Origin of the sequence: Seohaeicola zhoushanensis (genome assembly GCF_014656415.1) — a bacterium.
Lineage (GTDB): Bacteria > Pseudomonadota > Alphaproteobacteria > Rhodobacterales > Rhodobacteraceae > Seohaeicola_A > Seohaeicola_A zhoushanensis.
The window spans coordinates 111523-167004 of record NZ_BNCJ01000009.1 but is presented as its reverse complement, the minus strand read 5'-3'; the positions used below and the strand labels follow the sequence as shown (position 1 = coordinate 167004).

Here is a 55482-nt window from a genome sequence, read left to right as displayed (position 1 = left end):
ATTTCTGGCGGAGAGGAAGGGATTCGAACCCTCGAGACGGTTCCCCGCCTACACACTTTCCAGGCGTGCGCCTTCGACCACTCGGCCACCTCTCCGCCGGCGGGGATATCGGAAAGGTGGGGGCGGGCGCAAGGGGATTGAGGTGGATTCTTCGGATTTGACGCCGGGTGTGCCGTTGCGCTGCCGGACCACCGGGGGAGCACCTGTGCCTGCGCCGGTATCGCGATGCGGGGACCATGGTCGGGAACATGACTGTGCGAGGGCTCGCCCTACGTCGAAGGCAGCTTACCGACGCGGTTTGCCATCCTGTCTCCCCGGCAAACACACCGCCAGCCTCGCGATCAGCCCGCCGCTCAGTCCACCAGCAGCCGAGGCGGGCCTTCCAGCACCCGGCCGATCCGCGCGGCCGGGTAGCCCTGGTCGCGCAGCGCGGCAAGCAGCCTGTCGGCGCTCTCGGGTGGCACTGCGGCAAGCAGGCCGCCAGCGGTTTGCGGGTCGTAGAGAAGGTCGTTGCGTGGCGAGAGCGGCAGGTCGGGAAGCCCGGTTCGATTGTCGGCGAAGAGCGTCGAGCGCATTCCCGCCGCCGCCAGGTCGAGCGCACCCTCCATCAGCGGGACGGCGTCGAGGTCGAGCGTGGCGCCGGTGCCGGAGGCCTCGCAGATGTTCATCAGGTGCCCGGCAAGGCCGAAGCCGGTGACATCGGTCATCGCGGTGGCCTCCGGGGCAAGGATCGCCGAGGCCGCGCCCTGCGGCAGCATCATCTGCGCCAGCGCGGCGGCGACCCAAGCGCCATCGGCCCGGCCCTGCATCTCGGCCGCCATCAGCACGCCACTGCCGATCGGCTTGGTCAGCAACAGCACGTCGCCGGGGCGCGCGCCCGCGAGCGTCACTACCCGGTCACGACAGATCCCGGTCAGGGTGAAACCGACGGTCAGCTCGTCGCCGAGCGAGGTGTGCCCGCCAACCACCGCCGCACCCGCTGCGCCGATCACCTCGCGCGCGGTCGCCATGATCTCGGCCAGCATCCGGCCCTGCAGCCGCACCGACTGGCGGGGCAGGATCAGAGTGGCGGTGGCAGCCTGGGGCTCGGCCCCCATCGCCCAGATGTCGCCCAGCGCGTGGATCGCGGCGACGCGGGTCATCAGTTCCCAGTCGCCCCAGAAGGCGCGCAGGTGGTCCGAGGTCATCACCTGCCGCACCCCGCCCGTGCTCAACAGCGCCGCATCATCGCCGGGCAGCGGGGTGATGTCCTCGCGCAACGGCGCCGCCTCGGGTCCAAGCGCACCGCGCAGCGTCTCGCGCCCAACCTTGGCGCCGCAGCCACCGCACATCGGCTTGTCGCCCAGCGCCTCGGTCATGCCCAGCGTATGCTCGGATGGCAGCGCGGGCTGCGGCATCACCGGCAAGTCGCGGAAGCGTTTCATGAAGGTGCGGTCGATGTGGTCCTTCCAGCGCCACATCAGCGGTCCGGCCAGCGCCAGGCCCAGCCGTTCGGCCAGGGCGCTCTTCTGGCCCAGCGAGATCAGCTTCAGGTAGTCCTTCTGCGGGCGGTAGTCGTGCAGCCGCCCGCCCGTCACCGCCGCGCGCAGGTTGTGCAGCAGCACCGGTGCCTGCCGCACGGCATAGACCCCGGCCTTGGGACGCGGATTATCGGCCATATGGGCGCAGTCGCCGGTGGCGAAGACCTCGGGGTCGCTCGACTGCAGCCGCGAATCCACGGTGATGAAGCCATGCTCCAGTTCCAGCCCGCTGTGCCTGACCCAGCCGAAGGCACGCGCACCGGCGGCACCGGTGACGAGGTCCGCCTCCAGCCGGCGACCGTCCTTCAGCACCAGCGCGCCCGCCTCGACCCGCTCGATGGGCGCGTTCTCGATCAGCGTAACGCCCTGCGCGGCGAGTTCCGCCAGCAGCCGGGCGCGGGCGCGCGAGCCGGTTGCGGACAATGCCGTCGCGCTGTCGACCAGCGTTACGCGCCCTGCCCGACCACGTGCACGTAACGCATGGGCCATCGCCATTGCCAGTTCGGCCCCGGCCACCCCTGCCCCGATCACGACCACGCGGGCGGGCCCGTCGCCACCGAGGAATGCCTCCCAACGCGCCGCGAATGGTCCGAGCGGCTTGGCCGGCAGGCCATGTTCGGCGAAACCCGGCAGCGACGGCATGTCCGAGGTGATGCCGATATCGACCGAGGCCACGTCGAAGCCAATCGGCGGACGCCCAGGCACATGCACTTCGCGCGTCACCAGGTCAATACCATCGACTGCACCGAGGATCAGCCTTGCACCGGCGAAACGGGCCAGCTTCACGAGGTCGATGTCCAGGTCGTCGCGGCGGTAATGCCCGGCGACGAAGCCTGGCAGCATCCCGGAATAGGTCGCCTTCGGATCTGGGTTGATCAGCGTCAGCCGCGCGCCGGCCAATGGCGCCATGCCCCACATCCGCAGCACCAGCGCATGGGTATGCCCGCCGCCGATGAGGACGACGTCGCGGGTCAGGGGAAGCGGAGCGGTCATCATATGCAAAGCTCTAAATATTTGGCCGCCTGGTGCAAGCAGGGAATGCAAATCGCCTAACGGCCGACCTCGCGCGCCGGTCACATCCGCGTGTCGCATCTTGCGCGAAACCCCCGCGGCAGACTTCAAATGGGCACCCTCCCCGCTCCCGGAAAGCAAATGATGACCGACCTGCCCCGCGCCGCCGATATACTTGCCCGCCGCCTCTACGAGGCCGGGTGCCGCCATGCCTTCGGGATGCCCGGCGGCGAGGTGCTGACGCTGGTGGACGCGTTGGAAAACGCCGGCATCCGCTTTCACCTGGCCAAGCACGAGAATGCCGCCGGCTTCATGGCCGAGGGCGTGCATCACCGCGACGGCGCCCCGGCAATCCTGGTTGCCACCCTTGGCCCCGGCGCGCTGAACGGGGTCAACGTGGTTGCCAATGCGCATCAGGACCGGGTGCCGATGATCGTGCTGACCGGCTGCGTCGAGGCCGACGAGGCGCTGAGCTATACCCACCAGGTGCTCGACCATCAGGCCGTTTTCCGCCCGATCACCAAGGCGAGCTTCCGCCTCACACAGGGCGGTGCGGGCAATATCGCCGACCGCGCGGTCCGCGTGGCAAGCGATGCGCGACCCGGTCCGGTGCATATCGATGTGCCCATCAGCGTGGCCGAGGCGCGCGTGGCCGAGACCCCGATGCGGCGTGCCATCTCCTCGCCCACCGCCCCGCAAGGCGCCGACCTTGCCCTTGCCCGCGACTGGCTGGCCAAGGCCGAACGCCCGCTGGCCGTCGTCGGCCTCGACATGCTGGACGAACCCTCGGGCTGCCTGCTGCGCGCCTTTGTCGAGCTCTTCGGCATCCCCTTCGTCACCACCTACAAGGCCAAGGGCGTGATCCCCGAGGATCACCCGCTCTGCCTTGGTGCCGCCGGACTGTCGCCGCTGGCCGACGGACACCTGCTGCCGCTGGTGCGGCAGGCTGACCTGATCCTCTGCATCGGCTACGACCCCATCGAGATGCGGGCGGGCTGGCGCGATGCCTGGGATCCGACAACGCAACGGGTGATCGACATCGCCCCGGTGGCCAACGACCACTACATGCACCAGGCAACGCTGGCCTTCGTCGCCGATCCTGCCACAACGCTCGAAACGCTCGCCCAAGGCGGGCGCAGCCGTACCACCTGGCCCGCAGGCGAGCCCCAGGCAACCCGCGCCGCACTGGCGCGGGCCTTCCCGGAGGATGACGACTGGGGCCCGGCGGCAGTGATCGCCGAGACCCGCGCCGCCCTGCCAAGCGACACCCTCGCCACCGCCGACAGCGGCGCGCACCGCATCCTGCTGAGCCAGATGTGGCAGACCCACGAACCGCGCGGGCTGGTGCAATCCTCGGGCCTCTGCACGATGGGCTGCGCCCTGCCGCTGGCCATCGGCCTCAAGCTGGCCGCGCCCGACCGCCCCGTGGTCTGCTTCTCGGGCGACGCCGGGCTGCTGATGGTCGCCGGAGAGCTGGCCACCGCCGCCGAACTGCGCACGCCGATCATCTGCGTCGTCTTCGTCGACGCCAGCCTCGCGTTGATCGAGAAGAAGCAGCGCGAGCGGCAGATGCAGAATCGCGGCGTCGATTTCGCCCGGCACGATTTCGCCGCCATCGCCCGTGCCTTCGGCGGAGCGGGTCATCGCGTCACCAATCGGCCCGAGTTGCGCGCTGCGCTTGCAGCGGCATCGGCGGAAGATCGCTTCACCCTGATCGCTGCCGAGATTCCGCGCAACGCCTACGACGGCCGTATCTAGACTGAATGTTTCAGATCCTGCCCGATCCGGCGGGATGTGAAACAAATCAGCGCACCTTCAGGCCCTCACGCGGCTTTTCGCTCACGCTCGGCAAGCCATCGCACACGCGCTGTCACCAATGCGCGAGCAGGATCGTTCCCGAGATTTCAAGGCGTTACACTCTGTCCACCCGGCTATTGCGCCGTTTCTGAACATATGGACCCCGACATGATCGATGACCTGTTCGGCCAGCCCACGACGTTTGCCACGCCTCAGGGCCTTTCCGACTGGAACGCGGTGCAGCTGGGCTTTCTGGCCCACTCGGCCGCCACGCCGGGCCACCTGGCCGCCGTTCTGAAGGCTGAACCCGACTTTGCCCTAGGGCACGCCGCACGAGGGTTGTTCTTTCTGTTGCTGGGCCGGCGCGAACTCTACCAGACCGCCCGCGAGGCCCTCGCCGCCGCCAGGGCCGCGATGCAGGCCCAGCCGGTCACCCCGCGCGAGGCGCGCTATGTCGCCGCCCTTGCCCACTGGCTGGACGGCGCGCCGCTGCGGACCATCGCGGAATGCGAGGCGGTGCTCGACGAGACCCCGACCGACCCGCTGGCGATGAAGCTGTCGCAGGCGATCCGCTTCCTGCTGGGCGACGCCGCCGGGATGCGCGCCTCGGTCGAGCGCCTGTTGCCCGCCTATGCCCATGACCACCCCGCGCGCGGCTACCTGCTGGGCTGCCATGCCTTCGCGCTCGAGGAAACCGGCGACTACCTGCGCGCCGAGATCGCCGGACGACAGGCACTCTGGATGGCCCCGAACGACGCCTGGGGGCTGCACGCGGTGGCCCATGTCCACGACATGACCGGCCGCGCCCGGCAAGGCATCGACTGGCTCGCCGCGCGCGAGAGCGCATGGGCGCATTGCAACAACTTCCGCTACCACGTCTGGTGGCACAAGGCGCTGATGCATCTGGAGACCGGCGAGACCGAACAGGTGCTTGCGCTCTACGACGACCGCATCCGCAAGGACCGCACCGACGACTACCGCGACATCTCGAACGCCACCTCGCTGCTGATGCGGCTCGAACTCGAAGGCATCCCGGTCGGCGACCGCTGGGAGGAACTGGCCGATCTCTGCGCCCGGCGCACCGGCGACGGTTGCCTGATCTTCGCTGACCTGCACTACCTGCTGGCGCTGAATGGCGCCGGGCGCGAGGCCGACAAGGCTGCGCTGCTGGCCCGTATCTCGCGCGACGCCGAGCAGCCCGCAGATCCCTTCGCCAAGGCGATGGCGGCGCCCGGACGCGATGCCGCCGTGGGGCTTGTCGCTTTCAGCGAAGGGCGCAACGGCGAAGCCTTCCACCACCTCGCGCGCGCAGATGCAGCCATGCAAAAGGCTGGGGGCAGCCATGCACAAAGAGATGTGTTCAAACGGCTGACCATCGACGCGGCACTGCGCGCCGGATATCTCGACCACGCCGAGCGATTCCTCAACGAACGCAAGAACCTACGAGCCGGGTCGGAAGATGGCTTCGCGGCTTGCCGCCGCGCGCTGATTTCCGGCGCGCGGGGCCCCGCGAACGCCCGAAGCGTCCCGGCCGAATAACGTGAAGACAGAACGGAAAGAACGTATGGCGACAATTTCGCCCAGCATGGATTTTGCAGACCCGCGTACCGCGCGGGCCCCTGCCGTGGCCGCCTCGACGCGCGACCCGCGGCTCGACGTGTTCCGCGGTATAGCGATGTTCATCATCCTCGTCGCACATATCCCGAACAACACCTGGGCGAACTGGATTCCCGCCCGATTCGGCTTCTCCGATGCGACCGAGATCTTCGTCTTCTGCTCCGGCATGGCCTCGGCCATTGCCTTCGGAGGCGTCTTCGCCAAGAAGGGTTGGCTGACCGGCACCGCCCGCGTCGCCTTCCGCTGCTGGCAGGTCTACTGGGCGCATATCGCGCTGTTCTTCTTCACTGCCGCCGCGATGGCGGCCATCGATCTCTGGTGGCCCGGCGACGGCTCCTATGTCGCCGCGCTGAACCTGCAGCACTTCTTCAAGAACCCCGAGCAGCAGATCGTCGGACTGTTCACCCTGACCTACGTGCCGAACTACTTCGACATCCTGCCGATGTATCTGGGCGTGCTGGCCCTGATGCCCGTCATGATCGCTTTGGTCCGCATCCACCTCGTGGTTGGTATCGCGGCCAGCCTCGCGCTTTGGGCTGCGGCCAATATCGGCACCGTGCACTTCCCGGCCGAACCCTGGACCGACCGCGAATGGTTCTTCAACCCCTTCGGCTGGCAACTGCTGTTCTTCACCGGCTTCGCCTTCATGCGCGGCTGGATCCCCGCTCCGCCGGTCAACCGCACGCTGATCTGGATCTGCGCCGCCTTCCTGGTGCTCTCGGCCCCCTTCGGTTCGTGGAAGGTGCTGACCTGGATCGACGCGGCCTCGCCCGCCCTGGGCGACTGGATCAAGGGCGCATGGCGCTGGATGGACTACCAGGACGTCTCGGAACGCTTCAGCCTGCGCGACAAGACCGACTTCGGCCTGCTGCGCTACCTGCACTTCCTGTCGCTGGCCTACCTGGCCTGGGCAGCGGCCGGGACCGGCGGCGCGCGTCTGCGGGAACTGGCCTCGGGCGCAGCCGGTGCGGCGCCCCGATTCCTGCTCGCGATCATCACCAAGGTGGGGCAGCAGTCGCTTGCCGTCTTCGTCTTCTCGATGGCCGTCGCCCAAATTCTGGGCTTCGTGCTCGATCAACTCGGCCGGAATGCAGAAAATCATATTCTGGTTAATATTTGGGGGTTTGCACTTATCGCGGCAACAGCATACATCGCCGCTTGGTTCAAATCTCAACCTTGGCGGAGCAAGGGAAGATGACGCTGTCGCGCCGTGCGTTTCTCGTGGGGTCGTCGGCATTTGGTCTGGTATCGGCCGCCCCCGTGGCCGGGGCCGGAACCATCTTTGCCCGACAAAGAGTGATCGATATGGCGCGCGCTCTCGCCGCTGCCGATTACCAGCCCCGTCCTACCGTTCCGCAGGAATGGCTGGACCTCACCTACGACCAGTACCGGGCGATTCGCTTCAAGCTCGACCATGCGCTCTGGGCCGGCACCGACGTGCCCTACGTGGTCGACTTCTTTGCGCCCGGCCTCTACTTCCCGCGCACCATCCAGGTGTCCGCGGTAAGCGGCGGCATGGCCGAGCCGGTGCCCTTCATCTACGATGATTTCGACCACGACCCGGCGCTGGTACCACCGCTGCCGGTGTCCGAAACGCTCGGCTTCTCGGGACTGCGCCTGCGCACCGAGCAGACCGAGCCTGGCCGCAAGTCCGAGTTCTGCGTGTTCCAGGGCGCCAGCTACTTCCGCGCCATCGGCTATGGCCACGCCTACGGCCTTTCGGCCCGCGGCCTGGCCATCGACACGGCGGAACCGAAGGGCGAGGAGTTCCCCGACTTCACCCGCTTCTGGCTCGAGACCCCGGCTCCCGGCAAGCGCAACATCATCGTGCACGCGCTGATGGACAGCCCCAGCGTCGCAGGCGCTTTCCGCTTCGACATATCGCCAGGGCCGGACTGCGTGATGGAGGTCGAGGCCACGCTCTTCCCGCGCACCGAACTCGACCACGTCGGACTCGGCCCGCTCACCAGCATGTTCCTCTTCGACGAGACCAACCGGAACCGCTTCGACGACTTCCGCCCGGCGGTGCACGACAGCGACGGGCTGATGATCTGGAACGGCGCCGAAGAGGTGATCTGGCGACCGCTCGCCAACCCGCGCAAGCTGCAGGTCTCCTCGTTCATCGACCGGATGCCGCGCGGCTTCGGCCTGATGCAGCGCGCCCGCAAGCTGGCCGATTTCGCCGACCTCGAAGCGCATTACCACCAGCGCCCCGGTGCCTGGGTTGAACCCAAGGGCGACTGGGGCCCCGGCTCGGTCACGCTGGTCGAGATCCCGGCCGACAAGGAAATCTACGACAACATCGTCGCCTACTGGCGTCCGCACGATCCTATCCCCGCGGGGCAGCGACTCGACATCGCCTATCGTCTGACCTGGTGCGCCGCCGCACCGGTCGAGACCGGGATGCCGCGCGTGCTGAACACCCGGATGGGCGCGCATGACGACAAACGCCTGGTCGTGATCGACTTCGAAGCGAGCGATTTTTACGCGGAAGGCCACGAAAAGGTCGAACCTTTGATCTCTTCGCCCCATGCGACCATCACCGAAGGCATCCTCCAGGAGAATCCCGAAACCGGGGGTCTCCGGCTGGCGTTCACCTTCGACGCTGGTGACAACGACTTTGCCGAACTTCGCGCCGAATTGCGCAAGGACGGTGCTCCCGCCAGCGAAGTCTGGCTTTATCGGTGGACAAGATGAGAACCGACCTGTTCGTGATGCCGCCCGAGACACCGCGCCCCATGCCGGTGCAGGATTTCGGCGCAGCCTATCGCGATGAGACTGCCCCCGGACTGCATTCTGAAAATGGCCAGGCGCTCTGGCGCGTGCTGGCTTTCAGCCCCGCCATGGCGGCGACCATCGCCCTGGGCGTGGTCATGTATGGCTGGTTCTCGGACCAGGGGATCAACTTCGCCGAAGCGCTGCTGATCGCGCTTATCTCGTTCAATTTCTTCTGGATCAGCTTCGCCGTCAGCACCGTGGCGCTTGGCCTCTGGTCGCTGACCCGCCGCGCGCCCCGCCCGGCCAAGGGTCCGGTGCGCCCCCTGAAGGTCGCGCTGCTGATGCCGGTCTACAACGAGGTGCCCTGGTACGTGCTGGGTAATGCCCGCTCGATGCTCGAGGAACTGCGCTCCTATGGCGGCGCCCACCGCTATGCGATGTTCATCCTCTCCGACACCCGCGACGAGGCGCTGGCCGAGCAGGAACAGCGCACCGTCGAGGCGCTGCGCAGCACGCTCTCGCCGGGGCTGGAGCTCTATTACCGCCGCCGGATCATGAACACGGACCGCAAGGTCGGCAACATCGCCGACTGGGTCGAACGCTGGGGCGGTGCCCATGACGCCATGCTGGTGCTCGACGCCGACAGCTTGATGACCGGCCGCGCGATCCTGAGCCTGACCAATGCGCTCGCCGCCGACCCCGGCGCCGGGCTGATCCAGAGCTTCCCGCAGCTGATCGGCGCGCAGTCGGTCTTTGCCCGGATGCAGCAGTTCGCCAACGGCGTCTACGGCGCGGCCTTCGCCGAGGGCATGGCCCGCTGGTGCGCCCAGGAAGGCAACTATTGGGGCCACAACGCGATCATCCGCACCGCCGCCTTCGCCGCCTGCGCCGGCCTTCCGCACCTCAAGGGCGACCGGCTGATCATGAGCCATGACTTCGTCGAAGCCGGCCTGCTGCGCCGCGCCGGCTGGGGTGTCCGCTTCCTGCCACGCATCAAGGGCAGCTACGAAGAAACGCCGCAGACGCTGATCGACCACGTGCTGCGCGATCGCCGCTGGTGCCAGGGCAACCTGCAGCACCTCGGCCTGCTCGGCTCCAAGGGCTTCCGCTCGATGTCGCGCTTCCACATGCTGCACGGAGCGGTCGGCTACCTGATGTCGCCGCTCTGGTTCGCGCTGCTGGTGATGTGGGCGCTGATCGGCGTCGGCGAGGACGCCAGCGTGCTCACCTATTTCAGCGAGACCAACCCGCTGGTGCCAACCTGGCCCGAGATGACCGACAGCCGCAACGTGCTTGTAATCGTGCTGATGTATGCCACCCTGCTTGCGCCCAAGCTGATCGGCATCGCGGCCCTTCCCCTGACCGGCGCACGCTTTTCCGAGTTCGGCGGGCCGGCGCGCTTTGGCCTCTCCTTCCTCTCCGAAGTCATCCTCTCGGTGCTCTACGCCCCGATACTGATGGTCCAGCAGATGATCGCCGTGTTCCGCACCGCGCTTGGCCTGCAACGCGGCTGGTCGCCCCAGGCGCGCAACGGCGGGCATTACTCGCTAGGCACGGTAGCGCTCTGCCACATGCTCGAAACCATCAGCGGGGCAGTGCTGGTCGCCGGCATGATGGCCGGGCTGGTGTCGCTCTGGCTGCTGCCGATCGCCATAAGCCTCGTGCTTGCGATCCCGCTTTCGATGCTGTCGGGCCTGTCGCTGTTCCGAGCCGTCGCCACGCGCGAGGATTTCGCCGCGCCGCCGATCACGCGGGCAGCGCGGCACTATCGCAACGAACTGAGGTCGATCCTCGAAGGAGCACCGGTCCAGACGGCCGCCGAATAGGGCCTAGCTGAAGAACCCCTTGCGGTCGAATTCCTTGTCGACCCATTTGCGCAGGTCGTTGACGGCTTTCACCAGGTTGGCCTCGACTTCGCGGATGTACTTAGCCTGCGCCTTCTCGTGTTCGTCGATGGACTTCGAATAGGCAACCAGCTGCTTGTTGGCGTCATTGATCGCGTCAATAAGGTTCTTTTCTATTCTCTGGATGTAGTCCTGCTGCAACTTCTCCCACTCGTTCTGGGTCTTTTCGAGCTTGGCGAAGTTCTTCCAAAGCAGATTGATCTGCTTCTCGTTCTCTTTCGCCAGTTTAAGAGCGGCGGAGGCGTCGTCGGCCATGGTCAAATCCCTTTGTGCAAACCGATGCGATCTTGCTAGCCGGGAAACGTCCTGGCCGATGTAATCAAAGTCACATCCGTTAGGGGATTTCGAGACTTTCGAACCAGTCGAGCACCATGTCGACCCATCCCTCAGGCACCGTATGTCCGCCGGGAAACAGGGCTAACTCCAGCGCGCTGCCCGCCGCGCAATCCTCCCACTTCCTGCGCCAGAAGATGCCGGTCTCGCCATAGGCAGTCGGATCCTGCCCGGCACAGCCATTGGCCTGCCGCCAGAGCTCCATCCCCTGGAAGATGTCGCCCTGCTCGAACTCGCCGCTGCGCAACACGCGGCCCTCCAGTGGCACGGTCCTGTCGGCCCAGCCGTGGGTCTGGAACAGCCGCACCGGACCCGCACAGCCATCGGGCAGCGGTCGCCAGAACCCGCCCGACACCGGCGCATAGGCGGCAAAGGTCTCGGGCGCGGTGCAGGCGAGATAGGTCACCATGAATCCCCCGGCCGAGAACCCCGCCAAGAGCACGCTCTTGGCGTCGGTGCCAAAACGCGCAGAGGCATCCGCCACGGCGCGCCGCAGGAAATCGGTCTCGTCGCGTCCCTCCCAGCCGGGCAGAAAGTTCCAGCTCGCCCCGCGCTCTCCGAACTGCCGACTGCCGGTCGGCGCGAGCACCGCATAGCCGCGCCCGGTCAGGGCCTCCATAAGGGCGGCATTGCGCACCGCGTTGCCACCGTTGCTGCCCGCCCCATGCAGCCAGAGCACGACCGGGGCCCCCTGCCCTCCCGCCTTTGGCAGCAGGGCATGATATTCTCCATCCGCGAGTCTGCACGGCTCGGGATCGGCCCCGCAGCCGGCCTGCGCAGAACCACCCGCCAGCGCGAGGCAGAGGGCAGCCAGCCAGAGCTTCATCCCTGGCCCCCGTCGTAAGGCATAACCGGCAGCCCCGCGCCGAGCCAGCCCGCCCCCGCGCCCGAGCCGAGCATCCCCTCGGGCACATCGAAGACATGGGTGAACCCGGCCTTTGCCATCCGCGTCGCCATCCGCGCCGAACGCACACCACGTGCGCAGATCAGCGCCACCGGGGCGGCCCGGTCCCCGCCAAGCAGTTCGGCAAGGGCTGTCTCGAAGTCAGCGCGCCGCATGTCGAGCGGCTGCGCCCCCTCTCCGATCCCGGTCAGCCGCCATTCGTCCGGCCGGCGGATATCGACGAGCGTCACCTCGCCCGCCAGGGCGGCGGCATGGGCCTCGGCAACGCTCAACCTTTCGCCACTGTAGGTGGGATGCAGCCGCCGCCAGCCGATCAGGCCCACGGCCCCGGCAAGGACGGCCAGGCCCAAGACACGGCGCCGTGTCGGCGTGACAAGCTTGTTCGATGCTGCGGTCATGTCATCCTCATGACCTTGCTAGCACGCTCCACCCGCCCGCGCGTTCACCATCGCGTCACCGCGATGGTGCGCTTCAGGACAGGAAGGTCACGATCAGCGTGATCCCCAGAACGATGGCAACCCATTGCACCATCGACCCTGTCGGCCAGTTCAAGGCGATGCGGCTCGCCGGCCCATGGGTGCGGTAAAGCCGCAGGATGATCCCGCGCAGCCATCGTTCCTGCGCCGAGGCGACCAGCGCCCAGACCGCACCCATCGTCGCCGACAGCGCGCCGACCACGCGCGGCAGCAGGCGGCGATAGACCCAGTCGGTGTCGAGGACGATCGAACGCTCGCTCTTCGGGTAGAGGCCCGCGCGCATCATGACGGCGAAGACCAATGCGGCGAAGGCCACCAGCTGCAGCTGCTGCACCACGTGGTAGGTGGTGTAGGACTTGTAGTCCACCGCATAGGGCAGCAGCGCGTAGAGCGCCTTGGGATAGACGCCGATGGCGACACAAAACGCCGCCGTCAGCCCCATGGCGAGCAGCATATGCGCCGGCGCCTCGTGCGGGCGCAGGCCACTGTCCGGGCCGAAGAAGGCGGCATAGGGAATGCGGATGGCCGTGTGCATCACCGCCGCCGCCGACCCGAAAAGAAGCACCGCCCAGGCGATGTAATGATGCTCGTGCTGCGCCGCCGAGAGGATCAGCGACTTGGTCACGAAGCCCGAGAACAGCGGCATGGCCGCGATCGAGGCACTCCCGACCAGGGCAAAGAGCGCGGTCAGCGGCATAGTGCGATAGAGGCCGCCAAGGTCCGATGCCTTCGCCGTGCCGGTGCGGAACAGCACTGCACCCACCGCCATCAGCAAAACCGCCTTGTAGAGCACGCTGGCAACCGCATGGCTCGCCGCGCCGTTCAGGGCAAGCTCGGTGCCGATGCCGATGCCGACTACCATGAAGCCCAGCTGGTTGTTCAGCGAATAGGCCAGCACTCGGCGCAGGTCGTTCTCGATCATGGCCTGGACCACGGTGATCAGCACCATCCCGACGCCGATCCAGATGAGGAGCTCGGTGCCGGCGAAACCGCGCGCCAGCGCGTAGATAGCAAGCTTGGTCGTGAAGGCCGAGAGAATCACCGTGCCGGTCACGGTGGCCACCGGATAGGCGTCCGCCAGCCAGTTGTTCAGCAGCGGGAAGCCGCATTTGATGCCGATGGCCAGGAAGATCAGCCAGGTCGCCGCGGAACCAAGCGTCATGTGCTCGAAGGCCAGAGACCCCGTCTCGCGCCAGTAGAGCGCCGCCCCGGCCAGCAGGATCACGCCCGAGGTCACCTGGATCAGCAGGTAGCGCAGGCCGGTGTGATAGGCCCCCTCGGTGCCGCGCGCCCAGATCAGGAAGACCGAGGCAATGGCCGTGCCTTCCCAGAAAAGGAACAGCGAGATGAGATCGCCCGCGAAGACGGCCCCAATGGCCGAACCCGCGTACAGCAGCGTCGCCGTCTGCTGCACCCGGTCGCGGACATGCCAGGCGTAGAGCAGCGACAGGAAGGCCGCGAGCGAGAAGATCAGCGCAAAGACGCTCGCCAGCTTGTCGTTGCGGATCAGCGTAAGATCCAACCCGGCCAGCGAGACCACGGCATGGTTGCCCTCGGGCAGCGTCCAGATCAGCCAGCCGCCGATGACCGGCACCAGCAGCGACAGCCCAGCGCGCAGCGCGGCATTGGGCAGCAACGGCAGCAGGACGGCACCCAGGAGATAGACCAGCACAGGCGGAAACACGTCAAACATCGGCCCGCTCCCGGTTCAACCCGTCCTCGGGATAGGCCTCGGTCTCGACGTCCTTCGGCGCGTAATAGCCTACGGGCCGCCGCAGGACGGCCTGCAGCACCCGCGCCACGATCACCAGCGCCAGGCAGGTGACAAGCGGGAAGATCGCGTAGAAGCCCGGCATCGACTCGACCGGCACATAGACGTGTTTCTCATAGGCGAAATCGGCCAGGAACAGCACCGCGCAGACCAGCGCCAGCCCGACGATCATGCGGCTGGCGCCCGGCCCCTGGTTCTCGGGGGCTTCCTTGCGGGCGTCGGTTTGGTCGTGCTCCATCTCGATCCCCTCAGTTGGCCGCAACGATGGGCGCGAGGAAGGCCTCGATCGCACCCGCGTAGAAGAACAGGACAAGGCAGCCAAACGCCGTCAGCGCCGGCGGCACCCAGACCAGCGGCCGCGCCTCGGCCCAGGTCTCGGGCTGGCCCTCGCCCTTGAGGAAGAAGCCCTTGGCGACGACCGGCAGCAGATAGGCGATGTTCAGCAGCGACGAGATCATGAAGACCGCGATCATCGCCATCTGCCCGGCATCGGCCGCGCCCAGGATCAGCAGCCACTTGCTCCAGCTGCCACCCAGCGGCGGCAGGCCAATGATCGACAGTGCGCCGACCAGGAAGGCGATGAACGTCACCGGCATCGCCCGGCCCAACCCCGTCATCTGGCTGATGTTCGTCTTGTGCGTCGCGACATAGATCGACCCCGCGCACATGAAGAGCGTGATCTTGCCCATCGCGTGCATCGCGATATGCATCCCCCCGCCCAGCACGCCCAGCTGCGTCGCCAGCGCCATGCCCAGCGTGATGTAGCTCAGCTGCGACACGGTCGAATAGGCCAGCCGCGCCTTCAGGTTGTCCTTGGTCATCGCCACGACCGAGGCGCAGATGATCGAGAAGGCCGCGAGCCACATCAGCCATTCCGAGGCGCCGGTCTCGGCCAGGAAATCGATCCCGAAGATGTAGACGCCGACCTTCAGCATGGTGAAGACACCCGCCTTCACCACCGCGACCGCGTGCAGCAGCGCTGAAACAGGCGTGGGGGCCACCATCGCAGCCGGCAGCCAGCGGTGGAACGGCATCAGCGCCGCCTTGCCGATCCCGAAGGCGTAGAGCGCCAGCAGGATGGCGACCAGCGGCCCCTCGACATGGCCTTCCAGGATGCCGCCCTTGGTGAAGTCCAGCGTGCCGGTCAGGGCAAAGGTCCAGATCACCGCGACCAGCTGCAGCCCGATCGAGGTGCCGATCAGGATGCCGAGATAGGTCCGCGCGCCCCGAACCGCCTCGGGCGTCTCCTTGTGGGCGACCAGCGGATAGGTCGACAGCGTCAGTGCCTCGTAGAACAGGAACAGCGTGAACATGTTCGAGGCGAAGGCGATACCCATCACGCTGGCGATGGCGAAGGAGAAACAGGCGAAGAAGCGGGCGTGGTGCTTCTCCTTGTTCCCGCGCATGTAGCCGATGCCGTAGAGATGGGTGATGATCCACAACCCGCTCGCGATGATCGCGAACATCAGGCCCAGCGGCTCGACGTTGAAGGCCAGGTCGAGGCCCGGCATCACCGTCCAGACCACCATCGGCGCGGTGGTGCCGTTGCCCTCGTTGAACAGCACCGTCAGCACGCAGCCGAAGGTGGCGATGGCGGCAACCAGCGTCATGCCGTCACGAAGGTTGTCCTGCCGGCGCAGCACCAGGTTGCCGACCGTCGCCAGGCCGGGGATCAGCATGCTCAGCAAGATGGCGGTATTCGTTTCCATGCCGCCCTCCTATTGCCCGGCTGTGCCGAGCAGACCGGCCGCCGCGCTTCGCGCCGCCGTCAACGTCGTATCAGTGTCGATCCCGAACCAGATGCAGGCGATGGCGGCGATCCAGATCGGAACCAGCATCGACATCGGCACTTCGGTCGCTGTGGAGTCAGACCGCGCCGGCTGCAGGTAGAGCACCTCGATCACCCGCCAGACATAGACGACGGCCAGCAGGCTCGACGCCACCACCAGGGTCGCGATCGGCCACCAGCCCTTCTCCAGCGCGCCCTGCACCAGCACCCACTTGCTGACGAAGCCCGCCGTGCCCGGCACCCCGATCAGGCTCAGCCCGCTGATGACAACTGCGGCAGAGGTCCAGGGCATCTTGCGGCCCATGCCGCAGATGTCGTTGTAGAAGGTGTCCTTGTTGCGCAGCACATAGGCGCCGACCGCCATGAACAGCGCCGCCTTGGTGATCCCGTGGTTGAACAGGTGCACGATGGCGGCGGTCAGGCCGGTTTCGGTCAGCAGGCAGATCCCGAGCAGCATGTAGCCGATCTGAGCGATACTGGAATAGGCCAGCATCCGCTTGAAGTCGCTCTGGAACACCGCGACGAAGCTGGCCGCGAACATGGCAAGCAGCGCGAAGGGCATGATCACGAATTGCAGCGTCAGCACTTCGAACTGGAAGGCCGGGCTGAACACGGTGAAGGTGAAGCGAAGCAGCACGTAGACCGCTACCTTCGTCGCCGTCGCGGCCAGGAAGGCCGAGATCGCCGAAGGCGCGAAGGTATAGGCATTGGGCAGCCAGAGGTGCATCGGGTAGAAGGCCAGCTTCAGCCCGACGCCCACCAGGATGAAGGCAAAGCCCGCCTCCACCGTCCGGTTGCCGCCCTGAGTGCCGATGCGGTCGGCCAGGTCCGCCATATTGAGCGTGCCGGTCGCCATGTAGAGGAAACCGATGCCGATCACGAAGAAGGTCGCGCCGATGGTCCCCATGATGAGATAGTCATAGGCCGCTGTCAGCGCCCGCTTGTCGCGCGCCGCGCCGCTGGCGATCAGCACGTAGGTCGACAGCGACGAGATCTCGAGGAAGACGAAGACGTTGAACGCGTCGCCAGTGATCGCCACACCCATCAAACCCGAGAAGCACAGCAGGTAGGCCGCGTAGAACAGCGTATGGTCGCGCGCTGCCACCTCGTCGGCCACGCTGGTCTTGGCGAAGGGCAGCACCACGACCGAGACCGCCGAGACCAGGAACAGCACGAAGGCATTCGCCGCGTCGATCCGGTATTCGATGCCCAGCGGCGGCTCCCAGCCACCGATGTGATAGGTGATGACTCCGCCGTCGATCACCTGCATCAGCAGCATCCAGGAAATCACCAGCGAGATCACGCTGGCCGCGAAGGCCACCGGCCAGGCCAACCGGCGGCTGCCCAGGAACACGATCAGCGGCGCGGCGAAGAACGGCACCAGGATCTGCAGCATCGGCAGGTGGTCGTGCAGCGTCATGGCCGTATGGGGCAGAACTTCGGTCGCCATCAGCGCCGCTCGCTCATGAGTTCGCTGTGCAGGCGGTATTCCTCGGCAGCCATGTCCCTCTCGATCTGGTAGATGCCTTCTTCTTCGATGGTGCCGAATTGCTCGCGGATGCGCACGATCAGCGCCAGGCCCAGCGAGGTGGTGGCGATGCCGACGACGATCGCGGTGAGGATCAGAACGTGCGGCAGCGGGTTGGAATAGACCACGTTGGGGTCGACATTCATGTCGGTCGGGAAGATCGGCGCAGTGCCGCCCGAAACCTTGCCCACCGAAATGTAGAGCATGAAGACCGCGGTCTGGAAGATGTTCAGCCCGACGATCTTCTTGACCAGGTTGCCCTTGGCCACGACGATGTAGAGCCCGGTCATCATCAGCACGATGAACAGCCAGTAGTTGACGTGGCCAAGGATGAAGGGGAGATCGAATTCGGCGGTCATCACCAGTCCTCGTCGCTGAGCATCGGAGTGCGCGCTGCGAAGGCATAATAGACCGCCACCATCACGCCGGTGACAGTGATGCCCACACCCAGTTCGACCGCCAGGATGCCCCAGTGCTGGCCATGCTCGGGGTGGGCTGGCGAGAAGGCGCCGTAATCCAGATAGGCATAGCCCAGGAACAGGCTCGCGAAACCGGTGCCGGCATAGATGATGACGCCCAGCGCCAGCAGCTTGTGCACCAGCCAGGGCGGCAGCACCTGCTGCACCGTCGCCAGCCCGAAGACCACGCCGTAGATGATGAAGGCCACCGCCATGATCACGCCGGCCTGGAAGCCGCCGCCGGGCGAATAGTCGCCGTGGAACTGCACGTAGAGCGCGAACAGCATGATCGGGCCGATCAGCAGCTTGGTAACGACGCGGAGGATGAGGTGATGGCGGATCATTCTTCTTCGCCCTTCTGGCGGCGACGCCGGCGCAGGCCGCTTATCAGCAGCAGCACGCCGATGCCGGCGGTAAAGACCACGCCGGTCTCGCCCAAGGTGTCAAACCCGCGATAGCTCGCGAGGATGGCGGTCACGACGTTCGGCACGCCGATCTCGTGCTGGCTGCGTTCGAGGTAGTCCGGCGCCACATGGGTCGTCGCCGGCGCGTTCGGGTCGCCAAAGCTCGGCATGTCGAGCGTGCCGTAGACCAGCGCCGCACCGGTGACGAGCACGACCAGCAGCGGGGTCAGCCCGGCCTTGGCCGAGGGCTGCTCCGACCGCGAGGTCAGCGCCAGCGTGCTCAGCATCAGAACGGTCGAGATCCCCGCTCCCACCGCGGCCTCGGTAAAGGCGACGTCAACAGCATCGAGCGTCACCAGCAGCAAGGCCGACAGCAGGCTGAAGACGCCGGCCAGCATGACCACGGCAAAGAGGCTGCGCAGTCTCACGATGGCCAGCGCGGTCGCCACCATCATCGAGAACAGCACGATGTCGATCAACATTTCCATCAGTTTTGCTTCTCGGGCGGGGGCGTTTGCGCACCGGTCAGTCCGGGGTGCTCCTTGGGCCGCAGGCCCGACACCAGCGCCGCGCTGGCGGCGGCATGGGTCGAGGTGGGTCCGGTGATGAAGAGGAAGATGCCGATGATGATCAGCTTGACTGTCACCAGCGTCCATCCCGCCTGCAACGCCATGCCGATCAGCAGCAGGATCATCCCGGCGCTGTCCGAGATCGAGGCCGCATGCAACCGCGCCCAGAAATCAGGGAAACGCAGGATCCCGAAGGCACCGACCACGGTGAAGAACGACCCGGACAGGATGAAGATCCAGCTCAGGATCTCGACGAGAAGCTCCATCAGACCTCTCCCTCGGCCTGGTCGCTCGGCCGCGGCTGGTCGCCGATGGCGCGGTAGCGGAAGAACTTGAGGATGGCGATCGTGCCCACGAAGTTGATCAGCGCGTAAAGCAGGCTGATGTCGAGGAAATCCGGCCGCCCGTTCAGGAAGCCGAGCACGCCGATGAACAGCACGGTGAAGGTGCCGAAAGTGTTCACGGCCAGCACCCGGTCATAGAGCGTCGGCCCGTTGAACAGCCGGACGAGAACCAGCAGCATGGCAATGAAGAGGGACAGGGCTGCTACGATGAACATCAGGCGGCCACCCTCTTCTCGATTGCGCTCACGCGGCGGTCCATGTCGGCAAGGCCGTCGTCATCCCCGTCGGAATAGGCCAGCGCATGGACCAGGAAGTGCCCCGGTTCGGTCTCGACCGTGATGGTCCCCGGCGTCAGCGTGATGGAATTTGCGAATATCGTCTGGCCGAGATCGCTTTCCTGCGTCAGCGGCACCACGAAAAGGTGCTGGCGGATCGGCATTGACGGCTTGAGGATGATCTTGGTCACCACCCAGTTCGACTTGGCGATCTCCTTGAGCAGCCAGATCAGGTATCCAAGCGACGCGAGCGGCTTGAGGCGCAGCTGAACGCGGTCACCGTCAATCGCGTCCATACGGCGCAGGACGAAGACCACCAGCAGGACCGAAGCCGCGCCGAACCCGAGGATCAGCGGCTTGTAGAGGCCAGACATCAGCAGCCACATGGCAGCAAGAATCAATGCCGTCCCGATGATGCGCAAAAGGTAATCCCCTGTCGTCCCGCCGCCGCTTGATCAGGCTTGATCTGCGCCGAACCGTGTTCGCGCGTAATGTAGGTATACGGGCCGGCCTTGTGAAGTAATACCCGTCCAAAAAAGTCGCGATTTCACACGAACTTGCGGAAGATGCGGGTCGCGTCGAAGATTTCCTCCAGCGTCTTCATGCGTTCTCGGGTCTGCTCCCAGGCCCGTTCCTGCACCGCGGCGATCAGCGTTTCCGACATCAATTGCATCGCAACCGTCGAATCCCAGGCCGAAGGCGCCTCGATCCGGCAGTTGAACGATGCCGTGGCATGGCGCGCGATCGGCGACTGCCACTGGTCCGTGAACAGCACGATCCTGGCCCCGCGCTGTGCCGCGATCTCGGCCAGTTTCAGCGTCGTGTTCTCGTAACGGCGCACGTCGAACAGGATGACCACGTCGCCAGCCTCGAGGTCGAGCAGGTCGTGCGGCCAGGCGTTGTTCGTGGTCCGGATCAACTGGACCCGGGGACGGATCACATGCAGGTGCATGTGCAGATACTCGGCCAGCGCATGGGTGATACGCCCGCCCGCGACAAAGACCGCCCGCGTCGAATCGGCAAGAAGCGCCGTCACCGCGTCGAACTCGGCGGGATCGGCATGGGCCAGCGTCTGGCGGATGTTCGACATCACCGCATCGGTGAAGCGGTTCAGGATATGCCCCTGCGGGGCCGCTTCCGACCAGCTCTCGTGCTTGGCGATCGGGTTCGAGATCTGCGCCTCAAGCTCGTCGCGCAGCGCCTCCTGGAACTCGGGAAAGCCGGAAAACCCCAATTTCTGCACCATCCGCGCCACCGTGGGCGACGAGACCCCCGCCTTCTCGGCCAGCCGCGTGATCGAGCCAAGCCCCGACATCGGGTAGTTCTCGAGAATCACATCCGCCAGCTGACGCTCGGCCCGGGTCAGCTGACCGCCCACCGCCTTGATGCGCTCTTGCGCCGTTTCCGCCAATTGTCTGCCCTTCCCGATGTCGGTTTTGTAATCATACTTTCAAAGCCGCCATCAAAGAAGAGAAACTTTCAGAATTGCGGTTGACAGCCACCATGCTGCTGAAGAAACCTGCCTTGGACGGGGGACCAATGACACAAAGCGCAGATTTCGACGCAGCCACGACCGAGGGACTTGCCGGTGCCGCGCCGGCCCTGCTCCTCTGTGAACATGCCTCGGCCGAGATTCCCGCGGAGTTCCGCGAACTTGGCCTGCCGCCCGAGACCCGCTTCAGCCATGCCGCCTGGGATCCGGGCGCGCTGACGCTCTCTCGGCACCTGTCTGCCGCGATGGGCGTGCCGCTGGTCTTCGGCGCGGTGTCGCGTCTGCTCTACGACTGCAACCGCCCGCCCGAGGCCCCGGATTCGGTGCCCGAGAAGAGCGAAATCCACGAGATCCCCGGCAATCGCGGCCTCTCGCCCGAGGCCCGTGCCGACCGGGCGAACCGCATCTACCACCCGTTCTGCGCGGCGGTCGACGCGGCGATGGAAGCCGCCCGTCCAGCGGCGCTCATCACCGTGCACTCCTTCACGCCGGTCTATTTCGGCAAGCACCGCCCGGTCGAGATCGGCGTCTTGCACGACACCGACACCCGCCTCGCCGACGCGCTGCTCGCCGAGCTCGAAGGCGCGCCCTACCGCATCGAGCGCAACCAGCCCTACGGCCCGGCCGACGGCGTCACCCATTCGCTCAAGCGTCACGCCATCGCGCGTGGCCTGCCCAACGTGATGCTCGAAGTGAGGAACGATCTCCTCGCCGACCCGGCGCGCGCCGCCGATGTGGCAGCGCTGCTCGCCCGCACCCTGCCCGCGGCGCTCGGACGGATGCCCGGCACCGCAGGAGCCGCGCCATGAACGGGGCCTTGCACGTCTTCGTCCACGTCACCGACCGGTTCAACCGCCGGGTCGGGCGTATCATGATGTACGGCATCTTCGTGATGATGGGCATCCTGCTTTGGTCCTCGATCTCGAAGACCTTCTTCCTGCCGTCTCTCTGGACGCTGGAGATGGCCCAATTCGCCATGGTCGCCTATTACATCCTCGGCGGCCCCTACTCGATCCAGATGGGATCGAACGTGCGGATGGACCTGCTCTACGGCGACTGGACCGAGACCCGGAAAGCCTGGTTCGACGCCATCACCGTCATGTTCCTGCTGTTCTACCTCGGCATCCTGCTCTGGGGCGGCATCGGCTCCACCGCCTATTCGCTGGGCCATTTCGGGACCGAGCCCTTCGCCTTCTTCGGCAATCTCATCAAGGGGTTCATCACCGGCGGCCTCGAGGGCGCCAACGAGGTACTCGGCCGGTTCGAGCGCAGCCCGACTGCCTGGCGCCCCTATCTCTGGCCGATCAAGGCCATTATGGTCTTTGGCCTCTTCCTGATGCTGATGCAGTCGCTGTCCGAGCTCGCCAAGGACATCCTGCGCATCCGGGGCGAAGATATTCCGCGCGAGGCGATCTGATGTCCTACGAACTGATCGCCCTTCTCATGTTCTCGACCATGATGCTGATGCTGATGACTGGCCAGCGCGTGTTCGGCGCCATCGGCTTCGTCGCGGTTGTCGCCGCGCTGCTGCTCTGGGGCGACCGGGGCGGCTACGACCTCGGCTTCTCGGCGGCGATGAAGCTGATGAAGTGGTATCCGCTGCTGACTCTGCCGATGTTCATCTTCATGGGCTACGTCCTGAGCGAATCCAAGATCGCCGACGACCTCTACAAGATGTTCCACGTCTGGATGGGCGGTGTGCATGGCGGCCTCGCCATCGGCACCATCGGCCTGATGGTGCTGATCTCGGCGATGAACGGCCTCTCGGTCGCCGGCATGGCCATCGGCGCCACCATCGCCCTGCCGGAACTGCTTAAACGTGGCTACGATAAAAGGATGGTCACGGGGGTGATCCAGGCCGGCTCATCCCTCGGCATCCTCGTGCCGCCCTCCGTCGTGCTCGTGCTTTATGCGATGATCGCGCGCCAGCCGGTCGGGCAGCTCTGGCTTGCGGGCGTTGTGCCTGGCCTGATGATGGCGGCGATGTTCATCATCTACATCTGGGCGCGCTGCAAGCTGAACCCAGACCTCGGCCCGGTCCTGTCGCGCGAGGAACGCGATATCCCGCTGTCGGAAAAGCTGGCCCTGCTGCGTGCCGGCATCCTGCCGCTGGTGATCTTCGCCACCATGATGATCCCCTTCGTCAACGGCTGGACCTCGCTGGTCGAAAGCTCGGCCATCGGCGCGCTGGCGGCCTTCCTCGCCGCCGTGGTCAAGGGCCGTATGACGCGCGAGGTCTTCGAGGTCTCGATCCGATCCACCCTCGGCATCTCCTGCATGTTCATGTGGATCATCCTCGCCGCCCTCGCCTTCGGCGCGGTCTTCGACGGGCTAGGCGCAGTCAAGGCGATCGAGAACCTGTTCACCGAACAGATGCACCTCAGCCCCTGGATGATACTCATCCTGATGCAACTCAGCTTCATCGTCATGGGCACCTTCCTCGACGACACCGCCATGCTGGTGATCGTGGCGCCGCTCTACGTGCCGCTGGTCGATGCGCTGGGCTTCGACCTGATCTGGTACGGCGTGCTCTACACCATCACCACCCAGATCGCCTACATGACGCCGCCCTTCGGCTACAACCTCTTCCTGATGCGCGCGATGGCCCCGCCCGAGATCGGCCTGCGCGATATCTATGCCTCGATCACCCCGTTCGTGATCGTCATGGGCCTGGCCCTGGCGGTGGTGATGATCTTCCCCGAGATCGCGCTCTGGCTGCCCGATCTCGTCTACAGCAAGTGAACCAACAAGAACCCGGTCAAGCGGGCATCCGAAAACCACAAGGAGAGAGAGAATGACCACAAGACGCAAGTTCATCGCCGGGGCCGCCGCCGCCCCCGCCGCGCTGGCCACGCCGGCGCTGGCGCAGTCCACGATCAAATGGCGCCTGCAGACCTATGCCGGCGCCGCCCTCGCCGAACATGTGGTGAAACCCGCCATCGACACCTTCAACAAGATCGCCGGCGACCGGATGCAGATCGAACTGTATTTCGCCGACCAGCTGGTGCCCACGGGCGAACTGTTCCAGGCCATGCAGCGCGGCACCATCGACGCCGTGCAGTCCGATGACGACTCGATGGCCTCGCCCACCGACGTCACCGTCTTCGGCGGCTACTTCCCCTTCGGCTCGCGCTACTCGCTCGACGTGCCGGTTCTGTTCAACCAGTACGGCCTGGATGCGATCTGGAAAGAGGAATACGCCAAGGTCGGCGTGCAGCACATCTCGGCCGGGTCCTGGGACCCCTGCCACTTTGCCACCAAGGACCCGATCAACTCGCTGAAGGACCTGGAAGGGAAGCGCGTCTTCACCTTCCCGACCGCCGGCCGTTTCCTCAGCCAGTTCGGCGTGGTTCCGGTGACGCTGCCCTGGGAAGACATCGAGGTCGCGGTGCAGACCGGCGAGCTTGACGGCATCGCATGGTCGGGCATCACCGAGGACTACACCGTCGGTTGGGCCGATGTGACCAACTATTTCCTGACGAACAACATTTCGGGCGCCTGGATCGGCCACTTCTTCGCGAACCAGGGCCGCTGGGACGAGCTGCCGGAAGACCTCAAGGAACTGCTCAAGGTCTGCATGGAACAGTCGCACTATTACCGCCAGTGGTGGTACTGGGGCGGCGAGGCGTCCTTGCGCGTCAACGGCGACAAGATGAAGCTGACCACGATCCCCGACGCCGAATGGCAGACGGTCGAGGATGCGGCCGTCAAGTTCTGGGATGAGATCGCGGCCGAAAGCCCGACCAAGGCCAAGATCGTCGAGATCTTCCGGAAGTACAATTCCGACATGAACAAGGCCGGTCGGCCCTACCGCTATACCTGATCGCCTTTCCAGCGACACGAAAAGGGCCCCGGAGATCCTCCGGGGCTCACCTGATCCAAGGAGACGACCATGCCCGGCAACATGACCTTCGACACCCTCAAGGCCGAGGTGGCGGCGGGCCGCATCGATACCGTCCTCGCCTGCCTTGTCGACATGCAGGGCCGGTTGATGGGCAAGCGCTTCACCGGCACGCATTTCGTGCAGAGCGCCTGGGAAGAGACCCATTGCTGCAACTACCTGCTGGCGACCGACCTCGAGATGGACACGCCTGACGGCTATGCCTCGACGTCCTGGGCCGCCGGCTATGGCGACTATGCCCTGCGCCCCGACCTCTCGACCCTGCGCCGCGTGCCCTGGCTCGAAGGCACCGCGATGGTGCTCTGCGACATCGTCGACCACCACGGCCACGGCGACATCCCGCATTCCCCCCGCGCCATCCTCAAGCGCCAGATCGCCCGCGCCGAGGCGCTCGGCCTGACGCCGATGATGGCGACCGAGCTGGAATTCTTCCTGTTCAAGGGCAGCTACGACCAGCTGCGCGAGGAAGGCTACCGCAACCTCAAGCCCTACGTGCCCTACAACCTCGACTACAACATCCTCGGCTCGACCAAGGACGAGCACATCATGCGCCCGATCCGCAACCATCTGGTTGCCGCCGGCGTCCCGGTCGAGAACTCCAAGGGCGAGGCCGAGGCCGGCCAGGAAGAACTGAACATCCGCTATGCCGAGGCGCTGGACTGCGCAGACAACCACTCGATCGCCAAGCAGGCGATCAAGGAAATCGCCTTCCAGCACGGCGCATCGGCGACCTTCCTGCCCAAGTGGCACCGCAGCCGTGTCGGCAGCGCGGCGCACATCCACCTGTCGCTCTGGAAGGACGGCACGCCCTTCTTCTACGAAAAGTCCGACGCGCACGGCATGTCGGCCGAGATGAAGTCCTTCTGCGCCGGCATGATCGCCTATGCCAGCGACGTCACCGCCTTCATGGCGCCCTATGTCAACAGCTACAAACGCTTCATGCGCGGCACCTTCGCGCCGACCCGCATCGCCTGGTCGGTCGACAACCGCACCGCCGGCTTCCGCCTCTGCGGCGAGGGCAGCAAGGCCGTGCGCATGGAATGCCGCATCCCCGGCTCGGACATGAACCCCTACCTGGCCCAGGCCGCCCTGCTGGCCGCCGGTCTCAAGGGGATGGAGGACAAACTCGAACTCGGCGCTCCGGTGACAGGCGAGGTATATACCGACGGCAAGCTGCCCGACATTCCGCGCACGCTGGAGGATGCGACCGAGGCTCTGCGCGGCTCGACCATGCTGCGCGAGGCGATGGGCGACGCCGTCGTCGACCACTACGTCCGCGCCGCCGAGGTCGAGGTCGAGGCTTTTGCCAATACCGTGACCGACTGGGAAATCGCGCGCGGATTCGAGAAGGCGTGATACCATGCCTTGAGCCGGGCCCGGCGCTGCCGGGCTGCGGCCACCTCGAACGCCACGCCCTTGTGAGAGCGCGCTGAACATCTTCGGCGCGCCGTTTTAGGAAAGACCATGACCAGAACACTGCAATGTATCTCGCCCATTGACGGCTCGGTGTTTGCCGAACGTCCCGTGCTGAGCCTCGCCGAGGCCGAGGCCGCCGTGGCCCGCGCCCGCGCCGCACAGGCCGAATGGGCCGCCCGCCCGCTGGCCGAACGCGTCGCCCTGGTCGAGGCCGGCTGCGCCCGCCTGACCGCCATGCAGGACGAGGTGGTGCCGGAACTCGCCCGGCAGATGGGCCGCCCGGTCCGATACGGCGGCGAATTCCGCGGCATGAACGAACGCGCCTCCTACATGGCCTCGATCGCCGCAGAGGCTCTGGCCCCCATCGAGATCGAGGACAGCGCCACCTTCCGCCGCCTCATCAAGCGCGAACCCCACGGGCTGGTGCTGATCATCGCGCCCTGGAACTACCCCTACATGACCGCGATCAATGGCGTCGCCCCGGCCCTGATGGCCGGCAACGCTGTGGTGCTGAAACACGCCACCCAGACCCTGCTTGTGGGCGAGCGCATGGCCCGCGCCTTCCACGAGGCCGGCGTGCCCGCGGATGTGTTCCAGAACCTCTTCCTCGACCATGACACCACTGCGAAACTGATCGCCGCGAAAAGCTTCGGCTTCGTCAACTTCACCGGCTCGGTCGGTGCCGGCCAGGCCATCGAACGCGCCGCGGCCGGCACCTTCACCGGCCTCGGGCTGGAACTCGGCGGCAAGGATCCGGGCTACGTGATGGAGGACGCCGACCTCGACGCCGCCGTCGAGACCCTGATCGACGGCGCCATGTTCAACTCGGGCCAGTGCTGCTGCGGGATCGAACGTATCTACGTCCACGAAAGCCTGTTCGACGCCTTCGTCGAGAAGGCCGTGGCGATCGTGAAGAGCTACAAGCTCGGCAACCCGCTCGACCCGGAAACCACGCTCGGCCCGATGGCGCACCGCCGCTTCGCCGACCTCGTGCGCGAGCAGATCTCCGAGGCAGTGGCCGAGGGCGCAACCGCCCATATCGAGACTTTCGCCGAGGATGACGGCGGCACCTACCTGACGCCGCAGATCCTCACCGGCGTCAACCACGACATGCGCGTGATGCGGGAGGAAAGCTTCGGCCCCGTGGTCGGCATCATGCCGGTCGCCGATGACGAACACGCGCTGCAGCTGATGAACGACAGCGACTTCGGCCTGACCGCCTCGCTCTGGACCCAGGATGCCGCCCGCGCCGAGGCGCTCGGCGCCCGGATCGAGACCGGCACCGTCTTCATGAACCGTGCCGACTACCTCGACCCAGCACTCTGCTGGACCGGCTGCAAGAGCACCGGCAAGGGCGGCTCGCTCTCGGTCATCGGCTTCCACAACCTGACCCGTCCGAAATCCTACCATCTCAAGAAGGTGACGAAATGACCCCCACCGGCAACTGGTCCTACCCGACCGCCATCAAGTTCGGCGCCGGGCGCATCAAGGAACTGCCCGCGGCCTGCGCCGCCGCCGGCATCAAGCGCCCCCTGCTCGTGACCGACAAGGGCCTGGCGAACCTGCCGATCACCCAGGCCACGCTCGACATCCTCGACGCCGCCGGCCTGGGCCGCGCGATGTTCTCCGATGTCGACCCGAACCCGAACGAGAAGAATCTCGCCGCGGGCCTCGCCGTCTACAAGGCCGGTGGCCATGACGGCGTCGTCGCCTTCGGCGGCGGCTCGGGCCTCGACCTCGGCAAGATGGTTGCCTTCATGTCGGGCCAGACCCGCCCCGTCTGGGATTTCGAGGATATCGGCGACTGGTACACCCGCGCCGACCCGGCCGGCATCGCCCCCATCGTCGCCGTGCCGACCACCGCCGGCACCGGTTCGGAAGTGGGCCGCGCCAGCGTCATCACCAACTCCGAAACCCACGTGAAGAAGATCATCTTCCACCCCAAGGTGCTGCCCAGCGTCGTGATCTGCGACCCCGAGTTGACCGTCGGAATGCCCAAGATGATCACCGCCGGCACCGGCATGGACGCCTTCGCCCACTGCCTCGAAGCCTATTGCTCGCCCTTCTACCACCCGATGAGCCAGGGCATCGCCCTCGAAGGGCTGCGGCTGGTGAACGAATACCTGCCGCGCGCCTATGCCGACGGCAATGACCTCGAAGCCCGCGCCCACATGATGAGCGCGGCGGCGATGGGCGCGGTGGCCTTCCAGAAGGGCCTCGGCGCGATCCATGCGCTGAGCCATCCCATCGGTGCGGTCTACAACACCCACCACGGCACCACCAACGCCGTGGTGATGAACGCCGTGCTCGACTTCAACCGCCCCGCCATCGAGGACCGGCTCGGCCGCGCGGCGGCCTATCTCGGGATCAAGGGCGGCTTCACCGGCTTCTGCGACCGCGTGTGGGAGCTGCGCTCGACCCTCGCCATACCGGCGAAGCTGAGCGAAATGGGCGTCGGCAACAACCGCATCGACGAGCTGACCGCCATGGCGCTCGAAGATCCCAGCGTCGGCGGCAACCCGGTGGCGATGACCGCCGAGAACACCCGCGCGCTGTTCGAAGCGGTGATCTGAACCCGGCCGAAATCCCGCGCGGATTTCGGCCTGTTTTCCCGCAGGGAAAACAGCCACATGACCTGCCGCCGGAACCGAAATCCTCCCAGGGAAACGGCTCCGGCGGCATTTTTCTTGCCATCCCCGCCCGCATTGCCCAATCTCCCGCCGGCATAGGGAGGCACTGCATGATCCTGGTTCACCACCTGAACAACTCGCGCTCGCAGCGCATCCTGTGGTTGCTGGAAGAGCTCGAGCTCTCCTATGACCTGCGCCGCTACGAACGTGACCCGGTGACCAACCTCGCCCCGCCCGAACTCGCTGCCGTCCATCCACTCGGCAAGTCGCCGGTGGTCGAAATCGACGGCCGCCGGATCGCCGAAAGCGGCGCCATCGTCGAGTTCCTCTGCCTCCGCCACGGCCGCCACCTGCTGCCTCGCATCGGCAGCGACGAATACGTCACCCACATGGAACTGATGCATTTCGCCGAAGGCTCGGCGATGACGCCGATCCTGCTCGACCTCTACGCCGGCCGCCTCGGCCCCGCCGGCGCACCGCTGCGGCCGCGGATCGACCAGCAGCTCACCAGCCATTTCGAGTTCATGGAACGGATGCTGCGCCCCTCGGGGCACTTCGTGCTCGACGACCTCTCGGCCGTCGACATCATGCTGAGCTTCCCCGCCGAGATCGCGGTGAAGAAGGGCCGCAACCAGTTGCTGCCCAGGCTCACCTCCTTCGTCGAGGCAATGCACGCCCGCCCCGCCTGGCACCGCGCAATGGAACGCGGAGGCGCCTACAGCTTCGCCTGAGCTTTCGCGCCGCTGCGCTCGCGATGCGCGATGAACAGGCCCGAGGCAAAGATCAGACCTGCCCCGATGAAGGTGTAGCTGTCCGGCACCTCGCCGAAGAGCCACAGCGCCAGCAGCGAGGCCCAGACCAGCTTGAGGAAGTCGAAGGGCAGCACTGCGGTCGGCTCCGCTTCCTTCAGCGCCTGGCTGATGGTCACCTGCGCGACCGACCCCGCGAGGCCGATCAGAAGCAGCCAGCCCCAGGCCTGCCATGACGGCCAGTCCTCCCAGGCCCAAAGGGCCGGGCCGATGGAGAAGCCGCAGAGAAAGACCCCCATGTAGAACACGATGGCGACGCTGCTCTCGGTGCGCGACAGGATCTTTATGACGATCATCGCGCAGGCCCAGAAGAAGGCCGATCCCAGCGTCAGCAAGTCGCCGGGCACGATCTCCGACAGGCCGGGCCGCAGCACGATCAGCGTGCCCAGGAACCCCGCCGCGATGGCCGCCCATCGGTAGAAGCGAAAGCCTTCGCCCAGGACCACCACCGACAGCACCGCCGCAAAGATCGGGGCCGAGAAGTTCAGCGCCGTGACCCGCGCCAGCGGTGTGGTCGAGACGGCGGTGAAGAACATCAGCATCGCGCAGATGTTCAGCAATCCGCGCAATGCATGAAGCCCCAGCCGCCGGGTGCGCAACTGGGCGAAACCGCTGGTCAGCAGCAGCGGCACCAGGAACAGCAACCCAAAGAAGTTGCGGAAGAACACGATCACGAAGGGCGGCAACTCGGCTGAGACATGGCGGATCGTGGCATGCATCACCGCGAATCCGAGCGTCGAGACGACCATCAGCAGCGCACCGCGCAGGGTCGGGCTCTGCGCGTTCCAGGCGGTGCGGGTGCGGGTCAGTGCTGTGAGATCGGCCACGCGAGTCGTGTCTTTCCGGCGGGGAAATGCAGAAAGCTTAACCTGTAAAGAGACGTCGCACCAGTACCGCAGGACTTGTCTTTCCACCGCCTCCGGCTAATCTGCGCGCCAAGTGGAACAGTAATCCGACAGGCGGAAATGATCGAGATACAGCCCCCCATGCCCGAACAACCGCCGACCGAGACGGTGGTCGACATGATCCGCCGCAGCGCCAGGGTGGCGCCCGAGAAAGAGGCGCTGGTCTGCGGCGCGACCCGCCTCACCTGGGCCCAATTCGACGCCCGGGTGAACCGCGTCGCCAATGCGCTGATCGCCCGCGGCATCCGGAAAGGCGACCGTGTCGCGATGCTCGGCCCCAATTCCGCCGCCTATGCCGAACTGTTCATCGGCGCCCTGCGCGCCGGCGCCTGCATCGTGCCGCTGGCCACCATGGCCGCCTCCGAGGCGGTGGAACGGATGCTGGCCGACTGCGGCGCCCGCTTCTTCGCGCTGGCCGACGCCTACCGCGACCTCGCCGCGCCCTTCCTCGACAAGCTCTCGCTGCACAGGGTCGCCTTCGACTTCGAGGCCGAAGGTTTCGAGCCCTACGAGGCGATGCTCGCTAGCGCGGCCGAGACCGACCCGATGGTGCCGGTCGGCTTTGCCGATCCGGTCAACCTGATCTATTCCTCGGGCACCACCGGCACGCCGAAGGGCATCCTGCACAATCACTGGATGCGCGCCGCCCAGATGGACCGGGTCCACGCCAACGAATACGACGCGCCCGACACCCGCACGCTGCTCTCGACGCCGCTCTACTCCAACACCACCATCGTCGCCTTCCTGCCGACGCTGGTGGGCGGCGGCACCGTCGTTCTGATGGAAAAGTTCGATGCCCGCGGCTACCTCGAACTGGTCGAGCGCGAGAAGATCACCCACACCATGCTGGTCCCGGTGCAATACAAGCGCATCATGGACGTGCCCGACTTCGACAGCTTCGACCTCTCGACCATGCGGGTCAAGTTCTCGACCTCGGCCCCCCTGCGCGCCGACGTCAAGGACGACGTGCTGGCCCGCTTCCCCGGCAAGCTCACCGAATACTACGGCCTGACCGAGGGCGGCGGCGTCACGGTGCTGCCGGCGCACGACTTCCCGGACAAGCTGCACACCGTCGGCAAACCCGCGCCCAATTGCGAAATCGTCCTGATCGACGAGACCGGCAAACCCGTCGCGCCCGGCGAGATCGGCGAGATCTGCGGCCGCTCGCCCACCATGATGGCCGGCTACTTCGGCCGCGACGACCTGACCGCCGACTACATCTGGCGCGATGCCGCGGGGAAGGTCTATTTCCGCTCGGGCGACATGGGCCGCTTCGACGAGGACGGTTTCCTGATCCTGTCCGACCGCAAGAAGGACATGATCATTTCCGGCGGTCTCAACATCTATGCGGACGATCTCGAACGCGTCCTGCTTGCCGACCCCGACGTGACCGACGCGGCGGTGATCGGCGTGCCTTCCGAGCAATGGGGCGAAACCCCGCTGGGCCTGGTGGTGACCCGCGCCGGCGCGACCCGCACGGTCGGGCAGATCTGCGCCGACGCCAACGCCCGCCTCGGCAAGAGCCAGCGGCTCTCGGGCGTCGAGTTCCGCGAGGTGCTGCCGCGCAGCTCGATCGGCAAGATCCTCAAGCGCGAACTGCGCGCGCCCTATTGGGCAGGCCAGCCGGCATGAGTGTCCGCCACGTCGGGATCATGGGCGGTGGGCTGATCGGCATGAGCTGGGCCAGCCTCTTCCTCGCCCGCGGGATCGAGGTCACCGTGGTCGATCCCCGCCCCGCCGCCGGGGCAGAGCTGGCGGCCTTCATCGCAGCCGCATGGCCGCACCTGCGGGCCCTCGGGCTGACCGAGACGGAGACGCCCCGCCAGGCGGCATTCTCAACCGACGTGGCCGCGCTGGCCAGGGTCGACTACCTGCAGGAAAACGGCCCCGACCGCATCGCCATGAAGGAGGAGATCGTCGCCTCGCTCGAAGCGGTGATCGGGCCCGAGGTGGTCATCGCCTCCTCGACCTCCTCGCTGATGGCCTCCGACATCCAGGCCGGGGCCCGCCACCCCGAACGCATTCTCGTCGCTCATCCGATGAACCCGCCGCATCTCGTGCCGATGGTCGAACTGGTCGCGGGCCGGCTGACCGCGCCCGACACCGTCGACCGGGCCGAGGCCTTCTACCTGCAGATGCAGCGCGTCCCCATCCGGGTGAAGAAAGAGGTGCCGGGCCACCTCGCAAACCGCCTCACCTCGGCGCTCTACCGCGAGGCGGTGCATATGGTGGCCGAGGGCATCGCCGATGTCGGCGACATCGACAAGGCCATTGCCGCCGGGCCGGGCATGCGTTGGGCGCTGATGGGGCCGCACCTGATCTACCACCTCGGCGGCGGGGCGGGCGGCTATCGGCACTACCTCGACCACCTCGGCCCGACGCAGGAGGCCCGCTGGTCCGACCTTGGCCAGTCCGCGCTGACGGAAGAACTCAAGGCGCAGCTGGTCGGCGGCGTCGAAGCGGAGATCGGCAGCGAAAGTCCCGAGGCCCTGGCCGAACGGCGCGACGCCGCGCTGGTCGCGCTGGCCGCGCTCAAACGTCAACACGGGTTCTGACCAGCCCGGAATTCTTCGAGAACTCCGCAACGAATTCCTGCGAGGAATTCGCGCCCCCGACAACCGCCCACGCCAAACGGAATTTTCGCAAAATTCCGGACCGAATTCCTCGCAGGAATTCGGCCCCGCTCAGTCCTCGCCCTGGATCTTCGCCCAGAGATCCGGCCGCCGCTCGCGGGTCAGCCGTTCCGACTGCTCCCGCCGCCAGCGCGCGATCTCGCCATGGTTGCCCGACATCAGCACATCGGGAATCGCACTGCCCTGCCATTCCGCCGGGCGGGTATATTGCGGATGCTCCAGCAACCCCGCCGAAAAGCTCTCTTCCTCGGTCGAAGCCGCATTGCCCAACACGCCGGGCAGCAGCCGCACCGTGGCATCGATCAGTGCCTGCGCCGCGATCTCGCCGCCGGTCATCACGAAATCGCCGAGGCTTACCTCCTCGACCCCGTAGTGCTCCAGCACCCGCTCGTCAAAGCCCTCGAAGCGCCCGCAAATCAGCGTGACCCCATCGGCCCGCGCCAGCCGCTGCATCAGCGCCTGCGTCATCGGCGCGCCGCGCGGGCTGAGGCAGATCAGCGGCCAGTTCCGCCCCGCCCCGGTCATCGCCGCCTCGATCGCAGGCCCCACCACGTCCGCGCGCAGCACCATGCCCGCACCGCCCCCGGCAGGCGTGTCGTCGACATTGCGATGCTTGCCGATCCCAAATTCGCGGAGATCCAGGGTTTCCAGCCGCCAGCGGCCGTCCTGCAGCGCCTTGCCGGTCAGGCTCTCGCCCAGCACGCCGGGGAAGGCGTTCGGAAACAGGGTGATCACGCGCGCCTCCCAGGCCCCGGCCAGGTCAGGCACAGGCGTCAGGAGTTCGCGGGGTTTCACGGACAGGCGGACAGCCTTGCGGCCATGGGAACGATCGGGTGAGCTCATGCCGCCTGTCTAGCGCAAAGCGCGGCGGAATCCAGCGTCAGGCGATGGCGAAGATGCCGAAAAGCGCCAGCAGGAACAGCACCAGCACCACCAGGATCAGGATACGCGCGCCGGTCAGCGCCGCCCCCGAGATCGAGTTGAAGCCAAGCAGCGCGGCGATGGCCGCGACGACAAGCAGGATGAGGATCCAGGACAGCATTCGTAATCTCCTTGCAAGGCCCCGAGGGACCGCTTGCAGGGAGAACGTCGCGCGGCCGGGCGCAGTTCCCTCAGCGCTCGAACAGCCCCTCGGGCGGATCGGCGACGATGCGGCCCGCCGTGAGGTCGACCGTCGGCACGGCAGCCAGCGTGAAGGGCAGCAGCACCGTCTCCTGCCCAGCCCCGCGGCGGATCTCGAGCAGGTCGCCAGCACCGTGGTTCTGAACGGCGATCACCTCGCCCAGAACGGCGCCGCCGGTGTCCACCACCTGCAGCCCGATCAGGTCGGCATGGTAATATTCGTCATCCGGCAGCGAAGGCAGCCGGTCGCGCAGCGCATAAAGCCGCAGCCCCTTCAGCGCATCGGCCTGTTCCTTGGTCGTAATCCCGCCCAGCCGCGCGGCAAAGCCGCCGGAAATCGGCCGGGTGATCCGAACGGCAAAGGTGCGCGTTCCGTCCTCGTTCGACAGCGGCGCATAGGCGGCAATGTCCTCGGGCACGGCGCAGAAGCTCTTCAGCCGCACCTCGCCCATGACGCCGAACCCTCCGGCGATGGCTCCGACGCAGATCAGCTCAGACATGAAAGCGGCTCCTGACGGGGGTGGGCATCAAATCGCGCCGCGGATCGCCGGGCGCTTCCCTCCCCCGCTGCGGGGGAGGGAAAAGGAGGGGGGAGGCCCCCTCCGAAGTCATCCGCGTGAGGACAACCCGTCCGGGATCACTCCTCGGCGGTGGCGGCTGCCTTGGCGGCTTTCTCTTCGGCGCGGGCCTTGGCTTTCTTGCCCGGCTCGCCCTTCTTCGGGTTGCTGCGCTCGGTCTTGCCGCGCAGGCCGGCGGCTTCGAGCATCCGGGCAACCCGGTCGGTCGGCTGGGCGCCGAGGTTCAGCCAGTGCTGCACGCGCTCGACGTTCATCTTGACGCGGTTCTCGTCGTCCTTCGGCAGCATCGGGTCATAGGTGCCCAGCTTCTCGATGAAACGGCCATCGCGCGGCATGCGCGAGTCGGCTGCGACGATGCGGTAGGACGGGCGCTTCTTGGAACCGCCGCGGGCGAGTCTGATCTTCATTGCCATGGTACTGTCTCCTAGATGGCTGTGGCCGGGGTCGTCCCGGTCATTTCTGGTGTTTCTCGTGGTGGTGAATGACTTCCCGGATGATGAAGGCCAGGAAGGCCTTGGCAAATTCGGGGTCCAGGTCGGCCTTGACGGCCAGGTCTTCGAGCCGGGCGATCTGCGTCGCTTCGCGCGCGGGATCGGACGGGGGAAGGTCGTGCTCGGCCTTGAGCTTGCCCACGGCCTGGGTGTGCTTGAACCGCTCGCCCAGCGTATAGACGAGGATGGCGTCGAGCCGGTCGATGCTCTCGCGGTGCTCCTTCAGCAGCGCGGCGGCGCGTTTGGTCACGTCGTCAGTCAATGGCCCAGCCTTTCGGTTTGAACAGCGGATCTGCGTAATGCGAGATTTCCATCTCGATCCCGTGCGCAAGCTGGCTGTTCTCCAGCTTCGCGGGCGAGGGATGACGATAGACCGCGTCCGACCCGTCGATGGTCTCGGCCTCCGGGTCCTTCACGGCGCCCAGGCGCTCGGCCAGACGGATCGAGTCGAGGTTCTTCGGGTCGATGTAGCTGACCGCCCCGGCCCAGCCCATCCGCTTGTAGAGATGGCCGCGCACCGCGTGTGTCGCCTCCAGCGCGAAGCCCTTGCCGGCCCTGTCGGGCCAAATGATCCAGGCGATCTCGCGCTCGGGCCATTTGGCTGGCTGCCAGCCGCCCGCCATGCCCACGGTCGCCTCGGTGGCGCGCTCGTGGATCATCCACATGCCGAAACCGCGGATCTCCCAATGGCCGATCTCGGCGGCGTAAAGCATCCAGGCCTCGTAGGCATTCAGCGGCCCGCCCATGAAGCGCGAGCGATACGAGGCGAAGGTCGCCTTGAAATCGGGGTAGTCCTCCGGCCGCGGGCCGCGCAGGATCAGCCGCCGGGTCTCGATCACGGGAATGTCGCGGTGGCCCATCAGACGGCCTCCGGCGCCGGGTGGCGATAGACCAGTTCCTCGCCCACCAGCGGGTTGTCGAACCGCCGGTCCAGCCGCGCGCCCAGCCGTTCGGCCAGCACGATGGAGCGGTCGTTGCCCGGCATGATGTTCGACACCAGCGTGGTCCAGCCCAGCGTCCCATAGGCATGGGCCCGCGCTGCCAGCGCGGCCTCGCGCGCGATGCCCTGTCCCTCGAACCCCTCAAAGACGGCCCAGCCAAGTTCCGGCTCCGGCCAACCCTCGGGCTGCCAGAGGCCGCACATGCCGCAGAGCTGCCCACTGGCGCGCAGCTCGACCATCCAGAAGCCGAAGCCCCGGATCTGCCAGTGCCCCAGCAGCATGGCGAACCAGCGCCAGGCGTTCACCCGCGTCAGCGGACCGCCAAAGAAATCCGACCGGCCGCCATCGGCAAAGAAGGCCGCCAGCGCCTCGAAATCGCTCTCGCGCGGGCCGCGCAGGATCAGGCGCTCGGTTGTCAGCACGGGGATCATGCGGCGGCTCCGTGATGGCGCCAGACCATGACAGGCTTGTTCTCGGGCGTCGGCGCCCCCTCGTCCAGGATGGCCCCGAGACGCTTGGCCAGCGCGATGGAGCGTGCGTTGGCCGGATCGATATAGCTTACGCAGCTCCGCCACCCGAGGGTCGAGAAAGCAAAGTCGCGTGCCGCAACGGCGCCTTCGAGCGCATATCCTTTGCCTTCGGCTTCGTCAGTCCACAAGTTCCAACCGATCTCCGGCTCGGGCCATCCGGCCGGGCGCCACGGGCCGGCCATGCCCAGAGCCCTCCCGCTGACCTTGTCGCATAGCACGAACATGCCGAACCCGCGCATCACCCAATGACCGATGAGATGCCCGAACGACCGCCACGCCTTGCCTTCTTCCGCCAGAGGTCCGCCGATATAGAGCGACCGCTCCGAGGCCAGCATTGCCTGCCAATCCGGCCAGTCGCCCGGCTCGGGCGCGCGCAGCATGAGCCGTTCGGTGGTCAGAACCGGCGTGCCCTGCAGCGTCACGTTAAGGCCATGCGTCATGCGTAGGCCTCCATCCCGCCATCGGCCAGCGCATCGGGGGCCGGATGCCGGAAGATCCGCATCGGCCCGTGCCGCTCATGCACGAATTCGCCGTCCCGCCGGCAACCCAGCCGCGTCGCCACCCGCGCCGAGGCCTCGTTCTTCGGCTTCACGAGGCTGATAAGCGTCGTCCAGCCGAGCACGTCATAGGCAAAGGCCCGCCCCGCCTCGGCGGCCTCGGTGGCAAAGCCCTTGCCCTCGTGCCCGTCGAAAAGATCCCATCCGAGTTCCGGCTCGGGCCAGCCCTCGGGCTCGAACAGGCCAACCAGCCCCACCGCCTGGCCGCTCGCACGCTCCTCGACGATCCAGCGGCCAAAGCCGCGAAGCTGCCAGTGCCCGGCCTCCATCGCCAGCATCCGCCAGGCCAGTTCGCGGGTCAGCGGACCGCCGACGAAATGCGACCGCGGGCCGGCATAGAAAGCCGCGAAGACCTCGAAGTCGTCCTGGCGCGGGGCGCGCAGCACGAGGCGCTCGGTCCGGAGAGTCGGAATCTCCAGACCGAAGGTCTCGGGTGCCTCATCGGCAGTCATGGACGAACTCGGGGCCAAGGCAGCATCACTTCTTCTTGCCGAAACCCGAAAGGCCGGGCGGCAGCTGCATGCCTCCGCCACCAAGGCCGGGCAGACGCCCGCCCATCTGGCGCGCGGCGGCCTCGAGCGCGGCCGGGTCCATGGTCGACGGGTCGGGCATCCCGCCCTTGCCGAACAGGCCCTTCATCGCCTGCTTCAGCATCCCGCCCTTCCCCATCTTGCCAAGCTTCTTCATCATGTCGCCCATCTGGCGGTGCATCTTCAGCAGCTTGTTCAGTTCCGAGACATCCAGCCCCGCCCCCGCCGCGATCCGCTTCTTGCGGCTCGCCTGCAGCAGCGCCGGGTTGGCGCGTTCCTTCTTGGTCATCGACTGGATCAGGGCGATCTGGCGCTTGATGACCTTGTCGTCGAGACCCGCCTCTTCGACCTGCTTGGCCATCTTGCCCATGCCGGGCATCATGCCCATCATGCCCTGCATGCCGCCCATCTTGAGCATCTGTTCCAGCTGCATGCGCAGGTCGTTCATGCTGAACTGACCCTTGATCATGCGCTTCATCATCTTCTCGGCCTGTTCGGCCTCGATGGTCTCCTGCGCCTTCTCGACCAGGGCGACGATGTCGCCCATGCCAAGGATCCGGCCGGCGATGCGTTCCGGCTCGAAGGTCTCGAGCGCGTCCATCTTTTCGCCCAGACCGACAAAGCGGATCGGCTTGCCTGTCACCGCGCGCATCGACAGCGCCGCGCCGCCACGGCCGTCGCCGTCCATCCGGGTCAGGACCACGCCCGTGATGCCGATGCGGGCGTCGAAGTTCTCGGCGGTGTGCACCGCGTCCTGGCCGGTCAGGCCGTCGACCACCAGCAGCGTCTCGCGCGGGTTGGCGACGTCGCGGACGGCCTTGACCTGCTCCATCAGCTCTTCGTCGATGGAGAGGCGGCCCGCGGTGTCGAGCATGTAGACGTCATAGCCGCCCAGCGCCGCCTGCGTCTTGGCCCGCTTGGCGATCTGCACCGGATCCTCGCCCTTGACGATCGGCAGCGTGTCGACGCCGATCTGCACGCCAAGGATCGCCAGCTGCTCCATGGCCGCCGGACGGTTGACGTCGAGCGAGGCCATCAGCACCCGCTTGCCCTCGCGCTCCTTGAGCCGCTTGGCAAGCTTGGCGGTGGTGGTGGTCTTGCCGCCGCCCTGCAGGCCGACCATCAGGATCGGCGCGGGCGGGTTGTCGATCTTCAGCGCGCCGGGGTCGCCGTCGCCCTTCAGCACGCCGACCAGCGCGTCATGGACGATCTTCACCACCTGCTGGCCCGGCGTCACCGACTTGGTGACCGCCTGGCCCGTGGCCTTGTCCTGCACCGCCTTGATGAAGTCGCGCGCCACCGGCAGCGAGACGTCGGCCTCCAGCAGGGCGACGCGCACCTCGCGCAGTGCGGTCTTGACGTCCTCTTCCGACAGCGCACCCTGGCGGGTCAGCCGGTCGAACACACCGGAGAGGCGTTCGGAAAGATTTTCAAACATGCGCCGGCTCCTTCGCCCTTGTTGACCAGTGCCCCAGGGGGCGATGAATGCACAAACGCCCCCACGGGCGCATCGCGCTGGTGGAGGTCGATCCCCCGATCACCGGGGGACCGGAATGCTGAACGCTTCCGGGTTGGTCGCGATTTAGGCCTTGTGTGGCGCAGAGTCAAGCCGCGCTGGGGTGTCCTGCCGCTCCCCCGCCGCCAGCCACCGGTTGATCGCCTCGACCGCCCGGCCCGGACCCCGGCCGTTGGTATAGGCGGTCACCACCGGATGACGTCCCGCGCTCATCCCGCGCGCGAATACCAGCGTCGGGCGGTACAGCGTGCCGCCCTTCGATCCGGTGGTCTCCTCCAGCACCGCACCGTCCAGATCGGCGAGGTCATGGCGCACCTCGGTATAGCCAAACACCGACCGGCTGCGCATCACCACCACGCCCTCGACCCGGTCGAAGATCACCTGCACCCGCACCACGAAGACAGCGAAGGCCCCGAACCCCAGCCCGCCGCCCATCCCCGCGAAGAGCAGGCCCAGCAATTCGCCATCGGCCACCACCAGCAGCCCGGCGCCGACGAAGAACAGGATGAAGAGCACCAAAGCGACGCCGAGCAGCCAGGGCGTCTCGGCAAGGATCAGCTGTTCGGGCGTGTCGCGGGTCACTTTCATGGACATATCCCATGAAGCGCGCCGCAAGGACCCCTGTCAAAAACTTCCTGTTCGGACTGGCTGCGACTGCTGCAACCGGGCCACGCCGCCCCGGCCGAATTCCTCTTTGCACCCGCGCACACAAGTGCTGTAATGCGCCGACACCTGTGAGCTGACGCTCCAACCTGGGACGTGACACTTGGACAACTGGGACGAAGTACGCACCGCCTACCAGGTGGCGCGAAAGGGCACGGTCAGCGGCGCGGCCGAGGTGCTGGGCGTTCACCACGCCACCGTGATCCGCCACATCGACGCGCTCGAGGCGCGGATCGGCGTCAAGCTGTTCCAGCGCCACGCGCGCGGCTACACACCGACCGAGGCCGGGCAGGATCTGCTGCGCGTCGCCCAGACCACCGACGACCAGTTCAGCCAGCTCGTCGCCCGCCTGCGCGGTCAGGGCCAGGAGGTCGGCGGCGACCTGGTCGTGACTTCGCTCAGCGCGCTGGCCCCCGTGCTGGTGCCGGTGCTGACCGATTTCCAGCAGCTCCACCCCGATCTCAACGTCCGCTACCTCACCAGCGGCCGGCTGTTCCGCCTGGAATACGGCGAGGCGCATGTGGCGATCCGCGCCGGCTCGCCGCCCGACCAGCCCGACAACGTGGTGCAGCCCTTCGTGCGCCAGAAGGTCTCACTCTTCGCCAGCGAGGACTACATCGCCCGCCACGGCAAACCCGAGGGCAACGAGGACCTCTCCGGCCACCGCTTCGTCGGCCCCGACGACCCCGACAGCCGCGCGCCCTATTACCGCTGGCTCAAGACCGCGGTCGCGCCCGAACAGGTGACCTTCCGTATCACCTCGGAACACAGCGCCCGCGAGGCGGTTATTGCCGGCGCCGGCCTAGGCTTCCTCACGGAATGCGAAGCCAGCCGTCTGCCCGGCCTGGTCCGGGTGCTGCCCTCGCGCGAGGAATGGACATCGCCGCTCTGGCTGGTGACCCATGTCGACCTGCACCGGACCTCGAAGGTGCAGAACTTCCTGACCTACCTAAAGGAACGCTCACGCGAATGGCCCTGAGTCCCGCCGCCCTGCGCGGCCATCTCGCCATGCTGGCCTTCTCGGCCCTGGTGGCCGGATCCTTCTCGCTCGGCACCCGCGCGGCCAACCACATCGACCCGGTTGCGCTGAACGCCGCCCGCTTCGGCATAGCCACCCTGCTGATCGGCATCGCCGCCCTGGCGACCACCGGCCTGCCCCGCAGCGCCGCCCGCGCGCCCTGGCGCTACCTTGTGCTCGGCGGTCTCTTCGGCCTCTACTTCGTGCTGATGTTCGAGGGCCTGAAAACCGCCGCCCCAGTGAGCGCCGCGGCGGTCTTCACCCTCACCCCGCTGATGTCAGCGGTCTTCGGCTGGCTGCTGCTGCGCCAGGTGACGACGCCGCGCATGGCCCTGGCCCTCGCCATCGGTGGTGCCGGCGCGCTCTGGGTGATCTTCCGCGCCGACTGGGCAGCGCTGCGCGCCTTCCACGTCGGCGGTGGCGAGATCATCTATTTCTGGGGCTGCGTCGCCCATGCCATATATACACCGATGGTGCGCCGCCTGAACCGGGGCGAGCCGGCGGTGGTCTTCACCTTCGGGATGCTGCTGGCCGGCGGGCTGATCCTGACGCTCTGGGGCTGGCCGCGTATCCGCGCCACCGACTGGACCGCGCTGCCGCTCATCGTCTGGATCACGCTGGGCTATCTCGCCGTCTTCGCCAGCGCCATCACCTTCGTGTTGCTGCAATTCGCCACCCTGCGCCTGCCCGCCGCCAAGGTCATGGCCTATACCTACCTGACCCCCAGCTGGGTGATCGGCTGGGAGGTCGCGCTGGGCGGCACGCCGCCCGGCGGCCTACTGCTCGCCGGAATCGCCATGACCGTGGCGGCCTTGTTCCTGCTGCTGCGCGACGACGACTAGGACGCCAAAAGTTTCCCGGAAACTTTTGGCAAATCTTTCCGCGGAAAGATTTGCTCTCCGCTCAGCCGTCCGGCGGGCTTTCAAGCTCTGTCGCGAGGAACCGCTCGAAGGCGTCGAGGTTCACCGGCTCGAACTGCCCGAAGCCCTGCATCCAGACGCTCGCCGCGCGCAACGCATCCGGCTCCAGCTTGCACCACTTCACCCGGCCGCGCTGTTCCTGGCTGATAAGCCCCGCGCGGGCCAGCACGACGAGGTGCTTGGAGATAGCTGCCAGCGACATCTCGAAAGGCTCGGCCACATCGGTCACCGCCATGTCATCCTCGAGCAGCATCGACAGGATCGCCCGACGGGTCGGGTCGGCAAGCGCGGCAAAGACGGTGTCGAGCGCATGTGACATGGCAATGACTTGCCGCAGCATGGGGAAATCGTCAACCGGAAGGTTGAATATGCCAATTTGGCCAATTTTCGGGAAACTGGCGCCAAAAGCCTGCGACGCCGAGACCGATGATACGAAAATATCATTCAATAACAACAGCATGATCCGAGTTTCCCCGCGTCATTCCGGCAATTGACTCTGAACCCCGCCCATTCTAGCACCATGCCAACTGTTGCAGGGGTTCACGGTGTGAGCGAGGACGACCAAAAGCAGCGCCTGGCGCAGCTCGAGGCGCGGATCGCGGCGGCCAAGAAGGCCGACACGCCGAAGCCCCATAAGGACGAGCACTACTCCCAGGCACAGCTTGCCTGGCGGATGGTGATCGAACTCGTGGCCGGTCTAGGGATCGGCTTCGGCATGGGATACGGGCTCGACCGCCTGTTCGGGACGCTGCCGTTCCTTCTCGTGCTGTTCACATTGTTGGGTCTCGCGGCGGGCATCAAGACGATGCTCAGAAGCGCCGAGGAGATCCGGAAGACCACGCAGGCCGCAGAGGCCGCAGAGGACGACAAGGGAAACTGACGCGATGGCGACAGAAGAGCACGCAGCCGAAGGAAGCACTCTGGTCTTCCACCCGATGGACCAGTTCATCGTGAAACCGCTGTTCGGCGAGGGCCCGGTGGCCTGGTACACGCCGACCAATGCGACGCTGTGGATGGGTCTCGCCATCGTGGCGGTGATCGCGCTGCTGGTGCTGTCCACCTCCAAGCGCGCCATCGTTCCCGGCCGCGGCCAGTCGATCGCGGAAATGGCCTACGGCTTCGTCTACAAGATGGTCGAAGACGTGACCGGCAAGGACGGGATCAAGTATTTCCCGTATATCATGACCCTGTTCATGTTCATCGTCTGCGCCAACTTCCTCGGCCTGATCCCCGGTTCCTTCACCACCACCTCGCATATCGCCGTCACCGCCATTCTCGGCTTTGGCGTGTTCATCTGCGTGACGATCCTCGGCTTCGTGAAGAACGGCACCCACTTCCTGGGCCTGTTCTGGGTGTCGAGCGCGCCGCTGGCGCTGCGTCCGATCCTCGCGATCATCGAACTGATTTCCTACTTCGTGCGGCCGGTGAGCCATTCCATCCGTCTTGCCGGCAACATGATGGCCGGGCACGCGGTGCTGAAGGTTTTCGCCGGCTTCGCCCAGGTCGCCGCCATCGCACCCATCGCCATCCTTGGCGTCACCGCGATCTACGGCCTGGAACTGCTCGTGGCCTTCATCCAGGCCTATGTCTTCACCATCCTGACCTGCGTCTACCTCAAGGATGCCCTGCATCCGGGTCACTGACGCCCGTCTTCCAACCAACACCCCTCATTCCATCGTAAGGAGAGATCACATGGAACTCGTTGCAGCAGCAGCTCTGGGCAAATTCATCGGCGCCGGCCTCGCAGCCATCGGTTCGGGCGCAGCCGCCATCGGTGTGGGCCACGTCGCCGGCAACTTCCTGGCAGGCGCCCTGCGCAACCCGTCGGCAGCCGCCGGCCAGACCGCGACCCTGTTCATCGGCATCGCATTCGCCGAAGCCCTGGGCATCTTCGCATTCCTGGTCGCCCTGCTGCTGATGTTCGCCGTCTGATCCAACGGGCTCTTCCTTACCGGCGGACGGAGCGCAGCCGCGCCCGTCCGTCGTAACGGCAGTTCCCTGGGAGTACTGACATGGCAACACCGACGCATGACGCGGGCCACGCCGCCGCCACTTCGGCGCCTGGTATGCCGCAGCTGAACATCGAGCATTTCCCGAACCAGATCTTCTGGCTCGCGGTGACTCTCGTTGTTATCTATTTCGTGCTGTCGCGCGTGGCGCTGCCGCGTATCGGCGGCATCCTGGCCGAACGTGCCGGCACGATCACGAACGACATCGCAGCCGCGGAAGAGCTGAAGGCCAAGGCGCTCGCCGCCGAAGAGGCCTACAACAAGGCTCTAGCGGATGCGCGCACCGAAGCAAACCGCATCGCCGCCGCGACCAAGGCCGAGATCCAGGGCGAACTCGCCCAGGCCATCGCCAAGGCCGACGCGGAAATCGCCGCGAAGACCGCTGAATCGGAGAAGGCAGTCGCCGAAATCCGTGCCGGCGCAGCTGCCGCGGTCGAGGAAGTGGCGCGCGACACCGCCGCCGCCCTCGTCGCCGCACTGGGTGGCAAGGACGACGCCAAGGCGGTCAACGCCGCGGTCGATACCCGGATCAAGGGGTGAGAGAGATGCGCCATATCATCGCCGCCACCCTCGCCCTGACCACCGCCTCGCCGGCGCTGGCCGCTTCGGGTCCGTTCTTCTCGCTGCACAACACCAACTTCGTTGTTTCGATCGCTTTCATCATCTTCCTTGGCATCCTGGTCTACTTCAAGGTTCCAGGCACCATCGGCAAGCTGCTGGACAAGCGCGCGGAAGGCATCCGCGAAGAGCTGAACGAAGCCCGCGCCCTGCGCGAGGAGGCACAGACCGTGCTCGCCTCGTTCGAGCGCAAGCAGCAGGAAGTCCAAGTCCAGGCCGACCGGATCGTCGCCACCGCCCGTGAGGAGGCCGCGCAAGCCGCCGAACAGGCAAAGGCCGATCTCGAGAAGTCGATCGCCCGCCGCCTTGCGGCCGCTCAGGACCAGATCGCCTCGGCCCAGTCGGCCGCCATCAAGGACGTCCGCGACCGCGCGATCACCATCGCCGTGGCCGCAGCCAAGGACGTGATGGCCAAGCAACTGACCGCGACGGCAAGCTCCAAGCTGGTCGACGAGGCAATCGCCCAGGTCGAAGCCAAGCTGCACTGACGCCGTCACAAGTGACGAACAGGATGAAACCCGGCCCCGCGCCGGGTTTTGTCGTTTCAGGGGGCAGTGTTCAGCGCAGGCTGCGCTCGTGCTCAAGGCGTTGCTGGGCGATGATCTCATTGCGCTCGGCGCGCCGGTAGTCAGTCAGTGACTGCTCCACGTAGGTCAGATGCGCCCGCACCGCAGCGATTGCGGCCTCGGGGTTGCGCGCCTGCAGGGCGTCGTTGATGGCCCGGTGCTGGTCCAGCAGCGCCGCGCGGCTGGTCCGCTGCTTGAACATCACCTGGCGGTTGTAGAACACCCCTGCCCGCAGCAGGTCGTACATCGACCGCATCATGTGCAGCATCACCACGTTGTGGCTCGCTTCGATGATCGCGCTGTGGAACTGCGCGTCGAGCCGCGCCTCCTCCTCCGGGTTCCGCTTCTGGTGGCTGGCTTCCATCTTGTCGAAGATCGTCTGGACCACCAGCAGGTCGCCGTCCGAGGCCAGCCGCGCCGCCCTTTCCACCGCCATCGCCTCGATATCACGGCGGAAATCGATATAGTCGAAGACTGCCTCGTCATGGGTGGCGAAGAGCCGCTGCAGCGCCGGCGAAAAGGCCGATCCCAGCACCTCGGCAACATAGATCCCCGAGCCCGCGCGCGAGGTCAGCAGCCCCTCTTCCTGCAGTTCGGCCACCGCCTCGCGAAGTGAGGGGCGTGAGACGCCAAGCCGCTCGGAGAGCTCCCGCTCAGAAGGCAAGCGCTCGCCCGGCCGCAGGATCCCGCGCAGGATAAGCAGTTCGATCTGGCGCACGACCGAGGTGGAAATCTTCTCTGGCTGGACTTTCTGAAAGGGCATGACCACAACTCTCGTGTTCCGGCCTTATAGGGCCAAGCCGCCCCATGCGTCCATGCCCGCATGACGTAACCGCTTGTTAACCCTGAATCGCGCATGATCGGACCATGCGTCCGTTTCTTGCCCTGCTCCTTCTCGCCGCCTGCAACACGCCCAGCCCGCATTTCAGCGGGCTGGAGGCCACCCGCGTCAGCGTCGCCGGTTCGGTCTTCGACATCCGCGTCCGGGGCGACCTGGCCGAGGCCTTGCGCGTCAACGCGCAGTATGCACCGCGCTTCGGCCCGATCCGCGCCCGCGCCGCCTTTGCCATGGAACAGGTCAGCGGCTGCACCGTTACCGAGGTCAGCGGCGACCAGGCGCTGGCCCTCGGCAAGCTTTCCTGCAAGGACCGCCCCACGCGCTGGAGCGCGCCAGTGGCTCCGGTCAGCTACAGCTGTACCGACGTCGGCCACTGGTCCAGCTATCGCTTGGGCGTCACCTGGCAGGATTTCGACTGCGACCCGGTTTGAACCAATATCTTGTGGATATTTCCGCCGATCCGCCGACATGCAGCAGCAAGACCGTTGACGCAAAGCCCCCCAAAGCCCAAGGTTTCCCTCTCTGAGGGAATCAACCGGACCGGTCCTTGCGCTTCGACAGACTAAGACTGAGCGGCTTCAAGAGCTTCGTCGATCCCACCGAACTGGTGATCGCCGAGGGCCTTACAGGCGTGGTCGGTCCCAACGGCTGCGGCAAGTCCAACCTGCTCGAGGCGCTGCGCTGGGTGATGGGCGAAAACCGCCCCACGGCCATGCGCGGCGGCGGCATGGAAGACGTGATCTTCGCCGGGGCCGCCACCCGCGCGGCCCGCAACTTCGCCGAAGTCAGCCTCATCATCGACAACAGCGAACGGCTGGCGCCCTCGGGCTTCAACGAGTCCGACCAGCTTGAAATCGTCCGCCGCATCACCCGCGACGTCGGCTCGGCCTACAAGGCCAACGCAAAGGACGTGCGCGCCCGCGACGTGCAGATGCTCTTCGCCGATGCCTCCACCGGCGCGCATTCCCCGGCGCTGGTGCGCCAGGGCCAGATCTCCGAGCTGATCAACGCCCGGCCCCAGGCCCGCCGCCGCATCCTCGAAGAGGCCGCCGGCATCTCGGGCCTCTACCAGCGCCGCCACGAGGCGGAGCTGAAGCTGAACGGCGCCGAGACCAATCTCGCCCGCGTCGACGACGTGATCGAGCAGCTGGCCCAGCAGCTCGGCCAGCTCGCCCGCCAGGCCCGGCAGGCCGCCCGCTACCGCGAAATCGGCGAGGCGCTGCGCCTGGCCGAAGGCCTGCTGCTCTACCGCCGCTGGCGCGAGGCCGACGAGGCGCGATCGGCCGCTGAAACCGCGCTGCGCGAGCACACGACCGCCGCCGCCCGCGCCGAGGCCCATGCCCAGCAATCGATCAAGGCGCGCACCGCCGCAGAAACCGCCCTGCCTGGCCTGCGCGAGGAAGAGGCCATCGCCGCCGCCGTGCTCCAGCGGATGCTGGTCGAACGCGATACGCTCGCCGACCAGGAGAACCGCGCCCGCCAGACGATCGAGACCCTGAGCGCCCGCGCCGCCCAGCTCGCCCGCGACATCGACCGCGAGAACGGGCTGAACAAGGACGCCGGCGACACGCTGCAACGGCTCGAATGGGAGGCCCGCGAGCTGGCCAAGGCAGGCGAAGGCCATGACGACCGCCTGGCCGAAGCGGCCGACGCCTCGGCCGAGGCCGCCGACGTGCTGCGCGACCGCGAGGCCACGCTCTCGGAAGAGACCGAGGACGTCGCCCGCCTCGCCGCCCGCCACCAGTCGGCGCAACGCCTGCTCGACGACAGCCACAAGATGCTGGCCCGCGCCGAGGGCGAGGCCGCCAAGGCCCGCGCCGCCGTCGAGGAATCGCGCTCGGCCCTGACCCGTGCCTCCGAGGCTTTCGAAGCCGCCCGCGAGACCGAATCCGAGGCGATGGAAGCCGCTGTCGAGGCCGAGGAGAACCTCGCCGCCGCCGATGCCGCCCGCGCCGAGACCCAGGCGCGCGAGGTCGAGGCCCGCGCCCAGCGGTCCGAGGCCGAGGGCGAGGCCGGCGCGCTGCGCGCCGAACTGGCCGCGCTGATGAAACTGCTCGACCGGGACACCGCCGAGGGCGGCCAGGTGCTCGACCTGATGAAGGTGACGCCCGGTTACGAGAAAGCGCTTGGCGCGGCGCTGGCCGATGACCTGCGCGCGCCGCTGGCCGAGGAAGACGGCGCCTCGGGCTGGGCCACGCTCGACGACTACAGGACCATCCAGCCGTTGCCGCAGGGTGCGATCCCGCTCTCGCTTTACGTCAAGGGCCCCTTCGCGCTGGTCCGCCGCATCGCCCAGATCGGCCTTGTCGACGAGGACAAGGGCGCCGATCTGCAGGCCGCCCTGCTCCCCGGCCAGCGCCTGGTCTCGACCGAGGGCGACCTCTGGCGCTGGGACGGGTTCCGCTCGAACGCCGAGGATGCGCCCAGCGCCGCTGCCCTGCGCCTGCAACAGCTGAACCGGCTGGAAGCGCTCAAGCAGGAAAACGCCGCGGTCAACGCCCGCGTCGAAGGCGCCAAGGCCGCGCACGAAAGCCTGACCCGCCGCCTGGCCGAGCTGACCGAGGCCGACAAGCGCGCCCGCGACGCCCGCCGCCACGCCGACCAGGCCGTGGCCGAGGCCGCCCGCGCCCTCAGCCGCGCCGAGGCTGAGCGCAACCTCGCCCAGGGCCGGCTCGAGAACCTCGGCCTCGCCGTCAGCCGGCACCAGGAAGACGCGCTCGCCGCCCGCAGCCAGGTGAACGAGGCCCAGGCCGCGCTGACCGATCTCGGCGACCTCGCCAGCGCCCGCGCCCGCATCGACGACATCCGCCAGACCGTCGAGGCCGCGCGCATCACCATGCTGACGCGCCGCTCGGCCCATGACGAGATCCGCCGCGAGGGCGAGGCGCGCACCCGGCGCAGCCAGGAAGTGACCAAGGAACTCAGCGGCTGGCGTCACCGCCTCGAAACCGCCGGCAAGCGCATCGCCGAACTCGAAGCCCGCAAGCAGGAGACCGAGGACGAGCTCGAGATCGCCCGCGCCGCGCCCGAGGAAATCGCGATCCAGCGCGAGGAACTGGCCGAACACATCACCGAGGCCGAGATCCGCAAGGCCAAGGCCAGCGACGCGCTCTCCACCGCCGAAGGCGCCCTGCGCGACGCCGGCCAGGCCGAGCGCGACGCCGAACGCGCCGCCTCCGAGGCGCGCGAGACCCGCGCCGCCGCCACCGCCCGCGCCGAGGCCGCCCGCGACAGCGTCTCCCACGCCGCCGAGCGCATCGCCGAGGAACACCAGCTGACCCCGTCGCAGCTGTTGACCCAGCTGGGCGCCGATCCGACCCAGATCCCCGACGCCGAGACGCTCGAAGCCGAGGTGAACCGCCACAAGCGCCAGCGCGACGCGCTTGGCGCGGTCAACCTGCGCGCCGAGGAGGATGCCAAGGAAGTCCAGGCGGAATACGATAACCTCACGCACGAGAAGGCCGACCTCGAAGAGGCGATCCGCACCCTGCGCTCCGGCATCGCCAGCCTCAACCGCGAAGGACGCGAACGTCTGCTGACAGCCTTCGAACAGGTCAACGGCAACTTCTCGATGCTGTTCCGCCACCTCTTCGGCGGCGGGGAGGCCAACCTGGTGATGGTCGAAAGCGACGACCCGCTCGAAGCCGGGCTCGAGATCATGTGCCAGCCGCCGGGCAAGAAGCTTTCGACGCTCTCGCTGCTTTCGGGGGGCGAGCAGACGCTGACCGCGATGGCGCTGATCTTCGCCGTCTTCCTCGCCAACCCCGCACCGATCTGCGTGCTCGACGAGGTCGACGCGCCGCTCGACGACGCCAACGTGACCCGCTTCTGCGACCTGCTCGACGAGATGTGCCGCCAGACCGACACCCGCTTCCTCATAATCACCCACCACGCGGTGACGATGAGCCGGATGGACCGGCTCTTCGGCGTCACCATGATGGAACAGGGCGTCAGCCAGCTTGTCTCGGTCGACCTCAAGAAGGCCGAGGCTCTGGTCGCCTGAGGCAGCGGCGGGGTGAACCCCGCCCTACGGCGTCCCGCGCACGGGAGCATTGGCGGGAGGCCCGACCCGGTCGACCCAGCTGCGCAACGCGTCGCGCGCCTGTGGCTCCATGTAGCCCTGCGCCGGTTCCGACAACAGGCCCTCCGCGTTCAGCAGCGTCTCGATCAGAACCCAGTAGCGTTGCGGCACCTGTTTCACCATCGCGACCAGCTTGTCCTCCTCAACCGCCCCCGGCGACATGCTCATCCCGTCGAGGATCGCGGCAGCGACCTCCGCCTCGCTGAAATCGTTCAGACGGGAATTGGCGAAAACGCCACCGAAGGCGGTCAGCGCCGCGCCGTCATGGCCGTCGCCGTAATGGACCACCACTTCGCCGATCCCCTCGCGCAGGGTGATCTTCTTGTCGATACCGTCGAAACGGAACCGATAGGCGATGCGCTTGCGCGCCTCGACCGAACCGGCGGCCGCCGCCCGGCGCAACCAGTCCAGCGCCTGTGCGCGATCCTTCGGGATCCCGCGCCCATCCTCTTGTACCGAGGCCAGCGCAAGCATGGCCTCCGTATCGCCCAGCTCCGCGCCCTTGCGCAGCATTGCCTGCGCGGCCACGTCGTCCTGGCGGAAGACGATGCCCTTGGCCAGGAAGTCGCCATGCAGGGTATAGGCCTCGGCCACATTCGCGGCCTCGAGCCGTGCCAGCAGCTCGGTGGCCTCGCGCGCGAAGAGCGCGCGGTTGGCCTCGGTCGAGCCGAGCTTGGCCCAGCGCCCAGCGATCTCGGCCTGGTAGACCGCGATGCGCGGATGGACGTCCTGGAAACGGCGCACCGCGTCGAACCAGAGTTTCTCGTCGCGGAACCCTTCGCGGTTGGCCCTGAGCAGCCGCACGAGGGCCAGAGCCGCACCGAGGCGGCCGATATCGGCATCTTCCTGCAGGGCATAGAAGATCGGCTCGGGCCGCGGGAAGGTGACGCGATAGGTCAGCAGCTGGCGGGCCAGCTCCTGCCGGGTGTCGATGTCATAGGTAGCGATATCGCTCATCAGAGTGAGCGCGCGTTGCGGCAGCCGCGCAAAGGCGCCACCCCAGAGGTGCTGGCGGCCACGTTCAGCCCGGGCCTCGTGGCTGTCGTCACCGGCCAGCAGGGCCTCTGCGCGTTTCACATCCCGCGCACCGCCCTCGCCGCGCAACAGCATCCCGGCAAGCGGCAGGGCGGCATGGCGATTGCCGGCCACCGCCGCCTCGAGCAGCGCGCGTGCCGCCGCCGGGTCGCTGCGCGACAGCGCGCGGGCCTTGGTCCCGATCGCCTGCGTTATCCCCAGCGCCAGCGCCTCCTCGGCAAGCTGTATCGCGCGGGCCACATCCTCGGGGGTGGCATCCGGCGCCTCGACCAGGGCGCGGGCGAGCAAGTGGTCGAGTTGGCCGCGCTCCGCCGGGGCCGTGGCCTCGATCAGCCGCATCAGCCAAGCCTGCGCGCCGCGCGGATCCCGCGCCACCGAGTCGCCCTGCAGCAGGGCGACCGCCAGGATCGCCTGCGCCTCGGCATCGCCCTGACCGGCCGCCTGGCGAAGCCCCTGCTCCGCCTCCGCGCGGGTGACGATGTCGTCGCTGCCCTCCCAGGGCGGCAGGCCACCACGTGGCTTGTCGCGATAGGCCGTCCACAGCAGATGCTGCGCCGCCATGTCCCCGCTCGCCGCCCGCTTGCGCAGGCGTGGCACGTCATCGATCGAGAGCTTGCCGAAGAACTGCGCCGGGATCAGCCGCGCCTCCTGCGCCAGGACTGCGGCGGGGCCGAAGACAAGGCCGAGGGAAAGGACGACGACCAAGGAGCGTAGCGGCGGCATGTAAATCTCCTCTCAGTTGAACGGGTCGAAATCGTTCAGACGACCTGTCGGGCACGCAGCGCCTTCTGCATCATGTGGAACACCCCCCAGAACGGGAAGGCGAGCAGCAGTGCGGCGGCCCCTGCGTCGAAGGCCACCCGCGCGCTGCCGAAAATCTCGGCGAGGGTGCCGGCCAGCCAGGGCGCGCACATCATGATCGCGTAGTAGAAGGTGAAGAATATCCCCATCCCGACCGCGCGCGTTGCCGGTGTCAGCACCTGCGCGGCAAGGCTCATCACCGGCCCCGCGCCCAAGCCGCCGACAAGGCCCATCAGTGCGAAGATCACCGTCACCGCATCGCTCCGCGACGCCAGCAGCATCGCCAGCGCAAACCCGGCGAGGCTCAGCGCAATCACGCCGCCGGGCCGGCCACTCTTGTCCGCGATCACGCCGCCCAGCACGACCGAGAGGGCGGCAACCCAGAGCACGATGCTCGTCACCGCCCCGGCGGCGATCATGGAATAGCCACGCTCGGCCAGCATTAGCGACCCGAAGGAGAAGACCACCGCCAGCCCGGCGTTGTAGAGCCCCCAGACCGATCCGGCGAGCAGCAAGGCGACGATCACCCGCGCATCCGGCCAGCCGGTGGCGGCTGCTCCACTCGTCGGTACGGCGGGCGGCGGCGCATAGAGCAGCGCCATCCCCGCCAGGGCAACCGCGCAATACACCACCACGGCGAGAACGCCTGCGACCAGACCGGCATATTCGGCAAGGCCCGGCAGGACCACCAGCGCCAGCGCGATGCCACAGGGCCAGGAATTGACATAGATCGCCATCGCAGTGTTCATCTCGCGCCCGGCGAACCAGTCGGTGACCATCTTGGTCATCACCACGTTCATCAGGATGCCACCCGCCCCACCGATCAACCGTCCGGCCAGCAGTATCTCCCCGTTGCGCGCGGCCACCATCACCAGCCCGCCCACTGTCATCAACGCCAGCCCGGCCAGCACCACACGCTTGTCGCCGAACCGGCGCGCGACGGTGCCCCCGGGCAGCGCCAGGAAGATCCCCGGCGCCTGGTAGATCCCGATCAGCAGCCCGATCTCGGCTACCGTGAGGGCAAAGCTCTCGATGAACAGAGGCGCCAGCGACGGCACCAGCTGGAACTGGACGCCCATTCCGGCGCGAACGAGGAAGAGCAGTGCGAGGATGATCCACCTGTTGTGCAGCATCCCCGTTTCCCCCTGCTAGAGCCGCAACAGCAGCTCGGAGGTCGGCCAGCCATCGACCACCATACCCAGCCGCGCCTGTTCCGCGCGCACCGCGTCGCGGGTCCTCTGGCCAAGGATGCCGTCCACCTTGCCCACGTCATACCCCCGCGCAACCAGCTTCTGCTGCAGCGCCTTCATCTCGGCCCCCGCCAGCCCGGCCTCGGGGCTGCGCGCGTCAAAGACCGGCGCGCCCTCCAGCCGGGTTGCGAAATAGGCGGCGGTCAGGACATAGACGAAACTCTGGTTCCACTCAAAGTAGACCCTGAAATTCGGATAGGCGATGAAGGCCGGCCCCTTGTGCCCCTCGGGGATCAGGATGGCCCCGGTCAGCCCCGGCGCCAGCGCGCCGCTGCGCGCCTTGACACCCAGCGCCGCCCAATCCGCCGTGCTGCGGTCCTCCTGCAGGCCCGTCAGCGACCAGTCAAACCCCGCCGGCAGCACCACCTCCTGCAACCAGGGCTCGCCCCGGCGCCAGCCGAGGCCCGACAGCATCTTCCCGCCCGACATCAGCGCATCCGGCGCCGATGTCTTCAGCCTGACATGCCCGTCGCCATCGCCGTCGACGCCATTCTCCAGGATATCCGCCGGCAGCATCTGCACCATGCCGATCTCGCCCGCCCAGGCCCCGGTCGTGGTTGCCGGGTCGAAGTCGCCATGCTCGAACAGCTCCAGCGCCGCGAAGATCTGCGGGCGGAACAGCTCGGGGCGGCGGCAGTCATGCGCCAGCGTTACCAACGCGTTGCGCGTGTTGAAATCGCCCTGCACTGCGCCGTAATCGGTCTCGAAGGCCCAGAAGGCCAACAGCACCCCGCGGGACACGCCAAATTCCCGCTCGATCCGGTCGAAGACGGCGTCATACTTCGCCGCATTCGCCTTGCCCCGGTCGAGCCGGCTCTGCGAGATCAGGCGGCGCGCGAACTCGGTGAACGGCTTCTGGAAAACGCCCTGCGCCCGGTCGGCCTTGAGCACGCCCCCATCCTGCGCCACGCCCCGGAAGAAGGTGTCGACCTTGCCGGCATCATGCCCCTTGGCCACGGCCTCGGTCTTCAGCCCCTGCACGAACTCGGGGAACGATCCGCCGCACTGGGCGGCGACCGGACCGGCGGTCATCAGGAAAAGGCCGAACAGGGCAGGAAGTCGCATTCGCAATGGTCCAATAACACAGGTCAGTCGAAAGGCATCAACAGCGCAAGTGATGCCACAAGGGTGCAGAAAATCAAGGCAATACGCCAGCTGCGCCACAGCAGCAGGACCCCGGCGTCGATGTCGTCGGCCCCGATCGCGCGCCGCCCGGCGCCGTTGACCCAGGGCAGCTCGCGCATCTCCCCGTCATAGCTGCGCGGCCCTGCCAGGGCCACTCCCAGCGCCCGCGACATCGCCGCCTCGGGCCAGCCCGCATTGGGCGAACGGTGCCGCCCGGCATCAGTGAAGATCCCGCGCCAGTCGCGCACCCCTGCGGGCAGCGCGATCATCAGGCAGGTGAGCCGCGCCGGAACCAGGTTCAGCAGGTCGTCCATCCGGGCCGAGGCCCAGCCGAACTCCTCGTAGCGCGCATTGCGATAGCCGATCATGCTGTCGGCGGTATTCACCGCCTTGTAGAGCAGCAACCCCGGCAGCCCGGCGACAAGGAACCAGAAGGCCGGCGCGATCACCCCGTCCGAGAGGTTCTCGGCCGCGCTCTCCAGCGCCGCACGCGCCACTTCAGCCTCGCCTATGGCGCCGGTGTCGCGGCTCACGATCATCGCGACCGCGCGCCGCCCCTCGGCCAGCGACCGGCGCAGGCCGCTCGCCACCGCCGCCACATGCTCGACCAGCGACCGCTGCGCCAGCAGGATGGCGGCCGCCAGCACCTCGACGACCGGACCCAGCCGCGCCAGCAGCAGGCCCAGCGCGATTGCGCCCCCCATCAGCACCAGCAACGTCAGCACGCCCTTCAGCCGCCGCGCCTCGCCCCGGTTCAGATCCCGGTCGAGCGCGCCGACCACGCGCCCCATCAGCACCGCCGGATGCGGCAGCCGCGACCAGAGCCAGGCCGGCTCTCCCAGCGCGGCGTCCAGCAGCATCGCGAGAACCAGCAGCGCGGCGTTGCTCACAGCGCCGCGTCCAGCTGCGCCCAGCCCTCGCCATCGGCGAGACCCAGGCGGATGTGTTCCCGCGACCAGGGGAAGATGCGCGTCCAGACCTGGCCTCGCGCCAAGCGGTCCTGCCAGCCCGCCGCATCATCGACCCGATAGAGCCGGAAGAGGTCGGTTCCCCCGGCCAGCTCGGCGCCCTTTGCGGTCATCATCCGGT

The 55482-nt window shown here is 67.0% G+C and carries 58 protein-coding genes and 1 tRNA gene (1 of these 59 only partly in view); 24 read left to right on the top strand and 35 right to left on the bottom strand.

Annotated features, from left to right (window positions below):
* Positions 1 to 5: 5 nt before the first annotated feature.
* Together IE266_RS15945 and IE266_RS15940 are read right to left on the bottom strand one after the other, a co-directional pair.
* Positions 6 to 95, bottom strand: a tRNA-Ser gene (locus tag IE266_RS15945).
* A gap of 258 nt (positions 96 to 353) precedes the next feature.
* Positions 354 to 2516 (bottom strand): selenide, water dikinase SelD, encoded by a 2163-nt coding sequence (locus IE266_RS15940; protein ID WP_189681095.1) that lies wholly within the window; start codon positions 2514 to 2516, stop codon positions 354 to 356.
* Between the two features lie 159 nt (positions 2517 to 2675).
* Here IE266_RS15940 and IE266_RS15935 point away from each other — a divergent pair, with 159 nt between their 5' ends.
* From IE266_RS15935 to mdoH, 5 genes are all read left to right on the top strand, one after another.
* Positions 2676 to 4289: a thiamine pyrophosphate-binding protein gene (locus tag IE266_RS15935; RefSeq protein ID WP_189681094.1), complete on the top strand. Its 1614-nt coding sequence runs from the start codon at positions 2676 to 2678 to the stop codon at positions 4287 to 4289.
* A gap of 207 nt (positions 4290 to 4496) precedes the next feature.
* The gene (locus tag IE266_RS15930; RefSeq protein ID WP_189681093.1) at positions 4497 to 5867 is read left to right on the top strand and encodes a tetratricopeptide repeat protein; all 1371 of its coding nucleotides are present in this window, start codon (positions 4497 to 4499) and stop codon (positions 5865 to 5867) included.
* A gap of 25 nt (positions 5868 to 5892) precedes the next feature.
* On the top strand, positions 5893 to 7143 hold the full coding sequence (locus IE266_RS15925) for an OpgC family protein (protein ID WP_189681092.1): 1251 nt from the start codon (positions 5893 to 5895) through the stop codon (positions 7141 to 7143).
* Complete coding sequence (locus IE266_RS15920; protein ID WP_189681091.1) at positions 7140 to 8642, top strand: OpgD/OpgG family glucan biosynthesis protein; 1503 nt, start codon at positions 7140 to 7142, stop codon at positions 8640 to 8642. The genes IE266_RS15925 and IE266_RS15920 overlap by 4 nt, the downstream gene beginning before the upstream one ends.
* Positions 8639 to 10489 (top strand): glucans biosynthesis glucosyltransferase MdoH, encoded by a 1851-nt coding sequence (gene mdoH / locus IE266_RS15915; RefSeq protein WP_189681090.1) that lies wholly within the window; start codon positions 8639 to 8641, stop codon positions 10487 to 10489. The genes IE266_RS15920 and mdoH overlap by 4 nt, the downstream gene beginning before the upstream one ends.
* A 3-nt stretch (positions 10490 to 10492) precedes the next feature.
* On the opposite strand, the gene IE266_RS15910 is transcribed toward mdoH, so the two are convergent.
* The 14 genes from IE266_RS15910 to IE266_RS15845 all read right to left on the bottom strand — a co-directional run bounded on the left by IE266_RS15910 (position 10493) and on the right by IE266_RS15845 (position 20829).
* Positions 10493 to 10822, bottom strand: coding sequence for a hypothetical protein (locus IE266_RS15910; protein WP_189681089.1), 330 nt, complete (start codon positions 10820 to 10822; stop codon positions 10493 to 10495).
* Positions 10823 to 10901: 79 nt separating this feature from the next.
* Positions 10902 to 11726, bottom strand: a complete 825-nt coding sequence (locus IE266_RS15905; protein WP_189681088.1) for a CE1 family esterase — start codon at positions 11724 to 11726, stop codon at positions 10902 to 10904.
* Positions 11723 to 12202 (bottom strand): rhodanese-like domain-containing protein, encoded by a 480-nt coding sequence (locus IE266_RS15900; protein ID WP_189681087.1) that lies wholly within the window; start codon positions 12200 to 12202, stop codon positions 11723 to 11725. The genes IE266_RS15905 and IE266_RS15900 overlap by 4 nt, the downstream gene beginning before the upstream one ends.
* Positions 12203 to 12275: 73 nt before the next feature.
* Complete coding sequence (locus IE266_RS15895) at positions 12276 to 13973, bottom strand: Na(+)/H(+) antiporter subunit D (RefSeq protein WP_189681086.1); 1698 nt, start codon at positions 13971 to 13973, stop codon at positions 12276 to 12278.
* The gene (locus IE266_RS15890) at positions 13966 to 14289 is read right to left on the bottom strand and encodes a hypothetical protein (RefSeq protein ID WP_189681085.1); all 324 of its coding nucleotides are present in this window, start codon (positions 14287 to 14289) and stop codon (positions 13966 to 13968) included. The genes IE266_RS15895 and IE266_RS15890 overlap by 8 nt, the downstream gene beginning before the upstream one ends.
* Positions 14290 to 14299: 10 nt before the next feature.
* On the bottom strand, positions 14300 to 15760 hold the full coding sequence (locus tag IE266_RS15885; protein WP_189681084.1) for a proton-conducting transporter transmembrane domain-containing protein: 1461 nt from the start codon (positions 15758 to 15760) through the stop codon (positions 14300 to 14302).
* A 9-nt stretch (positions 15761 to 15769) separates the two neighbouring features.
* Complete coding sequence (locus IE266_RS15880) at positions 15770 to 17290, bottom strand: monovalent cation/H+ antiporter subunit D family protein (RefSeq protein WP_189681083.1); 1521 nt, start codon at positions 17288 to 17290, stop codon at positions 15770 to 15772.
* Positions 17290 to 17727 carry a cation:proton antiporter subunit C gene (locus IE266_RS15875; RefSeq protein ID WP_189681082.1) on the bottom strand — a complete coding sequence of 146 codons (438 nt, stop codon included), beginning with the start codon at positions 17725 to 17727 and terminating at the stop codon, positions 17290 to 17292. Before IE266_RS15875 ends, IE266_RS15880 begins: the two co-directional genes overlap by 1 nt.
* Positions 17727 to 18170 (bottom strand): Na(+)/H(+) antiporter subunit B, encoded by a 444-nt coding sequence (locus IE266_RS15870; RefSeq protein ID WP_229864174.1) that lies wholly within the window; start codon positions 18168 to 18170, stop codon positions 17727 to 17729. The genes IE266_RS15875 and IE266_RS15870 overlap by 1 nt, the downstream gene beginning before the upstream one ends.
* Entirely contained in the window at positions 18167 to 18718 is a 552-nt protein-coding gene (locus tag IE266_RS15865) for a DUF4040 domain-containing protein (protein WP_189681081.1), read from the bottom strand. Before IE266_RS15865 ends, IE266_RS15870 begins: the two co-directional genes overlap by 4 nt.
* The gene (mnhG, locus tag IE266_RS15860; protein WP_189681080.1) at positions 18718 to 19065 is read right to left on the bottom strand and encodes a monovalent cation/H(+) antiporter subunit G; all 348 of its coding nucleotides are present in this window, start codon (positions 19063 to 19065) and stop codon (positions 18718 to 18720) included. The genes IE266_RS15865 and mnhG overlap by 1 nt, the downstream gene beginning before the upstream one ends.
* Positions 19065 to 19358 (bottom strand): MrpF/PhaF family protein, encoded by a 294-nt coding sequence (locus IE266_RS15855; RefSeq protein WP_189681079.1) that lies wholly within the window; start codon positions 19356 to 19358, stop codon positions 19065 to 19067. The genes mnhG and IE266_RS15855 overlap by 1 nt, the downstream gene beginning before the upstream one ends.
* Positions 19358 to 19819, bottom strand: coding sequence for a Na+/H+ antiporter subunit E (locus IE266_RS15850; protein ID WP_268249758.1), 462 nt, complete (start codon positions 19817 to 19819; stop codon positions 19358 to 19360). The genes IE266_RS15855 and IE266_RS15850 overlap by 1 nt, the downstream gene beginning before the upstream one ends.
* A 146-nt stretch (positions 19820 to 19965) precedes the next feature.
* Complete coding sequence (locus IE266_RS15845) at positions 19966 to 20829, bottom strand: MurR/RpiR family transcriptional regulator (protein ID WP_229864171.1); 864 nt, start codon at positions 20827 to 20829, stop codon at positions 19966 to 19968.
* A gap of 128 nt (positions 20830 to 20957) precedes the next feature.
* Here IE266_RS15845 and IE266_RS15840 point away from each other — a divergent pair, with 128 nt between their 5' ends.
* The 8 genes from IE266_RS15840 to IE266_RS15805 all read left to right on the top strand — a co-directional run bounded on the left by IE266_RS15840 (position 20958) and on the right by IE266_RS15805 (position 29588).
* Complete coding sequence (locus tag IE266_RS15840; RefSeq protein ID WP_189681078.1) at positions 20958 to 21719, top strand: N-formylglutamate amidohydrolase; 762 nt, start codon at positions 20958 to 20960, stop codon at positions 21717 to 21719.
* Positions 21716 to 22327 (top strand): TRAP transporter small permease subunit, encoded by a 612-nt coding sequence (locus tag IE266_RS15835; protein WP_189681077.1) that lies wholly within the window; start codon positions 21716 to 21718, stop codon positions 22325 to 22327. The genes IE266_RS15840 and IE266_RS15835 overlap by 4 nt, the downstream gene beginning before the upstream one ends.
* Entirely contained in the window at positions 22327 to 23652 is a 1326-nt protein-coding gene (locus IE266_RS15830) for a TRAP transporter large permease (protein WP_189681076.1), read from the top strand. Before IE266_RS15835 ends, IE266_RS15830 begins: the two co-directional genes overlap by 1 nt.
* Positions 23653 to 23704: 52 nt before the next feature.
* Positions 23705 to 24733 (top strand): TRAP transporter substrate-binding protein, encoded by a 1029-nt coding sequence (locus IE266_RS15825; protein WP_189681075.1) that lies wholly within the window; start codon positions 23705 to 23707, stop codon positions 24731 to 24733.
* A 69-nt stretch (positions 24734 to 24802) separates the two neighbouring features.
* Entirely contained in the window at positions 24803 to 26167 is a 1365-nt protein-coding gene (locus IE266_RS15820; RefSeq protein ID WP_189681074.1) for a glutamine synthetase family protein, read from the top strand.
* Positions 26168 to 26275: 108 nt separating this feature from the next.
* On the top strand, positions 26276 to 27658 hold the full coding sequence (locus IE266_RS15815) for an aldehyde dehydrogenase family protein (RefSeq protein WP_189681073.1): 1383 nt from the start codon (positions 26276 to 26278) through the stop codon (positions 27656 to 27658).
* Positions 27655 to 28800: an iron-containing alcohol dehydrogenase gene (locus IE266_RS15810; protein ID WP_189681072.1), complete on the top strand. Its 1146-nt coding sequence runs from the start codon at positions 27655 to 27657 to the stop codon at positions 28798 to 28800. The genes IE266_RS15815 and IE266_RS15810 overlap by 4 nt, the downstream gene beginning before the upstream one ends.
* Positions 28801 to 28967: 167 nt before the next feature.
* Entirely contained in the window at positions 28968 to 29588 is a 621-nt protein-coding gene (locus IE266_RS15805; RefSeq protein WP_189681071.1) for a glutathione S-transferase family protein, read from the top strand.
* On the opposite strand, the gene IE266_RS15800 is transcribed toward IE266_RS15805, so the two are convergent.
* Positions 29573 to 30493, bottom strand: coding sequence for a DMT family transporter (locus tag IE266_RS15800; protein WP_229864169.1), 921 nt, complete (start codon positions 30491 to 30493; stop codon positions 29573 to 29575). The genes IE266_RS15805 and IE266_RS15800 overlap by 16 nt on opposite strands.
* A gap of 159 nt (positions 30494 to 30652) precedes the next feature.
* Here IE266_RS15800 and IE266_RS15795 point away from each other — a divergent pair, with 159 nt between their 5' ends.
* Together IE266_RS15795 and IE266_RS15790 are read left to right on the top strand one after the other, a co-directional pair.
* A complete protein-coding gene (locus tag IE266_RS15795) occupies positions 30653 to 32203 on the top strand; it encodes a class I adenylate-forming enzyme family protein (protein WP_229864168.1) in 1551 nt (516 codons plus the stop codon).
* Positions 32200 to 33126 (top strand): 3-hydroxyacyl-CoA dehydrogenase NAD-binding domain-containing protein, encoded by a 927-nt coding sequence (locus IE266_RS15790; RefSeq protein WP_189681069.1) that lies wholly within the window; start codon positions 32200 to 32202, stop codon positions 33124 to 33126. Before IE266_RS15795 ends, IE266_RS15790 begins: the two co-directional genes overlap by 4 nt.
* Positions 33127 to 33255: 129 nt before the next feature.
* Here IE266_RS15790 and trmD read toward each other — a convergent pair whose 3' ends face one another.
* The 11 genes from trmD to IE266_RS15735 form a co-directional block, all read right to left on the bottom strand.
* A complete protein-coding gene (trmD, locus tag IE266_RS15785) occupies positions 33256 to 34047 on the bottom strand; it encodes a tRNA (guanosine(37)-N1)-methyltransferase TrmD (protein ID WP_189681068.1) in 792 nt (263 codons plus the stop codon).
* Positions 34048 to 34084: 37 nt separating this feature from the next.
* Positions 34085 to 34246 carry a DUF1328 family protein gene (locus IE266_RS15780; RefSeq protein ID WP_189681067.1) on the bottom strand — a complete coding sequence of 54 codons (162 nt, stop codon included), beginning with the start codon at positions 34244 to 34246 and terminating at the stop codon, positions 34085 to 34087.
* 70 nt (positions 34247 to 34316) lie between these two features.
* Complete coding sequence (rimM, locus tag IE266_RS15775; protein WP_189681066.1) at positions 34317 to 34826, bottom strand: ribosome maturation factor RimM; 510 nt, start codon at positions 34824 to 34826, stop codon at positions 34317 to 34319.
* A 137-nt stretch (positions 34827 to 34963) separates the two neighbouring features.
* Complete coding sequence (rpsP, locus tag IE266_RS15770; protein ID WP_189681065.1) at positions 34964 to 35317, bottom strand: 30S ribosomal protein S16; 354 nt, start codon at positions 35315 to 35317, stop codon at positions 34964 to 34966.
* A gap of 40 nt (positions 35318 to 35357) precedes the next feature.
* A complete protein-coding gene (locus tag IE266_RS15765; protein WP_189681064.1) occupies positions 35358 to 35657 on the bottom strand; it encodes a chorismate mutase in 300 nt (99 codons plus the stop codon).
* Positions 35650 to 36255 carry a GNAT family N-acetyltransferase gene (locus IE266_RS15760; RefSeq protein ID WP_189681063.1) on the bottom strand — a complete coding sequence of 202 codons (606 nt, stop codon included), beginning with the start codon at positions 36253 to 36255 and terminating at the stop codon, positions 35650 to 35652. The genes IE266_RS15765 and IE266_RS15760 overlap by 8 nt, the downstream gene beginning before the upstream one ends.
* Complete coding sequence (locus IE266_RS15755; RefSeq protein ID WP_189681062.1) at positions 36255 to 36767, bottom strand: GNAT family N-acetyltransferase; 513 nt, start codon at positions 36765 to 36767, stop codon at positions 36255 to 36257. Before IE266_RS15755 ends, IE266_RS15760 begins: the two co-directional genes overlap by 1 nt.
* On the bottom strand, positions 36764 to 37306 hold the full coding sequence (locus IE266_RS15750) for a GNAT family N-acetyltransferase (protein ID WP_189681061.1): 543 nt from the start codon (positions 37304 to 37306) through the stop codon (positions 36764 to 36766). The genes IE266_RS15755 and IE266_RS15750 overlap by 4 nt, the downstream gene beginning before the upstream one ends.
* Entirely contained in the window at positions 37303 to 37875 is a 573-nt protein-coding gene (locus IE266_RS15745) for a GNAT family N-acetyltransferase (RefSeq protein ID WP_189681060.1), read from the bottom strand. Before IE266_RS15745 ends, IE266_RS15750 begins: the two co-directional genes overlap by 4 nt.
* Positions 37876 to 37900: 25 nt before the next feature.
* Positions 37901 to 39391: a signal recognition particle protein gene (ffh, locus tag IE266_RS15740; protein ID WP_189681059.1), complete on the bottom strand. Its 1491-nt coding sequence runs from the start codon at positions 39389 to 39391 to the stop codon at positions 37901 to 37903.
* 144 nt (positions 39392 to 39535) lie between these two features.
* Positions 39536 to 40057, bottom strand: coding sequence for a hypothetical protein (locus IE266_RS15735; RefSeq protein WP_189681058.1), 522 nt, complete (start codon positions 40055 to 40057; stop codon positions 39536 to 39538).
* A 178-nt stretch (positions 40058 to 40235) separates the two neighbouring features.
* Here IE266_RS15735 and IE266_RS15730 point away from each other — a divergent pair, with 178 nt between their 5' ends.
* Positions 40236 to 41111 (top strand): LysR family transcriptional regulator, encoded by an 876-nt coding sequence (locus IE266_RS15730; protein WP_189681057.1) that lies wholly within the window; start codon positions 40236 to 40238, stop codon positions 41109 to 41111.
* Positions 41102 to 41992, top strand: coding sequence for a DMT family transporter (locus IE266_RS15725; protein WP_189681056.1), 891 nt, complete (start codon positions 41102 to 41104; stop codon positions 41990 to 41992). Before IE266_RS15730 ends, IE266_RS15725 begins: the two co-directional genes overlap by 10 nt.
* Before the next feature lie 61 nt (positions 41993 to 42053).
* Here the strand turns inward: IE266_RS15725 and IE266_RS15720 are convergent, their stop codons facing one another.
* Positions 42054 to 42389, bottom strand: a complete 336-nt coding sequence (locus IE266_RS15720; RefSeq protein WP_189681110.1) for an ArsR/SmtB family transcription factor — start codon at positions 42387 to 42389, stop codon at positions 42054 to 42056.
* Between the two features lie 228 nt (positions 42390 to 42617).
* On the opposite strand from IE266_RS15720, the gene IE266_RS15715 reads away from it, so the two are divergent.
* The 5 genes from IE266_RS15715 to IE266_RS15695 all read left to right on the top strand — a co-directional run bounded on the left by IE266_RS15715 (position 42618) and on the right by IE266_RS15695 (position 45185).
* On the top strand, positions 42618 to 42950 hold the full coding sequence (locus IE266_RS15715) for an AtpZ/AtpI family protein (protein WP_189681055.1): 333 nt from the start codon (positions 42618 to 42620) through the stop codon (positions 42948 to 42950).
* Between the two features lie 4 nt (positions 42951 to 42954).
* Positions 42955 to 43713, top strand: a complete 759-nt coding sequence (locus IE266_RS15710; RefSeq protein WP_189681054.1) for a F0F1 ATP synthase subunit A — start codon at positions 42955 to 42957, stop codon at positions 43711 to 43713.
* A 49-nt stretch (positions 43714 to 43762) separates the two neighbouring features.
* Positions 43763 to 44002 (top strand): F0F1 ATP synthase subunit C, encoded by a 240-nt coding sequence (locus IE266_RS15705; RefSeq protein ID WP_189681053.1) that lies wholly within the window; start codon positions 43763 to 43765, stop codon positions 44000 to 44002.
* An 80-nt stretch (positions 44003 to 44082) separates the two neighbouring features.
* Positions 44083 to 44619 carry a F0F1 ATP synthase subunit B' gene (locus tag IE266_RS15700; RefSeq protein ID WP_189681052.1) on the top strand — a complete coding sequence of 179 codons (537 nt, stop codon included), beginning with the start codon at positions 44083 to 44085 and terminating at the stop codon, positions 44617 to 44619.
* Between the two features lie 5 nt (positions 44620 to 44624).
* Positions 44625 to 45185 (top strand): F0F1 ATP synthase subunit B, encoded by a 561-nt coding sequence (locus IE266_RS15695; RefSeq protein ID WP_189681051.1) that lies wholly within the window; start codon positions 44625 to 44627, stop codon positions 45183 to 45185.
* Positions 45186 to 45255: 70 nt separating this feature from the next.
* Here IE266_RS15695 and IE266_RS15690 read toward each other — a convergent pair whose 3' ends face one another.
* Positions 45256 to 46026 carry a FadR/GntR family transcriptional regulator gene (locus IE266_RS15690; RefSeq protein ID WP_189681050.1) on the bottom strand — a complete coding sequence of 257 codons (771 nt, stop codon included), beginning with the start codon at positions 46024 to 46026 and terminating at the stop codon, positions 45256 to 45258.
* A 104-nt stretch (positions 46027 to 46130) separates the two neighbouring features.
* Between IE266_RS15690 and IE266_RS15685 the strand changes: the two genes are divergently transcribed.
* Both IE266_RS15685 and smc read left to right on the top strand, forming a co-directional pair.
* Positions 46131 to 46532 carry a hypothetical protein gene (locus IE266_RS15685; protein ID WP_189681049.1) on the top strand — a complete coding sequence of 134 codons (402 nt, stop codon included), beginning with the start codon at positions 46131 to 46133 and terminating at the stop codon, positions 46530 to 46532.
* 116 nt (positions 46533 to 46648) lie between these two features.
* Entirely contained in the window at positions 46649 to 50104 is a 3456-nt protein-coding gene (smc, locus tag IE266_RS15680) for a chromosome segregation protein SMC (protein ID WP_189681048.1), read from the top strand.
* Between the two features lie 24 nt (positions 50105 to 50128).
* Here the strand turns inward: smc and IE266_RS15675 are convergent, their stop codons facing one another.
* The 5 genes in view from IE266_RS15675 to IE266_RS15655 are tightly spaced (at most 35 nt apart) and all read right to left on the bottom strand, a layout consistent with a single transcriptional unit that may run on beyond the window.
* Positions 50129 to 51940: a tetratricopeptide repeat protein gene (locus IE266_RS15675; RefSeq protein ID WP_189681047.1), complete on the bottom strand. Its 1812-nt coding sequence runs from the start codon at positions 51938 to 51940 to the stop codon at positions 50129 to 50131.
* A gap of 35 nt (positions 51941 to 51975) precedes the next feature.
* Positions 51976 to 53151: an MFS transporter gene (locus IE266_RS15670; RefSeq protein WP_229864166.1), complete on the bottom strand. Its 1176-nt coding sequence runs from the start codon at positions 53149 to 53151 to the stop codon at positions 51976 to 51978.
* 15 nt (positions 53152 to 53166) lie between these two features.
* Positions 53167 to 54333 (bottom strand): lytic murein transglycosylase, encoded by a 1167-nt coding sequence (locus tag IE266_RS15665; protein WP_189681046.1) that lies wholly within the window; start codon positions 54331 to 54333, stop codon positions 53167 to 53169.
* 23 nt (positions 54334 to 54356) lie between these two features.
* Positions 54357 to 55283, bottom strand: a complete 927-nt coding sequence (gene cbiB / locus IE266_RS15660) for an adenosylcobinamide-phosphate synthase CbiB (protein WP_189681045.1) — start codon at positions 55281 to 55283, stop codon at positions 54357 to 54359.
* A protein-coding gene (locus tag IE266_RS15655) for a threonine-phosphate decarboxylase (RefSeq protein WP_189681044.1) crosses the window boundary here: on the bottom strand, positions 55280 to 55482 show its final stretch. The gene runs 757 nt beyond the window's last position; only the last 203 of its 960 coding nucleotides appear in the window; its start codon lies off the right edge, out of view; its stop codon occupies positions 55280 to 55282. The genes cbiB and IE266_RS15655 overlap by 4 nt, the downstream gene beginning before the upstream one ends.

Bases quoted from the DNA above. Each gene is read 5' to 3' on its own strand.
- IE266_RS15940 (WP_189681095.1), bottom strand. From the start codon at position 2,516: ATGATGACCGCTCCGCTTCCCCTGACCCGCGACGTCGTCCTCATCGGC.
- IE266_RS15935 (WP_189681094.1), top strand. From the start codon at position 2,676: ATGACCGACCTGCCCCGCGCCGCCGATATACTTGCCCGCCGCCTCTAC.
- IE266_RS15930 (WP_189681093.1), top strand. From the start codon at position 4,497: ATGATCGATGACCTGTTCGGCCAGCCCACGACGTTTGCCACGCCTCAG.
- IE266_RS15925 (WP_189681092.1), top strand. From the start codon at position 5,893: ATGGCGACAATTTCGCCCAGCATGGATTTTGCAGACCCGCGTACCGCG.
- IE266_RS15920 (WP_189681091.1), top strand. From the start codon at position 7,140: ATGACGCTGTCGCGCCGTGCGTTTCTCGTGGGGTCGTCGGCATTTGGT.
- mdoH (WP_189681090.1), top strand. From the start codon at position 8,639: ATGAGAACCGACCTGTTCGTGATGCCGCCCGAGACACCGCGCCCCATG.
- IE266_RS15910 (WP_189681089.1), bottom strand. From the start codon at position 10,822: ATGGCCGACGACGCCTCCGCCGCTCTTAAACTGGCGAAAGAGAACGAG.
- IE266_RS15905 (WP_189681088.1), bottom strand. From the start codon at position 11,726: ATGAAGCTCTGGCTGGCTGCCCTCTGCCTCGCGCTGGCGGGTGGTTCT.
- IE266_RS15900 (WP_189681087.1), bottom strand. From the start codon at position 12,202: ATGACCGCAGCATCGAACAAGCTTGTCACGCCGACACGGCGCCGTGTC.
- IE266_RS15895 (WP_189681086.1), bottom strand. From the start codon at position 13,973: ATGTTTGACGTGTTTCCGCCTGTGCTGGTCTATCTCCTGGGTGCCGTC.
- IE266_RS15890 (WP_189681085.1), bottom strand. From the start codon at position 14,289: ATGGAGCACGACCAAACCGACGCCCGCAAGGAAGCCCCCGAGAACCAG.
- IE266_RS15885 (WP_189681084.1), bottom strand. From the start codon at position 15,760: ATGGAAACGAATACCGCCATCTTGCTGAGCATGCTGATCCCCGGCCTG.
- IE266_RS15880 (WP_189681083.1), bottom strand. From the start codon at position 17,290: ATGGCGACCGAAGTTCTGCCCCATACGGCCATGACGCTGCACGACCAC.
- IE266_RS15875 (WP_189681082.1), bottom strand. From the start codon at position 17,727: ATGACCGCCGAATTCGATCTCCCCTTCATCCTTGGCCACGTCAACTAC.
- IE266_RS15870 (WP_229864174.1), bottom strand. From the start codon at position 18,170: ATGATCCGCCATCACCTCATCCTCCGCGTCGTTACCAAGCTGCTGATC.
- IE266_RS15865 (WP_189681081.1), bottom strand. From the start codon at position 18,718: ATGGAAATGTTGATCGACATCGTGCTGTTCTCGATGATGGTGGCGACC.
- mnhG (WP_189681080.1), bottom strand. From the start codon at position 19,065: ATGGAGCTTCTCGTCGAGATCCTGAGCTGGATCTTCATCCTGTCCGGG.
- IE266_RS15855 (WP_189681079.1), bottom strand. From the start codon at position 19,358: ATGTTCATCGTAGCAGCCCTGTCCCTCTTCATTGCCATGCTGCTGGTT.
- IE266_RS15840 (WP_189681078.1), top strand. From the start codon at position 20,958: ATGACACAAAGCGCAGATTTCGACGCAGCCACGACCGAGGGACTTGCC.
- IE266_RS15835 (WP_189681077.1), top strand. From the start codon at position 21,716: ATGAACGGGGCCTTGCACGTCTTCGTCCACGTCACCGACCGGTTCAAC.
- IE266_RS15830 (WP_189681076.1), top strand. From the start codon at position 22,327: ATGTCCTACGAACTGATCGCCCTTCTCATGTTCTCGACCATGATGCTG.
- IE266_RS15825 (WP_189681075.1), top strand. From the start codon at position 23,705: ATGACCACAAGACGCAAGTTCATCGCCGGGGCCGCCGCCGCCCCCGCC.
- IE266_RS15820 (WP_189681074.1), top strand. From the start codon at position 24,803: ATGCCCGGCAACATGACCTTCGACACCCTCAAGGCCGAGGTGGCGGCG.
- IE266_RS15815 (WP_189681073.1), top strand. From the start codon at position 26,276: ATGACCAGAACACTGCAATGTATCTCGCCCATTGACGGCTCGGTGTTT.
- IE266_RS15810 (WP_189681072.1), top strand. From the start codon at position 27,655: ATGACCCCCACCGGCAACTGGTCCTACCCGACCGCCATCAAGTTCGGC.
- IE266_RS15805 (WP_189681071.1), top strand. From the start codon at position 28,968: ATGATCCTGGTTCACCACCTGAACAACTCGCGCTCGCAGCGCATCCTG.
- IE266_RS15795 (WP_229864168.1), top strand. From the start codon at position 30,653: ATGCCCGAACAACCGCCGACCGAGACGGTGGTCGACATGATCCGCCGC.
- IE266_RS15790 (WP_189681069.1), top strand. From the start codon at position 32,200: ATGAGTGTCCGCCACGTCGGGATCATGGGCGGTGGGCTGATCGGCATG.
- trmD (WP_189681068.1), bottom strand. From the start codon at position 34,047: ATGAGCTCACCCGATCGTTCCCATGGCCGCAAGGCTGTCCGCCTGTCC.
- IE266_RS15780 (WP_189681067.1), bottom strand. From the start codon at position 34,246: ATGCTGTCCTGGATCCTCATCCTGCTTGTCGTCGCGGCCATCGCCGCG.
- rimM (WP_189681066.1), bottom strand. From the start codon at position 34,826: ATGTCTGAGCTGATCTGCGTCGGAGCCATCGCCGGAGGGTTCGGCGTC.
- rpsP (WP_189681065.1), bottom strand. From the start codon at position 35,317: ATGGCAATGAAGATCAGACTCGCCCGCGGCGGTTCCAAGAAGCGCCCG.
- IE266_RS15760 (WP_189681063.1), bottom strand. From the start codon at position 36,255: ATGGGCCACCGCGACATTCCCGTGATCGAGACCCGGCGGCTGATCCTG.
- IE266_RS15755 (WP_189681062.1), bottom strand. From the start codon at position 36,767: ATGATCCCCGTGCTGACAACCGAGCGCCTGATCCTGCGCGGCCCGCGC.
- IE266_RS15750 (WP_189681061.1), bottom strand. From the start codon at position 37,306: ATGACGCATGGCCTTAACGTGACGCTGCAGGGCACGCCGGTTCTGACC.
- IE266_RS15745 (WP_189681060.1), bottom strand. From the start codon at position 37,875: ATGACTGCCGATGAGGCACCCGAGACCTTCGGTCTGGAGATTCCGACT.
- ffh (WP_189681059.1), bottom strand. From the start codon at position 39,391: ATGTTTGAAAATCTTTCCGAACGCCTCTCCGGTGTGTTCGACCGGCTG.
- IE266_RS15735 (WP_189681058.1), bottom strand. From the start codon at position 40,057: ATGAAAGTGACCCGCGACACGCCCGAACAGCTGATCCTTGCCGAGACG.
- IE266_RS15725 (WP_189681056.1), top strand. From the start codon at position 41,102: ATGGCCCTGAGTCCCGCCGCCCTGCGCGGCCATCTCGCCATGCTGGCC.
- IE266_RS15720 (WP_189681110.1), bottom strand. From the start codon at position 42,389: ATGTCACATGCGCTCGACACCGTCTTTGCCGCGCTTGCCGACCCGACC.
- IE266_RS15710 (WP_189681054.1), top strand. From the start codon at position 42,955: ATGGCGACAGAAGAGCACGCAGCCGAAGGAAGCACTCTGGTCTTCCAC.
- IE266_RS15705 (WP_189681053.1), top strand. From the start codon at position 43,763: ATGGAACTCGTTGCAGCAGCAGCTCTGGGCAAATTCATCGGCGCCGGC.
- IE266_RS15700 (WP_189681052.1), top strand. From the start codon at position 44,083: ATGGCAACACCGACGCATGACGCGGGCCACGCCGCCGCCACTTCGGCG.
- IE266_RS15695 (WP_189681051.1), top strand. From the start codon at position 44,625: ATGCGCCATATCATCGCCGCCACCCTCGCCCTGACCACCGCCTCGCCG.
- IE266_RS15690 (WP_189681050.1), bottom strand. From the start codon at position 46,026: ATGCCCTTTCAGAAAGTCCAGCCAGAGAAGATTTCCACCTCGGTCGTG.
- IE266_RS15685 (WP_189681049.1), top strand. From the start codon at position 46,131: ATGCGTCCGTTTCTTGCCCTGCTCCTTCTCGCCGCCTGCAACACGCCC.
- IE266_RS15675 (WP_189681047.1), bottom strand. From the start codon at position 51,940: ATGCCGCCGCTACGCTCCTTGGTCGTCGTCCTTTCCCTCGGCCTTGTC.
- IE266_RS15670 (WP_229864166.1), bottom strand. From the start codon at position 53,151: ATGCTGCACAACAGGTGGATCATCCTCGCACTGCTCTTCCTCGTTCGC.
- IE266_RS15665 (WP_189681046.1), bottom strand. From the start codon at position 54,333: ATGCGACTTCCTGCCCTGTTCGGCCTTTTCCTGATGACCGCCGGTCCG.